The organism is Enterococcus sp. DIV1368d, from assembly GCF_050542975.1.
Classification (GTDB): Bacteria; Bacillota; Bacilli; order Lactobacillales; family Enterococcaceae; genus Enterococcus_D; species Enterococcus_D casseliflavus.
Genome location: NZ_CP172939.1, coordinates 1,902,054 through 1,959,724 on the forward strand (window position 1 = coordinate 1,902,054; position 57,671 = coordinate 1,959,724).

General features: G+C 42.1%; 56 protein-coding genes and 1 riboswitch (2 of these 57 cut by a window edge). Of the genes, 13 read left to right on the forward strand and 43 right to left on the reverse strand.

Features of this window, described 5'->3' with window-relative positions:
* From rph to IGJ44_RS08870, 6 genes are all read right to left on the reverse strand, one after another.
* A protein-coding gene (rph, locus tag IGJ44_RS08845; RefSeq protein ID WP_005226183.1) for a ribonuclease PH crosses the window boundary here: on the reverse strand, window positions 1–270 show its start. The gene continues 1,083 nt to the left of window position 1, outside the view; the window shows 270 of its 1,353 coding nt (coding positions 1–270); the start codon lies at window positions 268–270; the stop codon falls past the left edge of the window.
* Window positions 271–1,086, reverse strand: coding sequence for a glutamate racemase (gene racE, locus IGJ44_RS08850; protein WP_015509769.1), 816 nt, complete (start codon window positions 1,084–1,086; stop codon window positions 271–273).
* A gap of 230 nt (window positions 1,087–1,316) precedes the next feature.
* Entirely contained in the window at window positions 1,317–1,973 is a 657-nt protein-coding gene (locus IGJ44_RS08855) for an amino acid ABC transporter permease (protein ID WP_005226185.1), read from the reverse strand.
* A gap of 17 nt (window positions 1,974–1,990) precedes the next feature.
* Window positions 1,991–2,638, reverse strand: a complete 648-nt coding sequence (locus IGJ44_RS08860) for an amino acid ABC transporter permease (protein WP_005226186.1) — start codon at window positions 2,636–2,638, stop codon at window positions 1,991–1,993.
* A gap of 11 nt (window positions 2,639–2,649) precedes the next feature.
* On the reverse strand, window positions 2,650–3,459 hold the full coding sequence (locus tag IGJ44_RS08865; RefSeq protein WP_005226187.1) for a transporter substrate-binding domain-containing protein: 810 nt from the start codon (window positions 3,457–3,459) through the stop codon (window positions 2,650–2,652).
* An 18-nt stretch (window positions 3,460–3,477) separates the two neighbouring features.
* A complete protein-coding gene (locus IGJ44_RS08870; protein ID WP_008381909.1) occupies window positions 3,478–4,215 on the reverse strand; it encodes an amino acid ABC transporter ATP-binding protein in 738 nt (245 codons plus the stop codon).
* 267 nt (window positions 4,216–4,482) lie between these two features.
* Between IGJ44_RS08870 and trpS the strand changes: the two genes are divergently transcribed.
* Window positions 4,483–5,490 (forward strand): tryptophan--tRNA ligase, encoded by a 1,008-nt coding sequence (gene trpS, locus IGJ44_RS08875; protein WP_005236112.1) that lies wholly within the window; start codon window positions 4,483–4,485, stop codon window positions 5,488–5,490.
* A gap of 401 nt (window positions 5,491–5,891) precedes the next feature.
* Here the strand turns inward: trpS and pheT are convergent, their stop codons facing one another.
* The 6 genes from pheT to lepB form a co-directional block, all read right to left on the reverse strand.
* Window positions 5,892–8,312 (reverse strand): phenylalanine--tRNA ligase subunit beta, encoded by a 2,421-nt coding sequence (pheT, locus tag IGJ44_RS08880; RefSeq protein WP_430605641.1) that lies wholly within the window; start codon window positions 8,310–8,312, stop codon window positions 5,892–5,894.
* Window positions 8,313–9,359, reverse strand: a complete 1,047-nt coding sequence (gene pheS, locus IGJ44_RS08885) for a phenylalanine--tRNA ligase subunit alpha (RefSeq protein WP_008381915.1) — start codon at window positions 9,357–9,359, stop codon at window positions 8,313–8,315.
* Window positions 9,360–9,717: 358 nt separating this feature from the next.
* Window positions 9,718–10,038, reverse strand: coding sequence for a winged helix-turn-helix transcriptional regulator (locus IGJ44_RS08890; protein WP_005226192.1), 321 nt, complete (start codon window positions 10,036–10,038; stop codon window positions 9,718–9,720).
* A 67-nt stretch (window positions 10,039–10,105) separates the two neighbouring features.
* Window positions 10,106–13,783 (reverse strand): helicase-exonuclease AddAB subunit AddA, encoded by a 3,678-nt coding sequence (gene addA / locus IGJ44_RS08895; protein WP_430605643.1) that lies wholly within the window; start codon window positions 13,781–13,783, stop codon window positions 10,106–10,108.
* A complete protein-coding gene (locus IGJ44_RS08900) occupies window positions 13,776–17,393 on the reverse strand; it encodes a PD-(D/E)XK nuclease family protein (RefSeq protein ID WP_167827411.1) in 3,618 nt (1,205 codons plus the stop codon). Before IGJ44_RS08900 ends, addA begins: the two co-directional genes overlap by 8 nt.
* 122 nt (window positions 17,394–17,515) lie before the next feature.
* On the reverse strand, window positions 17,516–18,064 hold the full coding sequence (lepB, locus tag IGJ44_RS08905) for a signal peptidase I (RefSeq protein ID WP_005226195.1): 549 nt from the start codon (window positions 18,062–18,064) through the stop codon (window positions 17,516–17,518).
* Between the two features lie 213 nt (window positions 18,065–18,277).
* Here lepB and IGJ44_RS08910 point away from each other — a divergent pair, with 213 nt between their 5' ends.
* Together IGJ44_RS08910 and IGJ44_RS08915 are read left to right on the forward strand one after the other, a co-directional pair.
* Window positions 18,278–19,729 (forward strand): NAD-dependent succinate-semialdehyde dehydrogenase, encoded by a 1,452-nt coding sequence (locus IGJ44_RS08910; RefSeq protein WP_167827412.1) that lies wholly within the window; start codon window positions 18,278–18,280, stop codon window positions 19,727–19,729.
* Window positions 19,730–19,841: 112 nt separating this feature from the next.
* Entirely contained in the window at window positions 19,842–20,438 is a 597-nt protein-coding gene (locus tag IGJ44_RS08915) for a nitroreductase family protein (protein ID WP_430605644.1), read from the forward strand.
* 63 nt (window positions 20,439–20,501) lie between these two features.
* On the opposite strand, the gene IGJ44_RS08920 is transcribed toward IGJ44_RS08915, so the two are convergent.
* Window positions 20,502–20,996, reverse strand: a complete 495-nt coding sequence (locus tag IGJ44_RS08920; RefSeq protein WP_005226198.1) for a hypothetical protein — start codon at window positions 20,994–20,996, stop codon at window positions 20,502–20,504.
* Window positions 20,997–21,133: 137 nt separating this feature from the next.
* Here IGJ44_RS08920 and IGJ44_RS08925 point away from each other — a divergent pair, with 137 nt between their 5' ends.
* A complete protein-coding gene (locus IGJ44_RS08925; RefSeq protein WP_005226199.1) occupies window positions 21,134–21,661 on the forward strand; it encodes an HdeD family acid-resistance protein in 528 nt (175 codons plus the stop codon).
* Between the two features lie 120 nt (window positions 21,662–21,781).
* Entirely contained in the window at window positions 21,782–22,225 is a 444-nt protein-coding gene (locus IGJ44_RS08930; protein ID WP_167827413.1) for a hypothetical protein, read from the forward strand.
* A 32-nt stretch (window positions 22,226–22,257) separates the two neighbouring features.
* Here IGJ44_RS08930 and IGJ44_RS08935 read toward each other — a convergent pair whose 3' ends face one another.
* On the reverse strand, window positions 22,258–24,192 hold the full coding sequence (locus tag IGJ44_RS08935) for a heavy metal translocating P-type ATPase (RefSeq protein WP_121261247.1): 1,935 nt from the start codon (window positions 24,190–24,192) through the stop codon (window positions 22,258–22,260).
* A gap of 185 nt (window positions 24,193–24,377) precedes the next feature.
* Between IGJ44_RS08935 and rsxC the strand changes: the two genes are divergently transcribed.
* From rsxC to IGJ44_RS08950, 3 genes are read left to right on the forward strand one after another with little or no spacing between them, the layout of a single operon-like run.
* A complete protein-coding gene (gene rsxC / locus IGJ44_RS08940; RefSeq protein WP_034857394.1) occupies window positions 24,378–25,715 on the forward strand; it encodes an electron transport complex subunit RsxC in 1,338 nt (445 codons plus the stop codon).
* Window positions 25,708–26,778 (forward strand): RnfABCDGE type electron transport complex subunit D, encoded by a 1,071-nt coding sequence (locus tag IGJ44_RS08945; protein ID WP_015509781.1) that lies wholly within the window; start codon window positions 25,708–25,710, stop codon window positions 26,776–26,778. Before rsxC ends, IGJ44_RS08945 begins: the two co-directional genes overlap by 8 nt.
* A gap of 24 nt (window positions 26,779–26,802) precedes the next feature.
* Window positions 26,803–27,375, forward strand: coding sequence for a hypothetical protein (locus IGJ44_RS08950; protein ID WP_430605645.1), 573 nt, complete (start codon window positions 26,803–26,805; stop codon window positions 27,373–27,375).
* A gap of 36 nt (window positions 27,376–27,411) precedes the next feature.
* Here IGJ44_RS08950 and IGJ44_RS08955 read toward each other — a convergent pair whose 3' ends face one another.
* Window positions 27,412–27,609, reverse strand: coding sequence for a hypothetical protein (locus IGJ44_RS08955; RefSeq protein ID WP_015509783.1), 198 nt, complete (start codon window positions 27,607–27,609; stop codon window positions 27,412–27,414).
* Between the two features lie 135 nt (window positions 27,610–27,744).
* Here IGJ44_RS08955 and IGJ44_RS08960 point away from each other — a divergent pair, with 135 nt between their 5' ends.
* Window positions 27,745–28,017 (forward strand): hypothetical protein, encoded by a 273-nt coding sequence (locus IGJ44_RS08960; protein ID WP_005226206.1) that lies wholly within the window; start codon window positions 27,745–27,747, stop codon window positions 28,015–28,017.
* 89 nt (window positions 28,018–28,106) lie between these two features.
* On the opposite strand, the gene IGJ44_RS08965 is transcribed toward IGJ44_RS08960, so the two are convergent.
* The 3 genes from IGJ44_RS08965 to IGJ44_RS08975 form a co-directional block, all read right to left on the reverse strand.
* A complete protein-coding gene (locus tag IGJ44_RS08965; RefSeq protein ID WP_005226207.1) occupies window positions 28,107–28,478 on the reverse strand; it encodes a hypothetical protein in 372 nt (123 codons plus the stop codon).
* Window positions 28,479–28,647: 169 nt separating this feature from the next.
* A complete protein-coding gene (locus tag IGJ44_RS08970) occupies window positions 28,648–29,193 on the reverse strand; it encodes a metal ABC transporter permease (RefSeq protein WP_015509784.1) in 546 nt (181 codons plus the stop codon).
* Window positions 29,177–29,596, reverse strand: a complete 420-nt coding sequence (locus tag IGJ44_RS08975) for a DUF4430 domain-containing protein (protein ID WP_005226209.1) — start codon at window positions 29,594–29,596, stop codon at window positions 29,177–29,179. The genes IGJ44_RS08970 and IGJ44_RS08975 overlap by 17 nt, the downstream gene beginning before the upstream one ends.
* A gap of 165 nt (window positions 29,597–29,761) precedes the next feature.
* Here IGJ44_RS08975 and IGJ44_RS08980 point away from each other — a divergent pair, with 165 nt between their 5' ends.
* Together IGJ44_RS08980 and IGJ44_RS08985 are read left to right on the forward strand one after the other, a co-directional pair.
* Window positions 29,762–31,162 carry a C69 family dipeptidase gene (locus IGJ44_RS08980; protein ID WP_167827416.1) on the forward strand — a complete coding sequence of 467 codons (1,401 nt, stop codon included), beginning with the start codon at window positions 29,762–29,764 and terminating at the stop codon, window positions 31,160–31,162.
* 185 nt (window positions 31,163–31,347) lie between these two features.
* Window positions 31,348–31,518 carry a hypothetical protein gene (locus tag IGJ44_RS08985; protein WP_010748430.1) on the forward strand — a complete coding sequence of 57 codons (171 nt, stop codon included), beginning with the start codon at window positions 31,348–31,350 and terminating at the stop codon, window positions 31,516–31,518.
* 59 nt (window positions 31,519–31,577) lie between these two features.
* Here IGJ44_RS08985 and IGJ44_RS08990 read toward each other — a convergent pair whose 3' ends face one another.
* The 4 genes from IGJ44_RS08990 to IGJ44_RS09005 form a co-directional block, all read right to left on the reverse strand.
* On the reverse strand, window positions 31,578–32,738 hold the full coding sequence (locus IGJ44_RS08990; protein ID WP_167827417.1) for a MalY/PatB family protein: 1,161 nt from the start codon (window positions 32,736–32,738) through the stop codon (window positions 31,578–31,580).
* A 30-nt stretch (window positions 32,739–32,768) separates the two neighbouring features.
* Window positions 32,769–34,331, reverse strand: coding sequence for a maltose/glucose-specific PTS transporter subunit IIBC (gene malX / locus IGJ44_RS08995; RefSeq protein WP_060791978.1), 1,563 nt, complete (start codon window positions 34,329–34,331; stop codon window positions 32,769–32,771).
* 103 nt (window positions 34,332–34,434) lie between these two features.
* Window positions 34,435–35,220, reverse strand: coding sequence for a MurR/RpiR family transcriptional regulator (locus IGJ44_RS09000; RefSeq protein ID WP_087627553.1), 786 nt, complete (start codon window positions 35,218–35,220; stop codon window positions 34,435–34,437).
* A 171-nt stretch (window positions 35,221–35,391) separates the two neighbouring features.
* Entirely contained in the window at window positions 35,392–35,574 is a 183-nt protein-coding gene (locus IGJ44_RS09005) for a hypothetical protein (RefSeq protein ID WP_060791980.1), read from the reverse strand.
* A 165-nt stretch (window positions 35,575–35,739) separates the two neighbouring features.
* Between IGJ44_RS09005 and IGJ44_RS09010 the strand changes: the two genes are divergently transcribed.
* Together IGJ44_RS09010 and IGJ44_RS09015 are read left to right on the forward strand one after the other, a co-directional pair.
* Window positions 35,740–36,405 (forward strand): NAD(P)H-dependent oxidoreductase, encoded by a 666-nt coding sequence (locus IGJ44_RS09010; protein WP_167827418.1) that lies wholly within the window; start codon window positions 35,740–35,742, stop codon window positions 36,403–36,405.
* The gene (locus IGJ44_RS09015) at window positions 36,405–36,578 is read left to right on the forward strand and encodes a hypothetical protein (protein WP_005226215.1); all 174 of its coding nucleotides are present in this window, start codon (window positions 36,405–36,407) and stop codon (window positions 36,576–36,578) included. The genes IGJ44_RS09010 and IGJ44_RS09015 overlap by 1 nt, the downstream gene beginning before the upstream one ends.
* 96 nt (window positions 36,579–36,674) lie before the next feature.
* Here the strand turns inward: IGJ44_RS09015 and dat are convergent, their stop codons facing one another.
* The 21 genes from dat to IGJ44_RS09120 form a co-directional block, all read right to left on the reverse strand.
* Complete coding sequence (gene dat, locus IGJ44_RS09020; protein WP_167827419.1) at window positions 36,675–37,532, reverse strand: D-amino-acid transaminase; 858 nt, start codon at window positions 37,530–37,532, stop codon at window positions 36,675–36,677.
* Between the two features lie 121 nt (window positions 37,533–37,653).
* Window positions 37,654–38,754 carry an AI-2E family transporter gene (locus IGJ44_RS09025; protein WP_010748435.1) on the reverse strand — a complete coding sequence of 367 codons (1,101 nt, stop codon included), beginning with the start codon at window positions 38,752–38,754 and terminating at the stop codon, window positions 37,654–37,656.
* Between the two features lie 162 nt (window positions 38,755–38,916).
* Window positions 38,917–39,345 (reverse strand): hypothetical protein, encoded by a 429-nt coding sequence (locus IGJ44_RS09030; protein ID WP_010748436.1) that lies wholly within the window; start codon window positions 39,343–39,345, stop codon window positions 38,917–38,919.
* Between the two features lie 76 nt (window positions 39,346–39,421).
* On the reverse strand, window positions 39,422–39,838 hold the full coding sequence (locus IGJ44_RS09035; protein ID WP_005226220.1) for a GNAT family N-acetyltransferase: 417 nt from the start codon (window positions 39,836–39,838) through the stop codon (window positions 39,422–39,424).
* Between the two features lie 212 nt (window positions 39,839–40,050).
* Window positions 40,051–40,974: an LCP family protein gene (locus IGJ44_RS09040; RefSeq protein WP_005226221.1), complete on the reverse strand. Its 924-nt coding sequence runs from the start codon at window positions 40,972–40,974 to the stop codon at window positions 40,051–40,053.
* Between the two features lie 11 nt (window positions 40,975–40,985).
* A complete protein-coding gene (locus tag IGJ44_RS09045) occupies window positions 40,986–41,630 on the reverse strand; it encodes a phosphatase PAP2 family protein (protein WP_167827420.1) in 645 nt (214 codons plus the stop codon).
* On the reverse strand, window positions 41,627–42,820 hold the full coding sequence (locus IGJ44_RS09050) for an FtsW/RodA/SpoVE family cell cycle protein (RefSeq protein WP_015509795.1): 1,194 nt from the start codon (window positions 42,818–42,820) through the stop codon (window positions 41,627–41,629). Before IGJ44_RS09050 ends, IGJ44_RS09045 begins: the two co-directional genes overlap by 4 nt.
* Complete coding sequence (locus IGJ44_RS09055; RefSeq protein ID WP_034868647.1) at window positions 42,798–43,952, reverse strand: FtsW/RodA/SpoVE family cell cycle protein; 1,155 nt, start codon at window positions 43,950–43,952, stop codon at window positions 42,798–42,800. The genes IGJ44_RS09050 and IGJ44_RS09055 overlap by 23 nt, the downstream gene beginning before the upstream one ends.
* A gap of 126 nt (window positions 43,953–44,078) precedes the next feature.
* Window positions 44,079–44,254: riboswitch (M-box (ykoK) riboswitch) on the reverse strand.
* A gap of 287 nt (window positions 44,255–44,541) precedes the next feature.
* Complete coding sequence (locus IGJ44_RS09060) at window positions 44,542–46,437, reverse strand: endonuclease MutS2 (RefSeq protein ID WP_167827421.1); 1,896 nt, start codon at window positions 46,435–46,437, stop codon at window positions 44,542–44,544.
* A 347-nt stretch (window positions 46,438–46,784) separates the two neighbouring features.
* Window positions 46,785–48,314 carry an alkyl hydroperoxide reductase subunit F gene (gene ahpF / locus IGJ44_RS09065; RefSeq protein WP_015509798.1) on the reverse strand — a complete coding sequence of 510 codons (1,530 nt, stop codon included), beginning with the start codon at window positions 48,312–48,314 and terminating at the stop codon, window positions 46,785–46,787.
* 9 nt (window positions 48,315–48,323) lie between these two features.
* On the reverse strand, window positions 48,324–48,887 hold the full coding sequence (gene ahpC / locus IGJ44_RS09070; RefSeq protein ID WP_005226227.1) for an alkyl hydroperoxide reductase subunit C: 564 nt from the start codon (window positions 48,885–48,887) through the stop codon (window positions 48,324–48,326).
* A gap of 306 nt (window positions 48,888–49,193) precedes the next feature.
* On the reverse strand, window positions 49,194–49,397 hold the full coding sequence (locus tag IGJ44_RS09075) for a hypothetical protein (protein WP_010748444.1): 204 nt from the start codon (window positions 49,395–49,397) through the stop codon (window positions 49,194–49,196).
* Between the two features lie 152 nt (window positions 49,398–49,549).
* Window positions 49,550–50,509 carry a permease prefix domain 1-containing protein gene (locus IGJ44_RS09080; RefSeq protein ID WP_167827422.1) on the reverse strand — a complete coding sequence of 320 codons (960 nt, stop codon included), beginning with the start codon at window positions 50,507–50,509 and terminating at the stop codon, window positions 49,550–49,552.
* Complete coding sequence (locus IGJ44_RS09085; RefSeq protein WP_121261214.1) at window positions 50,506–50,838, reverse strand: PadR family transcriptional regulator; 333 nt, start codon at window positions 50,836–50,838, stop codon at window positions 50,506–50,508. Before IGJ44_RS09085 ends, IGJ44_RS09080 begins: the two co-directional genes overlap by 4 nt.
* 189 nt (window positions 50,839–51,027) lie before the next feature.
* A complete protein-coding gene (locus tag IGJ44_RS09090) occupies window positions 51,028–51,999 on the reverse strand; it encodes a siderophore ABC transporter substrate-binding protein (protein ID WP_005236194.1) in 972 nt (323 codons plus the stop codon).
* A gap of 24 nt (window positions 52,000–52,023) precedes the next feature.
* Complete coding sequence (locus IGJ44_RS09095) at window positions 52,024–52,782, reverse strand: ABC transporter ATP-binding protein (protein WP_430605648.1); 759 nt, start codon at window positions 52,780–52,782, stop codon at window positions 52,024–52,026.
* Window positions 52,779–53,723: an iron chelate uptake ABC transporter family permease subunit gene (locus tag IGJ44_RS09100; protein WP_005236195.1), complete on the reverse strand. Its 945-nt coding sequence runs from the start codon at window positions 53,721–53,723 to the stop codon at window positions 52,779–52,781. The genes IGJ44_RS09095 and IGJ44_RS09100 overlap by 4 nt, the downstream gene beginning before the upstream one ends.
* Entirely contained in the window at window positions 53,720–54,670 is a 951-nt protein-coding gene (locus tag IGJ44_RS09105) for an ABC transporter permease (RefSeq protein ID WP_151196589.1), read from the reverse strand. The genes IGJ44_RS09100 and IGJ44_RS09105 overlap by 4 nt, the downstream gene beginning before the upstream one ends.
* 319 nt (window positions 54,671–54,989) lie before the next feature.
* Window positions 54,990–55,190, reverse strand: coding sequence for a hypothetical protein (locus tag IGJ44_RS09110; RefSeq protein WP_167827424.1), 201 nt, complete (start codon window positions 55,188–55,190; stop codon window positions 54,990–54,992).
* Window positions 55,191–55,309: 119 nt separating this feature from the next.
* Entirely contained in the window at window positions 55,310–56,674 is a 1,365-nt protein-coding gene (locus IGJ44_RS09115) for an FAD-dependent oxidoreductase (protein ID WP_005226235.1), read from the reverse strand.
* Window positions 56,671–57,671: the 3' portion of a helix-turn-helix domain-containing protein gene (locus IGJ44_RS09120; RefSeq protein WP_205821523.1), read on the reverse strand. It continues 469 nt past the right edge of the window; 1,001 of the gene's 1,470 nt are visible here — the last part of the coding sequence; the start codon falls outside the window, past its right edge; the stop codon is at window positions 56,671–56,673. The genes IGJ44_RS09115 and IGJ44_RS09120 overlap by 4 nt, the downstream gene beginning before the upstream one ends.

Genomic DNA, 57,671 nt, shown 5'->3' on the forward strand with positions numbered 1-57,671 from the left:
GATCTCCATCGTCCGACCAGAAAGCTTGCCTTTGGCACTTTCTCGACGATTACGAGTGTTGGTCGCTCGTGGGAGCATACTGTATTCGGCTGTGACCCAGCCTTTTCCCGTATCTCGTAAAAACGGAGGGACCCGATCTTCAATCGTTGCCGAACAGATCACGGTTGTGTCACCAAAAGAGATCACAACCGATCCTTCGGGGTGTTTGTAGACGTTGGTTTGAATTTTAACTGGTCTTAACATTGTTTCTTTTCTGCCATCATGTCGCATTTAAAAGCCTCCTAAATCAGTGTGAATCGATGAGATCGTGTCTAAATCAAGCCAATCATTGGCAATCTCATCAAACATTTTCGGTGAACCAGTAGTAAAAAATGCATGTTGCGGATGCGGATCGTCCTGACTCGTTGCTGCAATGGAAAAATAGTCCAACAAGGTACTGACTTCCCCCACCGTTTCTGCCCCTGAATCAATCAGCTGGATATGAGCGCCCAATTCATTTTGAATCAAAGGACGCAATAAAGGGTAATGGGTACAACCCAAAATCACTGTATCTAACCGTTTGTTTTTCAATGGTCGCAACGTTTCTGCCACGATTTTCTTGGCGACCGAGCTATGGTATTGTTTGCTTTCTACGATCGGCACAAACTTCGGGCAAGCCAAACTGACGACGGACGCATGGGGCGCTTTGCCATGAAGCGCGCGCTTGTAAGAGTCACTTTTGATCGTTCCGTTTGTCCCGATGACACCGATTCGTTGGTTTTTGCTTGCTTTGACTGCTGCTCGACTGCCAGGCAGGATCACGCCGATCACTGGGATCGCTAGTTGTTCTTTGATTTCTTCAAGGGCGACCGCTGTCGCTGTATTACAAGCGATCACCAACATTTTAATGTTTTTTTCTAATAAAAAACGGGTCATTTGCCACGTATACTCGATGACTTGCTCAGCAGGTCTCGGACCATACGGGCATCTGGCTGTATCTCCCAGATAAAGAATCGATTCGTTGGGTAATTGCTTGATTGCTTCTTTGACGACCGTCAACCCACCAACACCAGAATCGATAAAACCAATTGGTCTGTTGTTTGTCATAGTTTCCATCCTTTACATGAAAGAAAGAGTTTGGTGCATTTTTCTCTCTTATTCATTTTGGACTTTTTTTGTCTATTTTTCAAGTATTCCTTTCGCTTGCTAAAAAAGCTTTCCGAAAAACCACGAAACGGTCAAAATGAAAAAAGCCCCCACAATTGGCTTACACCCCACAAGTTGCACTTGCATGGGTGAAAGACCGATCGTGGGGATGTTTTTGACGATTATTCTTTTTAGTAATCGTACTGACGTTTTTCCAAAAAGCCAGAAAGCAATGACAAGGCATAACAAACCAAAAAGTATAAAACAGTCATTGCCAAAAACATAGGCAAAACATAGTTTGTGTTTTGACCATAAATGATTCGAGCATGATGAGTCAGCTCTGGTAAAGAAATAATCACAGCTAATGACGTATCTTTGATCAAAGAGATCAACTGACTGACGATCGCTGGCAGCATCGCTTTAAATGCCTGCGGCACGACGATGCTCCGCAATACTTCGACATAGCTTAGCCCTGTAGACAAACCAGCTTCCATCTGCCCTTTTGGCACAGAATTCAAACCAGCACGAAAGATTTCAGAAAGCATCGCTGATTCAAAAATCGTCAACGCCACAACCGCTGACCAAAAAATATTAAAGCGGATACCGATCTGCGGCAATGCAAAGTAAGTGAAAAAGATGATCAAGAGCAAAGGCAAGTTACGAATAACATCGATCACGACACCTAATACTTTAGAAAAGACTGGGATCGAGCTGAAGCGCAAAATGCCGGCGATCCCTCCGATAATAAAGCTAAATAAAATCGATAGGATCGACACTTCAACTGTTACCCGCAAGCCATCGATCAAAAAGCGAATGTTAATCGCTGAAAAAGCTTCAAAAAAGTCCATAGTTCGTTAGCTCCTTTCTATGAGCGGACAGCCCAACGCCGTTCCAAGTAAACCATCAAATAAGACAATGGTAGGGTAATGATCAAATAGAAAAGACCAACAATGATATACGTATCAAATGTATTGAAGGTCTCACTTGCGATCAAATCGCCTTGATACATAATATCTAATCCTGCGACCATCGCCAAAATTGATGAATTTTTGACAAGATTGATAAATTGATTGCCTAACGGCGGTACGACGATCTTAAATGCTTGTGGCAGAATAATGTAGCGCATCGCTTGGCTGTAAGTAAAACCAGAAGACAAGGAAGCTTCCATCTGGCCTTTAGGGACCGTTTGAATCCCTGAACGGATCGTCTCAGCGATAAATGCCGATGTATAGATCGTTAAGCCGATCGTTCCTGCTTGAAAGCCGTCAAAAGAAACCCAATACATTGGCACAACGACATAAAAGAACATCACGATGATCAATAAGGGAATATTTCTAAAAAACTCAACATACGCTTTGGCAATCCCTTTGATGAGGCGATTGTCTGACAACTGAAAAATTGCCATTAAGGTTCCGATCAAAAGACTAAAAAACAGTGCGATCAAACTCGCCATGACTGTGTATTTAAAGCCTTCAATAAACTGACCGGTATACGTTTGAAATAATTCAACCATTCAGTTTCCTCCTACTCTACTTTTCCTGATTCGTCTTCAGGGAACCACTTGTTGTAAATCTCATCATAGGTTCCATCTTCACGCATTTCCCGCAAGGCTTGATTCACTGCATCAAGAAACGGCTTTTGTCCTTTATTGATGGCAATACCATAAGGTTCTTCTGTAAAAGTTTCGCCAACTAAATGGTAATTGGGATTTTCACTCGCCATCCCTAATAAGATCGCATTATCCGTGGTCATAGCATCCCCTTGACCAGATTGTAAAGCGGTAAAGGCTTCCGCATAATTCTCAAGTTCCAAAATTTGCGCTTCTGGTGCTGCTTCACGGATGTTGACAGCTGAAGTAGAGCCCTTCACGACCAATACAGTGGTGTCTGCGGTCAAATCTTCGATCCCTTGGATTGGACTATCTTTTGCGACTAATAAAGATTGGCCTGCATCAAAGTAGACATCGGAAAAATCGACCTGTTTTTTACGTTCTTCCGTGATAGTCATCGTGGCGATGATTGCATCGATGTTGCCGTTTTTCAAAAGAGGAATCCGGGTTTTTGAGGTAACTTCAACAAAGATGGCATTGCCATCACGACCTAAAATTTTCTCAGTGATTGCACGAGCGATATCAATATCGAATCCTCGTACTTCTCTGGTCGCGATATCCATTAATCCAAAAAGACGGGTATCGTTTTTTACGCCCCAAACGATCTGATTCGTCTCTTTGCTGTTTTCTAAAATATCGATCTCTGCGGCACTTTGTCCTTTACAACCTGAGAAAGTCACAAGGGCAAAGGCTAAGACTAGAAAGGAAAATATTTTCTTTCTCATAAGGGCTCCTCCTATGGCTTAATGATTTGTGACTTTGCTCAAGAATTGTTTTGCACGTTCGTCTCTTGGTGCATCAAAGAATCCATCGACATCGCGTCGGTCTTCTAAGACCTGTCCTTCCGCCATAAAGACGATTCGATCTGCTACTTCACGGGCAAAGCTCATTTCATGGGTAACAACGATCATGGACATGCCTTCACTGGCAATTTTTTTCATGACATCCAAGACATCACCAATCATTTCTGGATCCAATGCAGACGTTGGCTCATCAAAAAGCAGCATCTCTGGTTTCATCGCAAGCCCTCTGGCAATTGCGACCCGCTGCTGTTGTCCGCCAGATAACATGGAAGGATAGGAATCTTTTTTATCTAACATCCCTACCCGATCAAGAAGCTTTTCCGCCAAATTGATGGCTTCTTGCTCATTTTGTTTTAATACTTTGATCGGTGCCAACGTAATGTTTTCTAACACGGTTTTATTTGGATACAAATTGAAATGTTGAAACACCATGCCGATGTTTTTTCTAATTTCTGTCATTTTGACATCTTTGTCAAACAAGTTCTTACCATTGACCAATAATTGACCACCTGAAATGGTTTCTAGACCATTAATCGTACGGAGCATTGTACTTTTACCAGATCCTGAAGGTCCGATAACAACAACGACCTCACCTTTTTCAAATTCAAGGTTGATGTTTTTTAATGCATGGAACTTTCCGTAATATTTCTCTACGTTCTTAAATTCGATCATTGCCATTGATTCACACTCCTAGCTTTTTTTAAAATTAAATGAGTAATTGGAAAGATTTGATTCATATTATAGCTCAATCTTTTTTCATTTGTAAAGGTGCTTTTCCAATGTTCCCCCCTTATTTCTGAAAAGACAAGTGCTATTTTACTTTGATGTGAGGTTTTTGTCCATGAAAATTTTTCTCACCCCATCAGATCACAAGGAGAACCGGTTGTTTCTTTTGCTAAAAAAAGGTAAGATAAACCATATAACAAAGGAAAAGGTGGAAAAAAAGTGAATACGATTTTAACTGGCGACCGCCCAACTGGCAAATTGCATCTTGGCCATTATGTGGGGTCTTTAAAAAAACGGGTCGAAATGCAAGCTGACCCTGAAAATCAGCTTTATATTATGGTCGCTGACATGCAGGCACTAACAGATAACGCGAAAACACCTGAGAAGGTCTCAGCGAATATTCTAGAAGTTGCTTTGGATTATTTAGCCGTTGGATTGGATCCAGCAAAAACAACGATGTTTATTCAATCGCAAATCCCTCAGCTCTCTGAATTGACGATGTATTATCTCAATCTAGTCAGTGTTGCTCGAGTACGACGAAATCCAACCGTTAAAGCCGAAATTGAACAAAAAAAATTTGGCGAAGGCGTCCCTTCAGGGTTCTTCATCTATCCTGTCTCTCAAGCAGCGGATATCACCGCTTTTAAAGCAAATTTAGTCCCAGTCGGCGAAGATCAAAAACCAATGCTGGAACAAACGCAAGAAATCGTGCATAGTTTTAATTCTACGTATAGTGAAGTATTAGTCGAACCAAAAGCGGTTTTACCGCCAAAAGGCATGGGACGTTTAGCGGGGATCGATGGGAACGGGAAAATGAGCAAATCATTGAACAACGGCATTTACTTAGCTGATCCAGCCGATGTATTACAAAAGAAAGTGATGAGCATGTACACGGACCCAAATCACATTCATGTCAACGACCCCGGACAAGTTGAAGGCAATATGGTCTTCACTTATCTTGATGTATTTGGTACCGAAAAAGAAAAAATTGCTGAATTAAAAGAACATTACACCCGTGGTGGATTAGGCGATGTCAAAATCAAACGCTATTTGATCGATGTTCTAGAAGCCGAATTTGCACCGATTCGTGAACGCCGTGAAGCTTTTGCCAAAGATCCCGGTGAAGTGATGAACTTACTAAAACTTGGTAGTGAAAAAGCTGAACAAGTTGCCGCTCAGACGTTAGCTGAAGTCAAAAATGCAATGGGCATCAATTACTTTGCTTAAAAAAACAAGCCTTTACGGCTTGTTTTTTTGTTTACAAATCGGAATGAATTCTTTCATGCAAAACCTATGTACAAACTCTGTGTTAGATTTCACGAGAACACTTCCTCCCCAGACTGACACTTTGTGTATTTTGATTTGATGCTGTTTCTTGCGCAAAAATCGAGGAGCTGTCCTAAAAAATAACTTCATAAAACGCTGATTAGAAAATGCATTTTTTCAGCCTAGCCAGTGTTTAAAAAAGGTTGTACCAAAAAAGCTGGAATGCCTTCAATAGAGAAATCTTTTAAGGCTTTCACTCAACTCCTAACATTCTTGTGTCATCTGAGCATCTATTATAATAGTAGAAAACGTTCCCCACCCAACTTCTTTGTATGGTGGAGAACGTTTTTCTACTTATTTGATTAGCGGATTTCTGCTTGAACGTTTTCTTCTAAGTTACGAGTAATTTTCGCTATTGCTTGATTGATCTCTTCATCCGTCAGGGTAGCTTCCGGATTGCTAAAGGTCAGACTGTACCCTAGAGATTTTTTACCTGCTTCAATGTTTTTCCCTTGATAAACATCGAATAAACGAATATCACTTAAGAAGCGACCTGCACTTTCACGAATGATTTCCATCACGGATTGGTTATCGATCGTTTCATCGAGCAAGAGTGCCATATCTCGGGTCACTGATGGGAACTTAGAAACTGGTTGATAGACCAATTGTTCTGTTTTAGCTGCTAATAACTGATCTAAGTTCAATTCAGCAACATAGGTTTCACTCACTTCGTAGGCTTTGGCGATCGATGGGTGGACTTGTCCCAAGAAGCCGATTTCTAGGTCATCTAGCAAGATCATTGCCGTACGCCCAGGATGCATCTCTTTGATATCTGCCGTTTTTTGATAACGAATACGGTCGGTTAATGCCAACGAATCAAAAAGATTTTCTAAAATGCCTTTCAAATGGAAGAAATCAACTTTTTGAGCTTGGGTTTGCCAGTCTTTCTCATGGATATTTCCTGTCAATGCTAGCCCTAAGTGATTGACTTCTGTTGGCAGTTCGTGTTTACTGTCGCCCGTTTGATAGAAGACGCGACCAATTTCATATAAAGCAACACGATTGTTTTTACGTGCCAAATTGTACGCAACGTCGTCTAACAAACCTGAAATAAGATTCAAGCGCAAGACGGCACGCTCTTCGGTCATTGGCCAATCCAATCGAGTCACTTGGCTCGATTTATCCGTAAATTGTTGCGCCTTCTCTTCCGTTGTCAAAGCATAGCTGATGGCTTCACTGACCCCGTTGCCTTCCAATAGCGTCCGAACTTCTCTAGTCAGACGTTGCGCTTTGGTTAAATGACCGGCAACCGTTTCTCCTTGCGGTAAAGTCGATGGCAAACGATCATAACCGTAAATACGCGCCACTTCTTCAATGATATCTGCTTCGATCGTAATATCCCAACGACGAGGTGGGACTGAAACAATATAGCTGTCTGCTTCTTGACGATGACCAAAGCCTAATGCATCAAAGATTTCTTGCACTTCTTCATCAGTGATTTCTGTGCCTAAATAGCTATTGATCCGTGCTAAAGTAATCGCAACCTCCACAGGTTCTACTGCTACTTGGGAACCTATTACTGCCTCTTTTAAGACCATTCCGCCAGCAAGTTCCGCAATCAGTGCTGCTGCTGCATCACAAGCTTTTGCAACCGTTGCTTGGTTGATCCCTTTTTCAAAACGAGCGGATGATTCGCTTCTTAAATTGAATTTTTTCGAAGTCAAACGAATCGCTAATGGATCGAACAAGGCCGCTTCTAAAGCGACTGTGGTCGTCGTTTCCGTGATTTCAGAATCAAGACCTCCCATGACGCCTGCGAGCGCAACTGGTGTCGTTCCGTTGGTGATAACGATGTCTTCTGGGGAAAGCTGACGAGTTTCTCCATCTAAGGTAACCAGGCTTTCATTTTCTTTGCCGCGACGTACCAGTATTTCCTTGCTGTCTAGCTTTTGATAATCAAAAGCATGCAATGGTTGACCAAATAACAGTAAGATATAATTCGTCACGTCCACGACATTATTGATTGGACGAATGCCTTCATTCATCAAGCGATTTTGCAGCCATTGTGGACTTGGGGCGATCGTTACGCCATCAATGATTCGAATTTGGTAGGCGGGTGCATCCGTTACTTCAGTGACCTTCACCTGAATTTTATCGGCAGCAGCTACTTCACTTTCGGTAAGCGCAATTTCAGGAAACTTCGGTGTTTGCCGATAGATTGCACCGACTTCATAAGCAACCCCCCGCATGCTCAACGCATCCGCACGATTCGGAGTGATCGATAATTCGATAATGTGATCATCCATATCAAGATAAGGAAAAACCGGTGATCCTGGTTCTGCTTCTGCTGGTAAATAATAAATTCCTTCTGCGTATTCTTTGGGAATCACGCTATCGGCATATCCCAACTCTTGCAACGAACAAATCATGCCGTTGGAAACTTCTCCCCGCATCTTGCCCTTTTTGATTTTTACGTTGCCCGCGATTCGAGAGCCTGGTAATGCCACGATGACTTTGATGCCGCTTTTGACATTCGGCGCACCACAAACGATCTGTGAGTCTTCATCCTCGCCAATATTTACTTGGCAAATTGATAGATGATCAGAATCTGGATGTGGTCGGCAGTCGGTCACTTCTCCGACAACGATTTTTTTTAAACCCTCTTCAGGCACGTCAATACCTTCGACTTCGATCCCCGTCACTGACATTTTATCCGCCAGCTCTTTGGGTGTGATCTCAGACAGATCAAGGTATTCATTTAACCATTTGTATGATACTAACATTTATTGTTCCCCCTTGAACTGGCGAATGAAACGCACATCATTTTGATAGAATTGGCGAATGTCGTTCACGCCGTAGCGCAGCATTGCCACTCGATCAGGACCTAAACCAAAAGCAAATCCTGAATATTGGGTTGGATCGATCCCTGACATTTCTAAGACGTTAGGATGCACCATTCCAGCACCGAGGATCTCGATCCAGCCAGTTTGTTTACAAACATTACAACCGGCACCACCGCACTTGAAGCAGCTGACATCGACTTCGACCGATGGTTCTGTGAAAGGGAAATAGCTTGGTCGCAAGCGAATTTGGCGATCTTCCCCAAACATTTTTTGCATCATGACTTCTAAGGTTCCTTTTAAGTCACCCATCGTAATATTCTTATCGATTACCAAACCTTCAATTTGATGGAATTGGTGGCTATGGGTCGCATCATCTGTGTCACGACGGAAAACTTTCCCGGGTGAGATCATCCGCAGCGGCCCTTTAGAAAAATCATGAGTCTCCATTGTTCTCGCTTGCACTGGTGACGTATGGGTTCGAATCAGCACTTCCTCTGAAATATAAAAAGTATCTTGCATGTCTCTGGCTGGATGATCCTTTGGCAGATTCATCCGTTCGAAGTTGTAATGATCTTTTTCCACTTCGTAACCTTCGACTACTTGGTAGCCCATACCAACAAAGATATCTTCGATTTCTTCCATGATTTGCGTTAGCACATGGCGTGTTCCTCGGTTCATCTTTTTACCAGGCAACGTCACGTCGATGGATTCTTCAGCAAGAGCTTTTTCCAAGTTTGCTGCTTCGATAGACGTCTTGGCTTCTTCGATCGCTTCTGTCAAGATATCACGAATCTCGTTGGCATAGCTCCCCACCTTCGGCCGTTCTTCCGCAGAAAGATCTTTCATTCCCCGCAGAACTTCTGTGATAGGGCCTTTTTTCCCAAGCACTTCCACTCGAATTTGATTCAAGTCATTCATGGTTGGACTTTCTTTGATTTTAAGCAATGTCGTTTCCTTCAATGCTTCTAATTTCTCTTGTAAAGACATGTGTTTCCTCCTTCTATGCTGTGAATAGTGTAAGAATAAAAAGACTGGATTGACTGAATAAAGTGAGTATCATTCATATAAAGACAAAAAAAGACATCATCCCTTAAAAAAGGAACGACGTCTCGTGTTACCATCCTCATTCGCGAAAAAAACCGCGCACTCACTTCGGCTAACGACAGCAAAACTGCCGACTGACTGTAATCAGCAAGCTCCAGAAGTGAAATTCATTTTTCGAATACAGGACTTGCTTTCAGTCTGTGACAAGTCTCCCTTTTTCTGATTCAGCCAAATTACTAGTTTCTATCAACGCTTTTTATCTATTCATTTAAGCTTAGTTTACCTAATTTCCGGTGAGAAATCAACTGCATTCTTCCTCACGCACCCAGGTTTCTGCCCAACGCTTCACACTCATCATACTCTTTTCAAGAGCAATACCTCTTGGCGTCAAGCAGTAAAGATTGTTTTCTTTGCAGACAATTTCTTCCCGCTCTAATTCTTTCAAGCGTTCGACTAACACCCGATCACTCACTTGAGGAATCTTGTTTGCTAACTCAACAAATCTTTGTTTGCCGTCTTCAAGAAGGACATCAATGATCAAGCCGTTCCACTTTTTGCCTAAAATAGAAAAAGCTTTTTCAAATTTAGGACAAAGGGCGTAATCCGATTCTACTTTTATCATTCTCCATCACCTCTTTTACCTATTATAGCATATGACTTACGAATTGTAAGAAACTAGGATCGATCAGCTAGAATGCTACGATCATTTTAGGTTTTAACAGCACTAAATAGGTCTGTTTCACTGGTTTGCTCAATGCTTTCTCCAATGCTTGGCAGTAGAGTTTCAATTGACCATAATATCGTTCGCGCATTTTCTTTTCAATCTGAGCCTGACTGCCGAAAACATCATCTGTTTTAAAGTCATATAAAATGATTTCATCCGCCAATTCAATATAGCCGTCGATAATACCATGGATCAAAAGCGGCGCATCTGGTTCGTCAAACCCTTCAAAGATCGTATCAGCCTCTTTTAGCATCGAAAACGGCTGCTCCCGCTTCACCACATCAGAGAATCGGTTCAGCAGTTTACCTAGTTCAGTTTGATAAAACCACAAAATGCTCGATCGGTCAATTTTTTTGGCGATTTCTTCAGAAAAAAATTGCTTTTTCACGAGTTCAGCAATCAGGAGCTCCAAAGTATCTTGTGTTGGCGTCATTCCTAATGGAATCATTTGCAAAACCGTATGTGTTGCTGTCCCGATACTGCTGGCGAGAGGCTTCGTTTCTTGCAGAAATTTTGGTTTCGCCAATTCATCCTGTACGTAGCGATATTGCTGAGGATTCGTCTTCTCGGAAACCGACCGCCATTCCAACAAAGTGGTCTGTTGATCATCGGGATCGTTATAGAGTCTTTTCAATTCTGATACAGATTGATAACTAGTCGTTTGGGTCGCTTTTTGATAAGGATAGCGATATGCTAGGCGTTTCAAAAGATCATCGATATTGCTATCTGGCGCAAGCAATCGTTTAGGCTCCTCGACTGGCGCAAGGGTCTCTTGGACTTGTTGCGTGATCGTTTCTTGATTCCACCATGACAGACGAAAATGAGCAGGATGATCGATCGTCCGCTTGCGCTCTGACGCTTCAGAGAATACTGCTTCCATATCTGGATGGCGCATCAGGGTCCGTCCGACCCAATCCATCAAGCTCCCCCGGGCAACAAGCCGTAATGCAGGATCAAGAACCATCTCGGCTTGTGTCAGGCCAGATTGCCACGTCTTAAAGGCATCCGCTTGATTTTTATAGGAGCCTACTAAGAAAAGCGTCTGCTCTGCTCGTGTCAATGCTACGTATAATTTTCGCATCTCTTCTGACAAGGCTTTTTTCAAACGAACTTGCTTGATGGCTTGAAACGGCAGTGTTTCAAATTTAAGGTTTTCTGCGGGTTCCACATATTGGATCCCAGCCCCCAGCTGTTCTTCAAAGATATAGCGTTTTTGAAAATCTTGGTAATTAAAGAATTTTGTTGTATCCAATAAGAAGACGACAGGAAATTCCAAACCTTTACTTGCATGGACGGTCATCACACGAACCGCATCTTCTACTGGTGTAGCTAACGGCTCTGCCAAGTCCTTGTTTTTTTCTTGCATTTTTTCGATGAAGCGAATGAATTGGTACAACCCACGGAAACTGCTCTTTTCGTATTTCTCCGCTCTGTGGACCAATGCCGCTAAATTGGCATAGCGCTGCTGACCTGCAGGCAGTCCCACGACATAATCCAAATAGGCAGTATCTTCATAGATTTGCCAAAGCAAGGTTGGGATTGGTAATCGTCGTGCTTCCTCTCGCCATTGTTCCAGTTTTGTTAAAAACCCATCGACCGTTTGCCACAAGGGTGACGCTTCTTGTTGCCCATGGTAATCCAATACTGCATCGTAGTAGTCGCTGGAACGATTCGCTAAACGGATTTCAGCTAATTGATCTTCTGTTAGGCCGACGATTGGCGAACGCAAGACCGCCACAAGCGGGATATCTTGGTACGGGTTATCAATGATCTGCAGCAAAGAAACGACGGTTTGGATCTCCGTTGCCTGAAAATAGTTTTGAGCATCATTGACCGCCATCGGAATCCCAAACTGCTTAAAGACATCTAAAATGACAAGATTGTTTTTACGTGTGGGGGTCAATAAGACGATGTCATTGTAAGTGATTGGTCGATTTGTTTTGGCTTTTTTGTCATAGATCATGAAGTTTGATTCAATCAACTCTCGAATCTTCAAGGCAGTGATCTGCATTTCACCTTCTGTTTTGTCATCGATCAATTGTTCTTCGGATTCATGCTCTTTTTCATATAACAAGAGCTCTGTTGCGAAGGCCTCGCTTTCTGGAAAATCAGGAAAACCGGTAATCAAGGCTGCCGCCTCATCGTAAGGGATTTGTCCAACCCGTTCATCCATCAGTTGTTGAAAAACTAGATTCGTAAAATCCAATACATCGGAACGAGAACGGAAATTTTCTGCTAAGACGATTCTCCGCCCACCATTCTCTGTTTCAAATGCCAAGTATTTTTCGATAAATAGCGTCGGATCTGCTAGTCGAAACGAATAGATCGACTGCTTCACATCCCCCACCATAAACATGTTGCCAGGATTATGCTCGACTTGTCTCACCCAATATAAAATTGCCTCTTGCAGCCGATTGACGTCTTGGTATTCATCGACTAAAACTTCTTCAAAGCGATCACGATAATAGGTCGACGCCTCACTTCCACTGCCATCTCCTTGTAAAATCTGCAAGGTGAAATGTTCCAAATCACTAAAGTCTAAACGGCCTTTTGAAAGCTTTCTTTCTTGAAATGCTTTCATAAATGCTTCGGTCATCGCTGCCATTTTTTCAACGACAGGTGCTGATCGATGAAGCAACTCCATCATTTCAGCTGGTGGATACGGGAAGGTGGCTTTCAATTGCTCGACCAATTTTTTCGCATCATCGCGTAAGGGCTTGATTTCTTGGGACAATTCCTTTTGTTCTGGTTTGCGAAAAGCTGGGTAACGACCAAAACGCAATGTTTGGATCTGCTCATAGAAGCCATCGACATCGTCTGCATCCAGCAGAGCCTTTAAGGTTTCCACCATGCCCAATTCGGTATCGATCAACTGTGCCGCTTTTTCCATCGCTTCATCAGAACGGGCATAGTCTTGCGCCGCCTGCAGCAAATGCGCCGCTGTCTTCAAATTTTCTTGCAAAGTCGGTTTTATTTGCGATTGATACAGGATATTTTCAGCAAAGGTTTCTTTGCCGATATAGTGATCACTTAGATGAGCTAGCCAGTTGACTGGATCTGGATTGGCTCGGGCAAAGTCATAGAGAGACAGGATCAGATCCCCGACGCCTTCATCAGAACGATCACTTGAAAAATTTTCCGTCAAACGAAAGAAGGCTTCATCATTGGCTTCATATTGTTGATCTCTCAGCTGTGTCCAGATTTCTTCTTTCATCAATAAAATTTCGGTTTCATCAGTCATCATGCGGAAATTGGGATCTAAATCGATCAAATAATAAAAACGCCGAATCACAGTTAAACAAAACGCATGCAAGGTAGAAATGTTAGCTGTCGGCAACAGCTGCAGCTGACGAACGAAGTGCTGGCGCTTTTGCTCGTCACTTTCTTGATTGATGGCCTGTTGCAGTGCCACTTGAATCCGTTCTTTCATTTCTCGAGCAGCTGCTTCGGTAAAGGTCACGATCAGTAAAGAATCGATCGTCGTTCCTGCTTTTAGCTTTTCGATCACTCGCCGAACCAAAACGGTGGTTTTTCCTGAACCCGCTGAAGCGGAAACGAGGATATTATCCCCTTTATCAAAAATGGCTTGCCATTGGGTATCCGTAAAGGTTTCATTTTGCGGTTTTAAAGGGATCTTACTCATCTTCTTCCTCCCTTAAGCGATGGATAATCTCATCTTTAGATAAGTTTTCTAAACGGTGGTACTCATTTTCTTTCAACAATACATCAAAGTCACAGATGCTGCGAAACGGACAAAATTCACACGCCCGTTTTTTGTCTTTTATTTTATAAGACGGGTTTAAGGCGATTTCACCGCTCAACAGCTTCTCACCGCTTTGCTGCATGTTTTTCCGATTGTGTTTTCTTAACAGTTCAAGCTCTTCTTCTGTATAAAACTTGTTTTTCGCCTGCGTTGTTTTTTGATAATTGCCGTTTTTGTCTTTTCGAACAGGAAATATCGGTGAATTTTTGCTGGCTTCAACATCCTCATCTAGCAACGGGAAAACAGCCGGTTCGTCAATAAACAACCCGTCATACTTGAAACGTTTTAAACGTTCTTCTTCACTGGCTTCTTGTCCGTCCAAAAGCGGATTATGCACATGCAGATAATAAGCCCCCGCTGGTCGCACATTTGGCGAACCAACCAGTTGGACAGCATCCGTCAATGCGACATCGAGATAGGTGATCAACTGCATCGCAAGTCCGTAGTATGCTTCAGAAAGGTCAAAATCTCGGCTGCTAGATTTATAGTCAACAACAGAAAGCCATTGTTCTTCTTCCGTTTTCGCCGTATCGACACGATCGATCTTCCCCCGCACATGCAGTTTCCCGCCAGAACTTAATGGCAATTCGATCCCATTGATCCCATTTGAGCCAGCGATCTGACCGAATAGCACCTCCGTCTTTTCAGGACTAAAATGCATTTTTTGTCCTTGTTTCGCTAATGCCCACGCTACTCGCTGAATCGTCTTGCCTAATTGATACCGAATAAAATTCATCCGAGCAGAGCTCGTCAGTAAGCGATAACGGCTTTCGCCAAAAATTTCCTGCAAAACGACTTCCACAAATTGCACGCGTTGGTCAGCAGTTAACTGGGTTAAGGAAATATTTTCAGCAATCAGGACTTTGACAAAGCGGTCCAACGCATCATGGAAAAACTCACCGGTCATTGCTGGATTTAAGCCATAAACTTCCCGTTCTTTTAATCGTAATCCGTAGCTGACGAAATACTTGTATTCACACTGATAGAACGTCTCCATCTGAGAAATGGAACTGTAGATCGATGGTCCATATAGTGCCGCAGCTTGTGCTTGAGACAAAGGAATCGGAATATTTTGATGAGTTTGGCTTTCAAATACTTGGGCAGCTAAATCTGTCCATTCCGAACGCAGCAGTGCTTGTCTCAGCTGCTCCCAGACCCTAGGTAAATTCTCTTTGTTTTTTTGCGCTTGCTGACTGAGGTTATTGATTTGATAGATCAGGCCACGGTAACTGCCGACATAGTTTCTTGGGTCACTGACTAGCGTCAATATCCCTCGCTCTTGCAGTGGGACATCCAAACGTTTGACCACGCGATCTAAATAAGGCGACATTTTGATGTTTTGCTGGGTATCAAAATTAACGGCATAGGACAGTGATAAGTGTTCCGTTGCTGAAAGCAAGACAGAATAGAAGGCAAATGGCTCTTTGACACTGCCTTCCACCACTGTATCTCTAAGGTGTTTTTCACCATTGAACAACTGATTGAAATGCTGACGTTCTTCATTCGTCAACAACGTTTTGTTCTCTATTTTTCTTGGCAACGCCGTTTCATTCAATCCCGGTGCAAATGTGATCTTTGCTTGCTTTGGACGTGCCAGATCAAGGCGATTGATGTTGACTTGGTCGATCGCTGTTGGGATCTTCCCGAATGTGACATTTTCTAAGCCAGTCAATAAGACATCCTCAAAGAGCGCAAAATCAAAGGACTCTTCCCCATAGATCGCAGCATATTCATCCAGCAAATCCATCAAGGCTTGCCATGCTTGTTCATGATTACGAGCTTGATCCAACTTCCCTTGCTGGATCGCTTGATCTCGCCAATGCCGCAGTTGTTCTTCAACACCGGCATTCAGTAAAAAGCGATACAGCAGTTCGACCGCATCGCGGTTCGTTCTAGCGGCCGTCAGCCAGTCAAGAGTATCAGCAACATCTTGTTTAAAGGCCCTGCGCAACTGGTTGGTATACGCTGTCAAATCCACTTTCTCCGTCTGCTCTTCTTCCGATTGTAAATACTCGATCAGTTCCCAATCTTCGTTTCTCGTCCAACTCGCTCCTTGGAAATCATGAGCCAACGCTTTGTTCTCGGTAATATCCACCAACTTACGAAACTGGTCACGCCCAACGAGCCAATCTGCTTCGGAGCGATAGGCTGCCGGTAAGTAAAGTTCCGTTCTAAGCAACCGTAAAATATCATTTAAGCGAAAGCCATAGGATTGACAAGCAAAAAAAGCATTCAAAAACTCAACCAATGGATGTTGCGCCATCATCTGCTCTTCATCGATATAAAAAGGAATCTCAAACTCAGTAAAAATTTTAGGGATATATTGATGATAGATTTCTGGTTCGGCGATCAATAATTGGATCTCTCGGTATCGTAATGCTGGGTACCGTTTCTTATCGCTCATGATCCCACGGATCGACGCTGCAATCTGACGGATCTCTTCTTCTGGATTCCCAACTTTCCAAATTGCCAGAAAGTCCTTCACAGAGGACTGTTGCTGATAGTTGACTTGTGACTGAGTATGCCGCCAAAATGTTTCAATTTCATTATACGCCTGTTGCATCGATCCCTTCGCTTCCTTGTCTACCTCTTGGTTGACCGAAAGTTTCTGATCCAAATAAATCGGCACTTGATTTTCTCGGGCAAAACTGATCAATTGATAATATGTTCGCCCTGCTTCATAGAACAAATTTAACGGTGAAGGTAGCTCTTGTGGATACCCACGATCCAGAAAAAGATCAATAATGACATGACTTTTTTTCATCAACACTTGAATCAGCTGCTGTTCCTGTGTTGAAAAAGCGGAAAACCCACTGATAATAAATAAGGCATGGGAAAGATCTGGTGCTTTGTTCATTGACACCGCGTTAGGCATTGCTTGCTCCACTGGAGAATCATCCAGCAAGGAACCTTCAAGAAAGCGTGTCAACAAGGTGATCGGTTGTTCGACTTGTAATGCACGCTCCAGAAGTTCTTGTTCAAATCGTTGAAATATTTTCGCTAATTCACTGTATTTTTTCTCCTCGTCTTGGGTTGCGCTTGGTGCAGCACCACCTGCCAATAAATCTTCGATCCCCAATCGACTTGTATGCATTTCTTGATAGAACGCCAACAATTGTTGGATAAAACCCGCTTTGTTGATCTCACCACGGTATAAGACGAGTTCTTCTTCTAGTTCCAAAAGCAGCTTACGCATGATCATGGAGGCACCATTTTCAGTGATGGCATTTTGAGAAAGCAAGCCGGTTTGTTGCAGATAAAACCAAGCCAAACGGTGAAAACTGTACACTTGCGCGCGAATAGAAGCAAAATCTTCTACGCGATCCTCTCTCAGTAATTGTAGGATCTCGCGTTCTCGTTCAAATTTGTTGTAGTTAGGTACCAGAAAAAATACTTCTTGATGGTCTTTTTCTAACCAGCTTTTTGCATTTTCTATCACTGCTTGATCATGACGACAACGGCCATCGCCAAGGATAAATCGTAAACTCATGAAAGGACTCCTTCTCTCCATCGTCTTTTAAAAAAAACACTAAAAATCAGCGGCACGTTTTTTCAAATGCGTCTTTGTTTTTAAAAGAATCTCCTTAAAAACAAAAAAACGGTCGCAGAATTTCACTCTTTGCCTAGCATACCAAAATCGGCAATTGGCCAGAATACAAATTTTACATCACCCAAAATCGTTGCTTCATCGATCAGACCTAATTGACGACTATCTTTGGAAATTCGGCGGTTATCCCCTAACACTAAAATTTGACCTTCAGGAATGACTTCAACACCAAATAACCCCATATCAAAATCACTGGTCAATGGAAAGCCATCTGTGACAGCTGCTTTGAATTCATCCAAGTAGGGTTCATCATATGCTTGTCCATTGATATAAAGGGTATCGTTTTGATAGGAAACCTGGTCGCCAGGCAAACCGATCACGCGTTTGATATAATTTTTGCCTGCTTCATCCGGTGCTTCAAACGTTATGATATCGAAACGTTCGATCTCGGTATTTTTCAAAGCAATTACCCGCTCACCATCATGTAATGTGGGGTCCATCGAATCTCCTTTTACGATCACAGGAGTAAAGACATACTGTCTTAATAACAAGAGGAATAAAGTGAAGATCACGACAAATCCTACTGTTTTTAAAAGCTCTTTTACTTGTTGCACGCGTCCCTCACTCCTTGAATATTTTACTATATTTTCCAAGAATCGAACAAACATTCTTATTTTCTATTCTACCATAAAATGATAGGAGCAGGACATTTCCCCTTTGGTTCTTTACAAAAATTTGGAGAATCAAGAGACTTGCATATGAATTGTCATCCTTTCTGATCCGTGCTAGGGTTTAATAAGAACCCATTATTGAAAGGAAGTGCCAAGATGAACCAACAGTTACCACAAGTACCAACAAAGTTATTGATTAACGGAAAATGGCTTGAAGGAACAAAAGAGTCGGTTTCGGTTACCAATCCTGCCACTAATGAAGAACTCGTAAAAGTCAGTCAAGGAGGGATCGAGGAAACCAAGCAAGCAATCGATGCCGCAGCGATTGCTTTTCCCGAATGGTCAAAACGCTCCCCTCGAGAACGTGCCGATTTGATGAACGCCATTGCTGATTTGATGGAAGAAGAAAGCGATCGTTTAGCAAAAATCATGAGTATGGAACAAGGAAAACCATTAAAAGAAGCGGAGGCAGAAATCCAATCCAACGTTGACAATTTCCGTTGGAATGCAGCTGAAGCGCAACGGGTCTATGGCGAAGTGATTCCAGCCCCTGAACACAATCATTGGCTGGTACGCAAAGAAGCGATCGGGGTTGTTGGCGCGATCACACCTTGGAACTTTCCTTCTAACATGATTGCAAGAAAAATTGCACCTGCTATGGCCGTTGGCTGTACCCTTGTTATGAAACCATCTAAAGAAACACCCCTATCAGCATTGGCTTTAGGTGAACTTTTTCAACAAGCAGGACTTCCAGACGGGGTCGTCAATATCGTCTTAGGTGATTCTTCTGAGATTGGGAAAGAACTGACCGAAAATGAACAAGTCAAAAAAATCACCTTTACCGGCTCCACGAAAGTTGGGATGAAATTATATGAACAAGCAGCACCAACTCTGAAAAAAGTTTCATTGGAGTTAGGTGGTCATGCCCCGTTTCTTGTTTTTGCTGATGCTGATTTAGATTTAGCTACTGAAAAATTAATTGCAGCAAAATTCCGCAACAACGGTCAGGTCTGTACATCCCCCAATCGAATTTTTGTCGAAGAGTCCATCAAAGACGCCTTTACCAAAACATTACTAGCGAAAATGGAAACCGTAACGGTCGGCAATGGTCTGGAAAACCCTACTGTTGGTCCTTTGATCAACCAAGCAGGCGTTGAAAAAGTCATCGAGCAGTTGGAAGATGCGGTAAATAAAGGAGCTAAAGTTTTACTCGGTGGTAAGAAGCTTACTGAAGGTGAATACGAAAAAGGCAACTTCTTCGCACCAACGGTCATCGATGGGATTACTTCTGAGATGGCTATCTACTATGAAGAAACCTTTGGACCTGTGATTCCATTGATCTCATTTACGGATCGACAAGCAGTCATCGCTGCGGCAAATGATACGGAATTTGGACTAGCTTCCTACTTCTTTTCAACGAATTTGCAAACGATCTCGAATGTAGCCCAAAACCTCCAATATGGGATGGTTGGGGTCAATGACATTGCGATCTCAAATCCGGCGGCTCCCTTCGGCGGCGTCAAGCATTCCGGTTTTGGTCGTGAAAACGGCAAATATGGCCCTGAAGAATACGTGACCGTTAAATTCATTGCTATCGATGCCCAATAAGAAAAAGTCAGGTGCGTTTGCCTGACTTTTTGACGTCCCAAGCATTTTCTTTTACTAACATTAAGTAAGAATGTATACTTCACTCTATGACAATAGAAAAGGTGGGAATACGATGACAAAATTTCTTGATACAATCAAACAGCGCCGCTCAATCTATGGGCTAGGTAAAAATGTGGCTCTTTCCGACACTGAAATCGAAGACATTGTGAAAGAAGCAGTGAAAAATAGTCCAACTGCGTTTAACGCACAATCACCAAGAGCCGTGATTTTATTTGGTGAAGCCCATGAAAAATTGTGGACATTAACAGAGGCTGCGTTAGAACCATTGACACCACCCGAAGCGTTTGAAGCGACAAAACAAAAACTTGCTGGTTTTAAAGCGGGTTACGGAACCGTTCTATTCTTTATTCACACGGATACCGTGAAAAATTTGCAAGAGCAATTTGCGCTATATACAGAGAACTTTCCCGTTTGGGCAGAACAATCGAATGGGATCGCTCAAGCGAACGCTTGGACCGCTTTAGAAGAAGCTGGATTAGGTGCCAACTTACAGCATTACAACCCTGTCATCGATGACGCTGTTGCAGCTGAATGGTCAATTCCTGAAAATTGGCAACTGCGGGCGCAACTAGTCTTTGGTTCAAAAGAAAGCGAACCGAACGAAAAAGAATTTCTAAGTGACGATGAGCGCTTCCGCGTGTTCCATTAATCGATTTTCGACCTAAAAAAAGACCCTTGATTACGCCTTAAACTGGCAGTAATCGAGGGTCTTTTAGTCCTTTGTTCCTTGATCATGATCGACTAAAATATCGATCGGTGTCCCTTCATTCAAGTGTTCTGACAAGAAAACAACCAATTCTGCTAATGGCTGCTTGAATTTCATCAATGGGCCTCTCATCCCTCTTCGAAAATAGTTCATCTTGATGGGCTGCCCTTCCTTTTCTTGAAATAAAACGACTCGATCGATCTCTTGGTATAGTACCCCTTTGATACTCATTGGATGGACAATGATTCGATCAAGTGCTAAGCCGCGGCTATCTAAAACAAAGCTCAAAAAGACCAAACCCGAAACGATCCCTCGCACCCGATTATCAAGTGCCTCTTCCATCATCACCATAGACAGGATGATCATTACTGAAAAAATCGTAATGGCGACCTTGCTTAGTTTGCGCTCCACAGCAAGAAATTGAATGTCTTTCCTTACCACGAATAAATAAAGGTATAAAACGATCGTAAAGGCACACATCACTAGCGTTAACCCACTCATAATACTCTCCGTTCTGTTTTCTTTTCCTTATTCTACCAAAAAACCATCTGATACAAAAGGCTTAGCCTATTTCGTAGGTTTTTTGATATCTATTTTAACAAGAATTCGGTACAATAGGAAAAAAAGGAGGAATTATCATGAATGCATTTTTTGATAAATTACAACGCTATGATTTACTTCGTGCCGTCGTATATATCGTCTTTGGCTTCATCATCTTGATTGCACCACGATCTGTCTTCAACACGATCGTTTATCTTGTTGCTGGGTATATTGCATGTTTAGGGATCATTAGCTTGTATACGAGCTACAAAGAAAAACAAAAGGGCTATCGCAATGTGCAATCCGTCTCTGGTATCTTACTGTTGATTGCGGCAGCTGCGATTTTAGTTTTTGCCAAAGGATTGCTTGCCATCGTGCCATTTTTCTTAGGAATCATGATCACCATCAGCGGTTGCACCCGATTGATGGCAAGCTTTAACCAAAAACGCATTGGTTTACCTTATATCACTAGCTTAATCATCAGTCTATTGATCATTGCTGCAGGGATCATCCTAGTATTGAATCCCTTCGCCACTTGGTTGTTATTCTTCCAAATTTTTGGCGGGATCTTGATTTTCATGGGTGCCTCCGATGCGGTCAACCATTTTCAACGAAAAAGAGCCTAATAAATGAGAATGTTTTAAAATTTCCTGCGAATCTAACATCTACATGTAGACTTTTCCCGATATTCCTTTTAAAATAGGAGATATCAAACAGTCAGTCCATTGACACGCGGGAGGTGCGACATGAAGAAAATCAAGCAAGAAGCAAAACATCCAAACGATGTACCGGTAATTTTTTTGACCGATGCAACTGGCAAAGTCGTACGAAAAATCTCGATCAATGAGTGGCGTGCGCTTAAAGCAACCCCTGACCAGATCGAAGAACTTGATATCAAATTGTATCGTGAAGCAATCAGTTTCTATCTGCAAGAAGACTACGCAAAAGCCAAAGATCTTTTGCATTTCTTGATCAATAAAACAGACTATAGTCATTATGAATACGTGGAACGATTAGCAAATATCTACCGCATCGAAAACCGTCCCGCTAAAGAAAAAGTCCTGTTACTGACTGCTTATCATGCAATCAAACCGTTGGAGTCCTCTGAAGGGATTCTAAGAAGGATCGAAAATCGATTACAAAAAATCGATGCCTTTGATTTTCCAACTTCGACACAATTCAGTCATTAAAAAAGCAGCTATCCTTCGATAGCCGCTTTTTTTTATGCATCTGGCAGTTTGCGCAAAAGGCGCAACCCGTTAAACAATACAATCAACGTACTTCCTTCATGGGCAAATACCCCCAGCCCAATATTCATTTTTCCAAATAGATTCAACCCGACTAATAATGCGACGATAAACATGGAGAAGAAAATATTTTGCCAAATGATTCGATCCATTTTCTTCGCTAAGCGATAGGCATACGCGAAGCGTGAAAGGTCATTTTTCATGATCACAGCGTCCCCCACTTCGATAGCAACATCTGACCCTTCCCCCATCGCAAAACCGATGTCTGCCTGAACAAGTGCGGGCGCATCATTGATGCCATCCCCCACCATGGCGGTTTGTCCGTAGGCTTCTTGGAGTGCTCGAACCGCTTCCGCTTTGTTCTCAGGTAACACATTAGCCGCCACTTGATCAACGTTTAGCCGCTTTCCGATGGCTTCCCCAGCAGACGCACTATCTCCGGTGATCATAACGGTATGGATCCCTTCATTTTTTAAATAACGAATCACAGAAGCTGCCTGTTCGTTCGGCTCATCCATCAAAGCGATGATTGCGACAACCTCTTCATTGATGGAAAAAATGACCATCGTTTTTCCTTGCGCTTCCAGGTGACGGTACTGTTGCTCCAACGAACCTGTTAACTGGGAGTTTTCGGTTCTTTTTCCTAATCGATAGGTTTTTGTTCCTGAGACGGCTACTAAACCGGAACCAATCTCATTCGTAACCGTCAGCTGTTCGTTTTGCTGCCCTTTACTGTTCTTCTCAAAATAAGTAACGATCGCATCTGCCAATGGATGATTGGCTTGTTTTTCCAGCGAAACGATGATGGAAGCGGCCTCTGCTTGATCGATGGCTTCAGAGAAAATGACATCCGTGACCGTTGGTTTTCCGACGGTCAACGTGCCCGTTTTGTCAAATGCCACCGCTTTGATCTGAGCAAAATTCGTTAAGTAGTTACTGCCTTTAAAAAGAATCCCTTTTTTCGCTAGATTTGAAATCGCAGATAAACTAGCAGGTACCGCACTTGCCGCTAACGCACAAGGAGACGCTGCAATCATCATCACGATCCCGCGATAAAAACTAGTATACCAATCCCAACCAAGTAGAAACGGTGCTGTTAAGATGAACAAAGAGACTGCAATGAAAACAATGGTTACATAGATTGGTTCAATTTTTTTGATTCGTGTTTCTGTTGGTGACTGATTCGACTGTGCCGCTTCAACGACTGAAAGAATTTTGGCAAAGACCGTTTCCGAGCTGTCTTTTGTGACTTCCATCAAAAATGTTCCATTGCCATTAATGGTACTGCCATAAACTTCGTCTCCCGCTGTTTTTTCTCGCGGTATACTCTCGCCATTGATGGAAGCTTCGTTGATGGCACTCGTGCCAGAAAGAATCACCCCATCTGTTGCTAACTGATCACCAGGCAAAACTTGTAAAATATCCCCTTTTTTTATCTCTGAAGCAGCAATTTTTTTGGCTTTCCCATCTGGGCCCATCAAACGCGCTTCCGTTGGATTCAATTTGAGAAGATTGGTAATTTCACGTCGGCTTTGCCCTTCCGCGTATTCTTCTAAAAAGTGAGCACCAGCAAAAATCAAAATCAGTAAGGCTGCCTCATTAAAATTGCCTATGATCATTGACCCTATCGCTGCTAATAACATCAATAGATGTACATTTGGCGTAAAGCGCCGATTGATTCTTGTGCTTTTTACGGTATCCTCGATCCCTTCCCACGAAATGTGGTAGCCCGCTAATAAAACTGCAGCAAAATAAACCCCGTCTTTTACCCATTGATTCGAAATAAACAGCGCCACTATAAAGAAGATTACCCCCGCGAAGTAAACTTTACGAGGAAACGTCCCATGATCATGGGTATGCGTATGTCCCTTCGTTTTTGTGTGCTCGTGTTGACAAGTATGTTCAGCCATCATCAAAACCTCCTCTATTCCATCGAACATATGAACGATCAATCATGTTTATACCCTGATTATATATGAACAAACAATCATATGTCAACCGAAATAAGTTTTTCTTGTGAAATGTAAGCGTTTATGGTTTTGAGAATGCGGATGGCATGCTAGAATAAAGTTAGGAGAAAAAAGGAGTGTTGGCTATGAGAACATTTACTGGTGGAATTTCACTAAGTCCCCCGTTACAAATGTTAAAAGAAAAATTAATGATCGAACAAGATGAAATCCTTACCTTTTCACCCACGATGGTCTTTATCCCTTTGGCACAACATATTGGTGCCCCTGTCGAACCGACGGTTTCCGTTGGTGAGTACGTCAAGCAAGGGCAAGTGATCGCTGAAGCAGATGCCTTTGTATCTGCGAAAGTCCATGCATCTGTTTCGGGCAAAATCGTCGATATTGTCGATTGGCCAAATCAAAACAATGAAGAAGGAAAAACCATCATCATTGAAAACGATTATGCCTTCGATAATGATTTTTTGTCTACCCCATTCAACTGGCAATCTGCTGCTAACGAAACGATCCTCAAAAAAATCCGTCAAGGCGGTATCGCCGGCAAAGGCGGTGCAACGTTTCCCACCCATGTCAAATTCAGTATTGATGAAAATAAAAAAATCCATACCTTGATCTTAAACGGATCTGAATGTGAGCCCTTTTTGCGCAGTGATGCCTTCTTAATGCAAAAAGAAGCCCAAAAAATCATCCAAGGGGCAAAAATTGCCCAAAAATTGTTAGCTGATCCAAAAATCATCATTGGCATCGAGGATGATAAACCGCTAGCCATTTCAGCGATGCAAGCCGCAAGTGCAGAGGATGACACGATAGAAGTCGTTACTGTCCCAACTGTTTATCCAACCGGTGGTGAAAAGCAGTTAGTAGAGTTATTGACCGATCAGGAGGTACCTTTAGGCGGCTTGACTGCCGATATTGGGATCGTATTGATCAATGTTGCCACCAGCTTTGCCATCGCTGAAGCGGTCTGTTATGACAAACCGCTGATTGAACGCTATACAACCGTGACTGGTGATGTTCAACATCCACGCATCGTCAAAAATCCTTTAGGAACACTCGCAGGAGAGTTGATCGATTTTGCTGGCGGCTTTCAAGGTGCGCCCAGCAAGCTGATTCTTGGCGGCCCCATGATGGGGAAATCCGTCAAAACATTAAAGGTTCCGGTCACCAAAGGCAGCAACGGGATCGTTGTTTTTAATGAAGAAACCGATTGGCTCTATGCCGAAAACCCCTGCATTCGCTGCAATAAATGTGTCGAAGCTTGTCCGATGCGCCTGATGCCGATGGAGATCGATCAATTCTATCGAGCAGGCGATTATCAAAAATGTGAAGAATTGCTGGCAGAAGCGTGTATCAATTGTGGTGCTTGCACCTTTGTCTGTCCAGCCAAACGTTCCTTAGCTGCCAACATCACTGCCGCAAAAGGCAAGGTTGCACAGCTGCAGAAGGAGGCGAAGGAAAGTGCCTGATTACTACAAGGATTCCGATAGCGAGCGCCTCTTTCAGCAACGAAAAAACCAAGAAACACCACCAAGCCCACATATTCGCAGCAATGACGAAACAGTCAAAATCATGGGCTGTGTAGTACTAGCCTTACTACCAGCAGTTTTATTCTCGGGCTACCTTTTCGGGCTCAAGGTATATGGGTTGTTTTTCATTGCGTTAGCCACGGCGTTTGCCGCCGACGGAATTTGGTCCTACCTCATCAAACGGCCATTTCGTTTCGATCTAAGCATCGTTGTGACGGCCTTGCTTTTAACGATGAATCTTCCACCGACCGCACCTTGGTATTTCCCAGTGATCGGGGTGGCGTTTGCCGTGATCATCGTCAAAGAATTTTTTGGCGGTATCGGCTATAACTTTTTAAATCCAGCCCTTGGCGGTCGCGCCTTGTTGATTGGTTTGTTTTATAACCAGATGTTTTTGATCAGTTGGCCAGATCCACCTTTTGGCAGCATCGCTCCTGATGTGGTTTCGCAAGCTACGGCGAACGATGTCGTTTCCGGTGCTACGCCATTAGCTGTCATGAAGGCCGGGGACACCTTAAGCGGTTCTGATCTGTTGGATGCTTTTTTAGGATTTACTGGGGGACGAATCGGTGAAACCAGTGCCTTGCTTTTACTTCTGGGTGGAATTTTTCTCGTTTACAAGAAAATCATCTCCCCTCGTATCCCGCTGATTATTTTTGCAACGATCGGGCTCTTTGCTTTTATCCTTGGTCCAGAAGGACTTTTTACTGGCAGTTGGCAAACGGTGATTGGGCATATCATCAGCGGTGGTGCCATGTTGGGTGCGATCTATATGGCGACTGATTATTCTTCGACTCCAGGAACAAAAGCAGGAGAAAATCTTTTTGCCTTAGGCGTGGGGCTTCTCGTTGTCCTCTTCCGTTTCTTTGGTTTCACAAACGAAGGCATGAGCTATGCCATCTTGATCATGAATTGTTTTACTCCACTCATCGATCGCTTCTTACGCCTTCGCATTTTAGGGGAAGGAAAAAAGACCCCGTTCAACCTTAAAATCATGAGCTAAAACGCAAGAAAGGAGCGTTCTCATATGATGATCGCCAATCGACTAGTGGTCTTCCTAGTCATTCTACTCACAAATTACGCCTGCCAAAATTTGGCGCCGATCGTCAAAGAAAAAAAACCGAACGTGACGACACGGGTGGTTTTCCTGTCAGGGATCATTGCAGTCGCATACTTGTTGAGCGGTTTAAGTTTTTATCTTTTGCTTCAAAATCGCTTTGTCTATGGCAATCAAGTGGTCACCAATTTGGTAAGTGCTGCCATCATCGCCTTGATTACTGCCAGTTTATGCTTACTGATCGTTCCAGCAAAAAAACGTTTCTTGACGAATGATCTAAAAAAGACGACCCTAGTCAGTGTCACTTTGCTGACGATCGCCACTGTGACCCAATTTCCCTATACCGATTATTTAACCAATTTATTTGTTGCTGTAGGCATGTATTTTCTCTTTTCCTGTGCTTTGTCAGGGGTTCATACACGAAATCAAATTGCCGCAATTCCGCCAATTCTGAAAGGCTTACCTCTGGACATCGTGACACTTTTTCTATTTTATCTGAGCTTTTCCTTTCTCAACGGTGTCTTCTTCAATTATTTATTCTAAACAAAAAGCAAGTCCCGCTTTGGCAGCGGAACTTGCTTATTTCTTGCGGAATATTTCTCTGAAGGAACCGATCAAAAAACCAGTCGAAAAAGCATTTTGTGCTTTTTGTTCTTTTTCAGCAGCGATTTTTTGTCGTGTTCGCAGCCCTTTATTGGCATTTTTGGACTTCTTCCCTTCACGGAGTTCTTTCGAAGCCTTTTGAAACTCTTTTGAGAAACGGTTATACCCAACCACTCCTTTTGCCTCCTTTCTTTTTACGTGACACATAATAACGAGGATTTATTATAGGAATTGCCTTTCTGATGCAAATCAGGTAACATAACAGACAGAAAGATGATTTATCCCAGGTTTATCAGAAAGGAAGATCCCATGAACGAAACCCACACTGGATTGTTAGTCAATAGCCGTGTTTTTCAAGAAACGCCAATGATGCTAACAGGTATCCAACTTTTAGAAGACCACAAAATCGTGAATTGCATTATTAAGGATCGCTACTTAGCCAGTTATGTCTTACGCCTTCCTTTAAATAAATACCAATTAGAAGTCGAAGGAAAATGGAACAAGCGGGAACAGTTAGTGATCAAGCATATGAAAATCAAGAATATCGATGAGTTTATTAAAATCGTCGGTACGCCAGAATAACAGGACTCACGAAAAGCAAGTGCAGACAACTGCCCTTGCTTTTTTTTTGAAAAAATCCAGCTGATTTTTCCCGCGTGTTCCTCCGATGTTTATCGCGACATTCTAGTAAACCGGTCGATCAAGGCTTTTTGTTCCTCTTTGATACCGATCGCCAACGGTTTGATCATTAGTTTGACAGTGGTCGAAGGTGTCTGAATCTGGACTTTTTTATTTACCACACCGCCTAGTTGTAATTTTGTGATCTCGTGGATCATAATTGTCTGCATCCCTTTTTCATGAAATTGCAGATCTAACTGAATCAAGTGGATTTTTTCTTCGTCAACCACCACGATAAAATACTTTGGTGTTGGCAGGGCAATCATTTTGGCTTCCTCGGCATAACCAGCCAGTTTTCCATGGAACTTCGCACGGTAGCTTTCTAAATCATCTTTTTTCACGATCCATTTCATCAAAAGCCACATCCTTCCTTAGATACCTTAAAGATACCTGCAGAAACCGCTTTTGCACAACAATATGCCTGCTTGTTTCCTCACATAACCCCTTTCACCTCATTTGATCGTCAAAGACTTTTTCCTCTAGTCATGGACGTTTTGCCCGACACTAGCTAACTCAACAAAAAAAGCGAAGCGCTTAGTGCCCTTCGCTGTTGTTCTTTGGATAGTAGTGTTGGAAAAGCCGCAGAAAGATCGGTGCTAGTAACAGATAAAAAATGCCATTGCCTATTGCGTGGAGGGCATCAAAGCTCAATCCTTGAAAATAATAAGCCCAAAAGCTAGGAAACCCATAAAGTTTGACACTGATCCAAGATATCACAAAGCCATAAGCAAACCCTGCAAATACACTGTAGCTGACTTGTAAAAGCAACCGTTTCATAAACAGCTTGCTTTTTGACAACAGATACATCCCCAAAATAATGATTGCATAGCTAACTAATTGAGCAATCGTCCATATTCCCATTCCCATGTAAAAATTGGTAATCAGCATCGAGAGCAGACAAACGATCAATCCACGACTAAGACCTAAATGGATGGTTACTAATAAAAAGATCACCGTCATTGGTTGAACATTGGGTAAGGGTTGAAAAAGTGACCTGCCGACGACGGCCGCTGCCACAAGCAGCCCTAAATAAGCAATTTCTTTTCCAGCAAATGCAAGTGGTTTATTCGAATTTTTCATAGGTGAAAACCACTTTATCGTTGTTTCCTAAAAAGGTATCATCTGCCCCAGTTGTAATCATTTCATCATTGATCGTATATGTCCAATAATAGCCAGCTTTTTCATCTTGCGCTAAACCGTCAATGCTGGTGATCATCCCTTGATTTTCTTCCAAGTCAAAGTTCTCTTTCATGATAGTCATCAAAGAAACCCCTTCTTTAAAAGTGACCGTTTTGGTTTCGATCTCCTGGTCTTGCTCTTCACTTTTATTATTGAAGCTGATTTGGGCAGTGCGCTCTTCGGCGTTTTGTTGGACTGACGAAGATTCACTGGAGGAGTTTCCCGCATCCATCGATGGTTTGGCACAGCCGGCAAAAACCAGACTTAGTAAAAAAATATAACTAAAAACAACTGTTTTCTTCATAATAATGGCTCCTTTGATTTTTTTTACAACACCTTATTCTACTAAAAATAAATAAAAAAGGCGAAATTTTTTTGTTCCTCTCTATAGAAAGCATTGTAAAACCATGAGACTATGGGTATACTAGCTTCAATCATTCGTAAGAAGAAATGAAGGAGTGTTGGAAAGATGGATAGAAAAAAAGCGTCCTGTACCACTTTACTAGTAGGAAAAAAAGCATCGATCGACGGCTCGACCATGATTGCCCGCAATGAAGATTCTGGAAGCGGTTCGGAACCGCAAAAATTCGTCGTCATCACTCCAGAACAGCAAGGAAATGAATTTTACGCCGTTTTAAGCGACTGTCGAATCAGTTTGCCAGCAAAATCATTACGCTATACTTCAACCCCTGAAGCAGATGAATCGCAAGGAGTTTGGGCAGCTTCAGGAATCAATGAAGAAAATATCGCCATGACTGCAACAGAAACGATCACAACCAATTCACGCATTTTGGCTATTGATCCATATGTGGAAGATGGTATCGGGGAAGCTGATTTCGTCAGCATCGTACTGCCTTACATCCATTCCGCTAAAGAAGGTGTTTTACGCTTAGGGGAACTCTTAGAAACCTATGGGACCTATGAAGCCAACGGGATCGCTTTTTCTGATGCCGAGGAAATCTGGTATATGGAAACCATCGGTGGACATCACTGGGCAGCTGTTCGCATACCAGATGATGCCTATGTCGTGGCACCAAATCGCTTAAACATTGATCACTTCGATTTCGCCTCAGAAATGACGTTGTGTTCGCAGGATCTCGAACAGTTGATTGAAGACTATCAATTAAATCCTGATTTTGAAGGCATTAATCTACGCCATATTTTTGGCAGCTCCTCAGAAAAAGATGCCCGTTACAATAACCCGCGGGCATGGTACATTCAAAAACACTTTAGCGGAACAGCCGCTGAACCGATCGATCAAGAGCTCCCGTTTGTATGCTACCCAAAACAAAAGCTATCCGTGGAAGATGTAAAATGGGCATTGAGCTCCCACTTCCAAAATACGCCTTTTGACCCTTACGGTACAGGGAGCGAGACACAAAAAACACAATTCCGATCGATTGCTCTCAATCGCAACCAGCAAGTCCATATTTTACAGATTCGCAACCACGTGCCCGCAGCAATCGCTGGCATTCATTGGCTTGCCTTTGGCCCCAATACCTTCAACGGCGTTGTGCCCTTTTATGCAGCTATCACTAAGACCCCACTTGGCTATTGTGATACGACAAAGACCTACGATCCATCAAATAGCTATTGGTTAGGACGCACCTTGGCGTTGATTGGAGACAGCGACTACGATCGCTATAGTGATCTTGCCAACCGTTTTGAAATGGAAACGATGGCGGCTTGTCGCCGCATCCAACAAGAAACTGATCGTAAAGCTTCCGTTGACAAGCAGCCTACTCGTCTGCTTGAAGAAGCCAACGCTGAGATGGCCGAACTGTATTTAAAAAATGCAACAACGTTACTAGGAAAAATGGTGGAGTCTGGCAGTAATAAAATGGCCTTGCGTTTTTCTTTAGCCGATTAGTCAATCGCTGAAAATAAAAGGATTAACAAAAACTTTACATGGAATTGCAGCAATCTAAACATTGCTCTCCTATACTAAAGATACCAATTCGTTTTCTTTTTCCTTGCTGGTACAAATCAAGCAATTGATTTGTACTAGTCCCCCTATTGAAGATCAATTGGTAAAAACCGTTGGGAGGAATGAACATGACTACAAGCATTTATCGGACTGTCACCAACGAAATTGTTAAAGGTGAGATCATCAAGAGCAAGAGTCAGCAAGATATGCTGATCATTCAAGACAAAGAAGGCTATTTCCATGTCGTTGAACCAATCCCCGTTACTACTGCAATGACTCCCCGCACGACGAAAGACTAAAAAACCACTGGCGATCAGAAAGAATACAGGATCTTTCTAATCGCTCAGTGGGTTCTTTTTTATGTCAAACTCAATGTGAATCGCTTCAAGCCATCAATGAGTTTTTCTCGCGAACAGCCAATGTTTAGGCGCAAAAAATTTCTCCCCTCTTTCCCATAGATCTCTCCTGACATAATCGCGACTTTCCCCTTTCGAATCATTCGTTGCTGCAATTCCGCCATCGTTAAACCCAGTGCTGTACAATCAATCCACATAAGATACGTGGCTTCGCTTTTCGTGACCACGAGTTCTGGGTGGTGTTCCTGTAAATAAGCGATCACATAAGCAATATTACCATCAAGATAGTCATTGAGCTGATCCACCCACTTACTTTCATTATCGTAGGCAGCAATCGTTGCGGTCATGCCAAAAATACTGGTGGAGCTCAACCCATCGGCTTCTTTTAACTGAGTTAAGAAGCGCTCACGCAACTTGGGATCAGGAATGATTCCATAAGAATAAATCAACCCTGGGAAATTAAATGTTTTACTTCCCGAAGTAACAAGGGCTACATTTTCTTGCAACAAATCAATGATCGGTTGATGCCTTTGCCCTTTTCTTACAATGTCCATATGGATCTCATCAGAGATGATAAATACATCATGGGTTTTCGCCAATTCGATGATTCGTTGCAACTCATCCTTTTGCCAGACTCTCCCAGTTGGGTTATGAGGACTACAGAGGAGAAGAACTTTATTTTCAGGCTGTGCCATCAATCTTGTTAGCTCTTCGAAATCAATGCGATACGACTTAGCATCATAGATGAGTGTATTAGGTACGATTTTTCTTTTGTTCTCTTTGATCATTTTATAAAACGCATCATACGCTGGCGTCTGAACAATGATCCCATCTCCTGGTTCACTGAGTAGGGTGACGAGCTGTTTAACGCTATACATAACGGAAGGACTGTAGACCAGCCAATCGCTTTTGATCATGCTGTTAAAACGTTCAGAATACCATTTGCAGACCGCTTGCTTGAATTCATTATGATTCCAACGTGTATACCCAAAAACCGGGTGCTGCATCCGCTTGATAAGTGCCGCTTCAACTGCAGCTGGCACCTTGAAATCCGTATCGGAAATCGTAAATGGCAACAAGTTTTTTTCACCAAAACGGTCTTCAACATAATCCCACTGAGTACACTGGGTTCCTTTACGATTGATTGGTTCATCAAAAAACATTTTCTTCACTCCTACTACTTGACAATTTTGCTAAAGAATCGCATCAAGTTGATTTCTGACTGTTGTTACTTTCGTTCCAATGATTACTTGCACGTTAGTATCATCTAAGTGAACGACCCCAAGCGCACCTAGTTTTTTCAGCCGTTCATCATCAACCAATGTACCATCGTTTAGAACGAGGCGTAGCCGTGTAATGCAATTGTCTAAAGAATCAATATTGCTTGCTCCCCCTAAAGCTGCCAAAATACCATGGGCATCGTAGCCACTCTTTCCAGAATAGGTCATTTCCTCTTCCAACTCATTCGTTTGATCACTATTCTCTTCTCTACCAGGTGTCTTCAAGTTCTTGCGAAGGATTACTGTTTTAAAAACAAAGTAATAAAGGGCAAACCAGCAAGCTCCTACAATCAGAACGAGCCACCATTTTGTATATGCGCCTTGCATCACGCCAAAGATAAGAAAATCAAGCACGCCCCCATCGGTATTTCCAATCGTGACACCTAATAGACTCATTACCATAAATCCAGCACCTGTCATGATGACATGAAAAATCCATAATAAAGGGCTGATGAATAAGAATAAAAATTCGATTGGTTCAGTAATTCCTGTCACAAAAGTTGCAATGACGCCTGAAATCAATAAACCTTTTATTTTTGAACGATTCTCAGGTTTTGCCGTGTGGTACATAGCTAATGCTGCTGCCGGTAAGCCAAACATGAAGGTTGGCATCTTCCCTTGAGACAAGAACGCAGTTGCACTTGGTGAGATGCTCAAGCCGTTTTGTAATTCCGCATAAAAAATATTCAACGCCCCAAAGACTTGCTGACCATCGATCAGCTGACTTCCCCCGGCTTCGGTAAAGCGAATCATGGAAACCAAAATATGGTGTAATCCAAATGGCAGTAACAAGCGCTCACCTGAACCAAATAAGAACGGACCGAAAGGACCAGCTTGTTGGATCAAATGTCCGATTCCTGTGATGATCATAGCAAACAACGGCCAAATCATCGGAATGATCACCCCGACCATAGCTAAAGTAAGCGAGGTGATGATTGGAACAAAACGTGCTCCTGAAAAGAATGCAAAACTATCTGGCAATTGAAAATGGTAGAAGCGCATATGCAATTTATAAACGATCAATCCTGCGATAATACCTCCTAGAACACCCATTGATAATGTTTGAATGCCAAAAACGATCTCTTGCCCTGCTTCTCGTAGTTGATCTGCAGCAGCTAATTGATTCGTTTCTTGTAAATAAAAATTGATGGATAAATGCATCACGACATAGCCCACAAAGCCTGAGAATGCCGCAACTCCCTTCTCTTTTCTTGCTAGACCTAAAGGAATCGCCATCGCAAACATGACGGGTAAGTAACTAAAGGCAAACCCACCGATCGTTGACATGAAACGAAAAACCACTTGGAGCCAAGGGGCACCTAAAAATGGGAAAACGTCGATCGTTGAAGAAGATGAAAATGAACTACCAATCCCTAAAAATAAACCCATGAATGCGAGTAAAGCGACTGGCAACATAAATGTTTTCCCAAGTCCTTGAAAAATTTCCATCCAGCTTGCTTTCTTTCCTTTTTGCATATCATTTCCTCCTAACACTTTTATCTCTTAAAATGTAAACGATATCAAGAAGGCTTACAATACAGTTCCCCAAAGAAGAATGACCATTCACAAAATGGAATGGTCATTCAGGATCAAGTCCTGCTTCGATTTGATTGGCGTATTGAATAATTAAAATATCCAGTAACGCCGCTAAGGAGATCCGCGGGCTCAAATCGACTTCATGATGATAAATCGCTGTCATTTCAACAGGAAAAGAGAAGGTGGCAAGCTTTTCTAACGTGCTTTTTGGTTGACCAATACAGGCTAAAATCGGCACGCCTCTTTGTTTCAAACGAGTAGCATAATTTAGCATCCCGATCGTTTCTCCACTATGACTAATAAAAAGAGCTAAATCATTTTTTGATAGTTGGTTCGCGATGGTTGTCAATTCATCCCAATCCGTTGATGCACCCACTGTTTTACCTAAAAAGCGCAATTTTCGACTTGCAGATAATGCGACCGGCGCACTTTGCCCTAAAGCGAAAAATTCGATTCGTTGTGCTTGCTGCAGCATTTCCACGGCACGCTGAAAGTCAGCTTCTTCAATCATTGATAAGGATGTCGTCAGCTGGTCAATCATTTGCTTGATCAGTGGGGATAAGCCAAGAGAGGCTTGGGTAGCAGACTCGTTTCTTTCAAGGCTTTGATAACTTTTCAATGAAAATTTGAATTCTTGAAAACCCGTAAAGCCAAGCTTTTTCGCCATTCGACTGATCGTTGCTTGACTAGTATAGGTTTGAGAAGCTAACTCATCGGCCGTCATTTCCGAAACTTTCTCAGGCGCTCTCAAACAATAGTTAAGGACGGTTCGTTCTACTCGGTTTAGCTCAGGGATTTTGTATTGGATTCGTTTGTATAAATGGTTCATCACCTGCTTCTCCTCTCTACTGTTTCTTTATTCTTCTCCTCTCCACTATGCTTCATTTACTCATTATACCTTCCATCAAGAAAAGTACCAACTGATGATGAAGAACTTGACAGCAAAAAAGTGACTCACCAGGTAAAAGGTGAGCTACTTCTTCTATTTTCTCTCTATCTATCATTTTTGCGCAGTCAATTCTGTAAACTCTTGCCCATTGCCATAGTCACTTTCTTTTGAGGGTTGCTTTCCAGATATTCGTTGTCGGCAACTGACAAGTTTATTTTCGACATATTCCATTGTATTGGCGGCGAACATTACTACATTTGCTAGACCTTTGATCAAGGGATCGTTTGGTTCCATCCTCTATTCCCCCATTTCCTTCACGTGTAAGTTGTTACTGACACTTCCTTAACAATGAATATAGACGAGGTACCTTAAATCAAACTAAAAGAGGACCAACACTACGAAAAGCAAAGCAGACTAGTTTCCCTTTCTGGTAAAATATGGTAAATGTAGTAGGAAAGGATGATCAATCTCATGATAAAAACCTTAGTGGTGGCTAGCCACCCAGATTTCCACAACTCTCTTTCCCAACGTTTTTTCAGTGAAAGTGCCAAACTTTCTAATGTCACCATACACTTTCTTGATGATTTTTCTGACTTTTCCCTTGCCGATGAACAGGCGCTGCTGCAAAACTGTGACCGTTTGGTTTTACAATTCCCCTTATATTGGTACAGTGTTCCAGCAAAAATGAAAGCTTGGATCGATACGGTTTGGGAAAATTGCGCGCCTGCTTTGATGGGGAAAGAAATCAGTTTCGCCGTTTCTACTGGTGTTGCTGCCAAAGAATTTCAGTTAGGTGGTCGAGAAAATACGACCTTTAACGAAATTTTGCATCCACTCGTACTGATGGCAAAAAAACACCAAATGACCGTGTTACCCATCGTTGTCCTTGACCAACTGATGTATAAAACGGAAAAAGAAAAGCGTGCCTTTGTCATTGCCTATCAGCAATTATTATCGATGCCCGCTCCCTTTACGTTTGATCAAAAGCAACAATGGTTTGCTGAGAAACTGGCACATTTGGTTTCTAAAAAACCGCAGCTTTCTCCTTTGCTATCCCTGTTGCAGGAAAACCATGAAACATTGAACGAATTAGAAGATGCTTTAGCTGAATTGGAGGTGCTTTGATGGGGCATGATTGGCTAACACCGCTGATAGAACAATCCATTCAAGAAACCACTGATTACCATGAAAAAGCATTTTTGCAAGAGCTGGGACAGTTGTTGCAGCAGCAAGAAACCCGCATCGAATTGAAACAAGGAGAACTTGACGGGAAGTTGTGGAACCCTAGTGAATGGTAAGAAATAATTTTCAACGCAAGATAAAGCTTTGGTCCCACCCAGCCTTAAAAATACTGGGTGTTGCCAAAGCTTTTTTAGGTGGTTTCTATTGCATAATCACAATGAATCGCTTTTATTCTTTGTGGCAGCGATATACGCTGCTTGCAATTGTTTCGTGATTGAACCCAATACGCCAGTGCCAACGGGTTTCCCATCAATGGCAACGATCGGAACGATTTCCCAAACTGAGTTGGTCAAGAAACACTCTTGCGTGTCGCGTAGTGCCTCAATCGGGACGGGTTCTTCTCGATAGGGAATTTCTAATTGGCGACACAACTGAAGGACCTTCAATTTCGTGATTCCCGGTAACACCAAACGCCCATCCGGATGAGTATAGACGATCCCATCAATGACAAACCAGAGATTGGATGCAGATGCTTCTGTAAAAAAGCCATCTCGTTGCAGTATCGCATCATCGAAGCCAGCTTCGATCGCTTGATCCAGCGCCAAAAGATTACCTAACAAACTCAATGATTTGATATCACAATGCAACCAGCGTTCATCAGGAAGAACGGTTGCCGAAAGCCCTGCTTGCTGCATTTCATCTGGTCGTTCAAAGAGGATCACATTTGCCGTCACCACCCCTTTGACCGATCCAGCTGGTGGAAACTCGTGATTTCTCGGAGAAGCGATTCCTCGGGTGATCTGAAGATAGATTTCTCCTTCTGTGATTCCTTCAGTCTTAATGAGTAACTTTAGGTTTTCAGTCAATTGGGGAATCGAATAGGGTAACGTTAGCTTAATTTTTTGTGCACTGCTTTCCAATCGAGCCATATGCTCCGCTAACATAAAACAGTGGCCATTATATATTCGGATAACTTCATAGATCCCATCACCATACTGATAGCCACGGTCTTCGATATCAATTCTCACTGCCTCTCGATCAACGATCTGACCATTCCACAAAACCTTCATTTCCTCACTCCTATCGTCGTTTTCGTTTCAATCAGTATAGCATGAGTCTTTGTACCGTGCTATGTGTCATCTAAAACAAAAAACTTGCTGATGAAGATTTCTTCAACAGCAAGTTTTATTGTTACAATGACTCCTTGTCGATCACAGAACGTTCTAGTTTGCGTTCCTGGAAAAAACGGAGTAGCGTGCCAGACATCGCCATAATGATCGAATACACTGGAAGTGCAACGATCATACCAACAAATCCCAGCAAGTTGCCGGCGATCAATAATAAGAACACCGCAATAATCGGATGGATATGCAACACTTTATTCATTACTAGAGGTGAAACTAGATACGATTCACCCAATTGAATGATCGTGATGCCCACTACCAATAAAATGGCGGTACGGATATCTAAACTTAAAGCAAATAGAAATGCGGGTGCCGCTCCGATAAATGGTCCGAAGTATGGGATGATATCCAAGACACCGCAAATCAGGCCTAAAAGCAACGCATTCTGCAAACCTAGCAAAGAAAAAATCAAATAACTGGAAACGGCAACGTACGAACATACAAGCAATTTCCCGCCAATATAAGCAGACGCTGCTTGGTGGAAATCACTGCATAACTGACGCATCAAACCTTGGTACTTTTTCGGTGTTTTGTTTGCTAAAAAGTCTGGCACTTTCTCACCGTCTTTAAACATATAGACTAAGAGCAGTGGGATCGTAAACAAGACGATCGCTGAGTGAGAAACGATGGAGATCAAACTCGTTAGACTATTCGTTGCCCCGGTAATAAACTGCAAGGCGAAATTGCTCGCTTGCGAAATATCGATCGAATCAATGAAAGGACCGAAAAGTTCCTCCAAATAGGAATGATCGATGTTATCGATCACCAAATTGATGATAACGGGTATTTGATTGATAAAGCGTCCCATCTCATAGGCTAATGCGGGTCCAATCACCTGAATGATCAAATAGGCTGCAAAAACGATCAACAACAGTGTCGCATACAGCGCAATGCTTTTCTTTTTCGTCCTTCTTTTTACCCAATTAAAGAAAGGCAAAAAGATATAAAAAATAAAAATGGATATCAGTACAGGTAAAAAGACACTAGAAAAGATTGCTTCTAATGGTCGAAAAACAAACAGTATATTTGAATAGATCCAGACGGCGATCCCTAAAAGGCAGACGATCACCAGACCTGCAAAAATTTTTGATTTTTTAAGAAACTCCAATAATTGATCCTCCTGATTCTAGAAAATACGTTCACTTCTTTCAGTTTATCATAATTTTTTAAGCGAATGATCCTTTTGCGAATATTTTTTCAAAAATCCGCGTTTTTCATAGGAAACTTTTGAGTAATTTAATTATTTCCCCCATAAAACCCTTCTGCCTAATCAATTTTGATGAGCAGAAAAAGGAACCGAGAGTTGCAAGTGTTTGATACAGTAAGCTGCCACACCGAGCTGGAGTAAACCTAACACTAAGAAAATCAGATGCAAAACATTCCCGCCCCTTAATAAAATCACTTGAACAATGATCCAGATAATTAAACAGATGCCTAAAAGCAATTCGCCATGATACCCTTGGTTGCGCCACAATCGGATAGCTGCCAATAAATTGCCCAGTCCTAACACAATTAGCAAAAACACCCCGGGAATCAAAAATGTTGTAAATGGCGTTCCTTGGAGCATGGACGATTCCAACCCAGCAAATGACTGTCCTTTCCTTAATGGCTCAATACTCATAAACGCCAGCATGCTTCCTCCACATGCGCCAACACCAATCACTAAACTTAACACAAATAACGCAAATCGCAGCTTCATTTCTCCCACTCCTTCATCAAACATAAAACCGTTAATAAATTGACCATTTTCAACTAGCGATCGGGTTTCTGGCTATTTACTCGTTTTTAGGCAAATAAATAAATGCTGCAATTTGCTGCGTTTCTACAGAGGAAAAGCCGCAAGACTCATAAAATCGGCGCGTTTTCTCTGTGTTGTCCGTGATCAAAACCTTTTGTCGAATCGATGGATATCTCGCCAGCATTTTTTTGAGCAATCGCTGGCCAATTTTTTGACGTTGGAACGCTGGCGCTACTAACAGATCCTGAATATAAAGAATGGTTTGTCCATCGGTTATACATCGAATAAGTCCGACTAGCTGCTCTTCAACATAGGCAGTGATCACCTGCGACTGAGCTAGGCCGTTTAATAGTCGCTCTGGCTCTTTCGTATAGGCGACCCAGCCAACACATTTATATAAAGCGAGAATCTGATTTGAATCCTCTGGTAATTGATCTTTAAAGATGATAGTCATTCTTTTCCCCCCTTGTAACTTTTAACCAAACGATATAGCAACAAATAAAGAGTTAACAGTCCTTCTCCGAACAGGCTCTTGCTACCCTTCAAGCCGAATTGCTTTGCTTGACTAAAGAGTATCCTGAGGAAAAGCAGCTGTCAACTCTAATCACGATTTACTAGAGGAACAAAGAGGAAGTGGTGTTATTACTAATTAAACCCAAGGCTTACTTAATCAAGCATTAATTCGCTTTTTAAACGCTGACTCGTCGCTTGTTGTTCTTCAGGCGACACTTCTTGATAAGAGATACCGTATTCACCTCTAAAGCCATCGCCAGTGAACCCAGTACCCGCCATTTGGTAAGATTCGACAGTAACGAGTGCCGATTGATATTGGGTGAATAGTTGACTCATCTGAGAAAACGTTAAATCTGTTTCACCATTTTCCCCAATAATCGTTAACAGATCCTGAATCCGCATCACGCTTGATAGAGAAACTAATTCATTGGCCAAAATCTCTGTCACTTCTCGCTGACGACGTTGGCGTCCATAGTCACCTTCAGGGTCTTCTTTGCGCATACGGGTATATTGAAGTGCTTCCCAGCCATCCAAATCAAGGATACCTTCTTCAAAATAGATATCCTCAGCAGTAAATGCAAAATCGTTTTCAACGGTAATACCGCCAATCGCATCAACTAGATCTGCCATACCATCCATATTTAAAGAAAAATAATGATGAATCGGAACATTAAGGTATTGTTCCACTGTTTCAATCATCATCTTTGCTCCGCCAAAGGAATGTGCGTGGTTGATTTTATCTTCATATCCTTGACCAACAATTTCAACATACGCATCCCTGGGAATACTCGTAAGTGTCGTTTTTTTCGTAACTGGATTCAACGTTGCAATCATGATCGTATTGGCACGATAATCTGTTTGCCGGCGAGCATCATTGGCAATTCCTAGCAAAAGCAGACTTAAAGGCTCTGTGTTTTCTATCACCTCTGCTTCTTGTCTTCCTTCTATCGGCCGATGAATCGAGTGCGCAACATTTTCAACTTGAAAATATACTTTGATTCCGTAAGCAGTCCCCGATGCCACAACCACTGTAAGCAAAGCCAAAAATACAATAATTATTTTTTTTACCAAACTCAATTTATTCCCCCCTAAGCACCCTTTTTTTTATTGAAAAAAACTATTGAACACGTAATCGAGCTGATTCCACTTGCCAATAAGATACTCGCTAACAAGTCACTAGGATAGTGAACCCCAAATAGCAAGCGGCTCATCATAATAAGCAGTAAATAAACCAATCCCAAAAACATAGCTAGTTTTTGGCTAATAGGACGTTTGCCTCTTTTGCCAGGCGCTGTTTGTGCGAAGAAAAAGAGGAGAGAAATAATTAGCGTGGTCGCTAATAGTGTATGGCCACTTGGAAAACTGGCGGACGCCCGTTCCATACTGTCAGCAAACTCCGGTCTTGGGCGATCAACGAATTTCTTGATCACTTGGCCAACACCACTGATTATGATCATATTTCCCATCAACCAAAAACTCTCGATCTGTTTCTTTCGAAGAAACAAAATTGCTGCCAATAGAAAATGAATAGCTGCTATCGGGACGATCGTTGCCGTGCTAGCAAGCGGAACAAAAATCGCTTCTACTGTAGCCGTCCGCCATTGAGGCACGTGGGAAAACAGGGTATCAAGCGTTTGGAACCACTGCGGCTCTAATGCTACAAGGAAAAACAACCATGCGAAACAGCTACAAAGCAGTCCACCTATCACCCCTTGTTTTGCTGTCTTGCTCATGTTAATCCCCTACTTTCTTTTAATGCGTAAGATCGTTTCTTCGCTTTAGTCGGGAATTTTTCTAACCCGAAAATAATTCCCATCGCAATACTGATCGCAATCAACGAGGTTCCTCCTTGGCTTAAGAATGGCAGAGGAATTCCCGTTAATGGCAGCAACCCAATCGCCGCTCCGATATTTTCAAAGATCTGAAAGACTAAGCCAAAAACGTACGTGATGGCGATATAGACCGACGCCTTGTTATTCGTTTTTAACGCGGCGAAGATGATTTGATAGATGAGATAAAAATACAAGAAGATCACTAAGGTACTTCCTAAAAAGCCATAGGTTTCACCAATAACTGTAAAAATCATATCTGATTCACGAACCGGAACGTACACTGTCGTATGGGTGTCAGGCGCTCCCAATAAGCCTCCTGAGCCAATCGCCCACATACTGCGAACTTGTTGGAACGCGATAGAGTCTTGGTACGCTAGGGGATCTGCCCAAGCTCGCACTCGGTCTAATTGATACTGCGAGAAATGAAGTCGAAACAAGACACGATTGCCCCATTCCGTAAACACGAGCAGCAATAAAATAGCGCCGAGGGCTGCGATCAAACCGATCACTACGGTCAAAATTTTCCAATGAACACCCGAGATAATAAATAAAGCCCCTAACATCACAATAAACACTAAACTCGTACCAAAGTCCCGTTGCATAAACATCAATAGAAATGTCGGTATACTATAAAGCAAGATCTTAGTGACGTAGATCAAATCAGATTTAATGGTCCGTTCGGCTTTTCGTTTTTCATATACTAAGGTGAGATAGACCATAAAAAGCATAAAGGCCACTTTCATAAACTCTGAGGGCTGAATGGTAAAGTCGCCGATTCTGATCCAGCGTTTGGTAGAAGTCTGCTCAAACATCGTTTGATCGTAGAACCAATGAAGAGAAGCCATCAAACCTAGCGCCAATACATACAAAAGACCCGAAAAGCGTAAGAGCAAATTGGTTGGGATCAAACTTGTAACGAAGAGCGCGATGGCGGATAGAACACAAAAAACGATCTGTCGAAAAACGATTCCAGAAGGATCATTGCCATCCATTACAGAAGCTTGATGCTGGACCCAAATGCTTAGCAAAAAAAGCAGAAAAACGGGTAGCAGCAAGGCATAGTTTGCATCATGTCGTTTGAGGAACTTCATTTCGTTTGCCCTCCTCTCGCTCTAATTTCAGGCACATACTAAAGGCAAATGAAAGAATAAAGTAACTGGAGCCACCATAGCTGATAAAGGGTAACGGTACCCCCGTCATCGGCATCAACCCTAAAATACTGGCTATATTGATACTTGTTTGCAACAAAAGTAATGTACTTGTTCCTAGCAATATCAACCCAATCTGAGGGTTTTCAATAGCTGCGGAACGAATAAATAAACGTAAGATGATTACGAATAATAAGCCAATAACAAAAATCCCGAAAAGCAAGCCAAGCTCTTCTACTAAAACGGAAAAAATAAAATCGGTTTCCGCAACTGGTAAAAAGCCTTTTTTCGTAATACTGTTTCCTAAACCGAGACCAGTAAGCCCTCCATTAAATAAAGCATAGTAAGAATGGATCATTTGGAACCCCTGATTGTAAGGGTCGGAGAATGGATCACCTACTAGGCGAATTCGGTTATATACGTGCATAAAAATATGAGGCAATAAATCATTGTCCCCTAAAAACATGATCAACAGGGCAGCCAAGAATAGACTGATCACTAAGCCACCAAATAAAAGAGCCGTCAGCTTCACGGGGACTTGTACCGTAGTTATCATGACAAATGCTAAAAAAAGCAAAATCATCACACCGGCTATTTTCGGTTGAAACAGGATCAACACACAGCACAAAAACAAAACGAAAAGCGGACGTTTCATTTCCTGCAAGGTGGTTTTTGCAGTTTGAAAGTAATGAGCAAGGTACAAGACCATCCCTACATTCACAATCTCTGATGGTTGAAATTGAATCCCTGCGATCGAGACCCAGCGTTGTGCCCCATTAACAGAGACACCGAAAAAGGGCAAACGAGCTAAGAGCAAGGTAAAGATCCCAAATGCTAGCAGACCGATCGCTAAGTATTTGCTAAGCAAAATCTCTCTTCGCGTCCGCTGAATAATGAATAAAAGAACCCAGCTAAGTAACAAAAAGACCAATTGACGGATAAATAGCGACGCTGGTGGTTGATCTCTCGTTAATAAACGGTATGAACTTGCACTATAAATCATTAAAAGACCGATAAGGCTCAATAGCAAATAAGCTATGATAAGCAGCCAATCGATCTTCTTTTTTTCTATCATTGCTTCCACTCCTCTTGCCTTGGAGTAGGTGTTCAGACGGTACCAGTTATTTTGCTCTATGAGCTTCGTCATCCATCAGAAAGAAAAGCAAAAAAGTCTCACTTCTCTTAGGACGTCAGACTTTAGCAGCAATCTCATCGTCCGAGTTTTAGCACTATACAACGTAAAGAAAGTCATTTGCTCTCTTAGCTATTTTATGAAAAGCCTTAATCCGACAATTCCTGTTTTACACATTGGCGTCTTTCGACGTTTCTGCGCAATAGCTTGTGTTTGTATAGGAGCCTCACCTAACAAGGTTATATGTTATTTTTCAATCCAATATGAATGGTACCCTTCCTCGAATAAAGATACAACCAATTCTCTGTTATTTTTATTTTTCTTTAACTTTTCTTAAAGAATTTAGATATTTCGAATATTTTCTGCTCTATAAAGAAAAAACAACCAAAATAATCATCCAAACAAAGGAACGGCATCGATAAAGGACGTTATTAAAAAAACGAACATTTAAAAAAAGCAGTCCTTTTTCTAGGTGCTGAAAAAGGACTGCTTGCTTGATTTTGGTCTATCGATTGAAAGTTTTCTTAATCTATCAATCCACGGGTCGATTGGTTTGCCGTTCTTGCGCTGCTTTTCGTAACTGCTTCTGCGCTTTTTTAGATCCTCGTTCAATATCTCGAGTAAACTTGCGCTGCGCAAACTCAACGAATAGCTGATCAAGATCATAACCTGCGGGATAGAGCACCTCTCGCTTTGTGAGGAGTTGCAAGCGACGAGCGGCAACAACAAAAAAGTGTTTCTCTATTGAAATTTTCGCTTGTCCTTGTTCCAAATACTCATAAAAAAGCCCGCGCTGGTTATGTTCTGTTGAAAAGACCAAGTCTCCTTTTTGAAAAATAAGATCTATCTTGGCTTCTTGTTGAGGGGGTTGTTTCTTCCCCTTTTCAAAAGGCTGCTTCTCAAAAGAATAGGTTTTATGCTTTAAATATTCCTTTGCTGTTTGGACTACGTCAGCGGGGATCGCCATCTTTTCGGCAATCCAAAACGCATTACTATCACCGACTGCATTCGTCAGCAAACGATATTTTGGTGTCAAGGTTTTGGCATCAAAAGCCATTGCCGCTGTTTCGAAATCTTGATGATCGACGGCAAACTGCTTGATTTCACCATAATGCGTTGTTGCGATCATTAAAGCTCCTGAGCGATAGATGGATTCCATGATGGCGATCGCCAAAGCAGCCCCTTCATTGGGCTCAGTACCGCTGCCGATTTCATCCAATAAAACAATACTGTGTCGGGTAGCATTCTTCATAATCTGAGCAATGTTCGACATGTGTCCAGAGAAGGTACTTAAAGAATTTTCCAGACTTTGTTGATCGCCAATATCCATCCAAAGACTTTTTAAAAACGGAACAGTGCTTTTGCCATTGTGTGCTGGAAATAAGCCATAATGAGCCATGGCGCAAACAAGTCCAACGGTTTTTAAGACGACGGTCTTGCCTCCAGCATTGGGACCCGTGATGACCATGCAGCGGTTTTCTTCGCCAAGTTTTAAAGAAAGAGGAACCGCATCACGTCCCAGCAAAGGATGACGGACGTGATCAAGAAGCAAAACTTCTTCCTCAGTCATAGTTATCGGTTGCCCGTTGATTTCTCGACAATATTTTCCCCGAGCAAAAATAATATCCAGCACAACTAAAATGTCAAGACAGGTAAACACGGCGTTCATTTGTTCGGCGATCGCCCCTGTCAACTCTGACAACACTTGGTATTGAGCGGCTGTTTCTTCTGCTTGCGCCAAGATCAATCGATCATTTAAACGGGCAGCTGCCTCCGGTTCAATAAAGACAGTCGCTCGTTTATTGGAACGTTCGATGATCGTTCCGTTAAATTGCTGTTGAAATTCAGCACGCACAGGTAACGTATATCGGTCGTTCTTTTTGATGACACGATTTTCTTGTAAATAGCGACTTTCCTTAAAAAACTTTGCAAAAACTTTTTTCAGATCAGCTTCATATTTTTCGATCGTACCGCGAATTTTCCGCAATTCTCGGCTGGCATTACTATCAACCTGACCATTGCGAATCTTTTGGAAAATCATTTCGGCGATTTCAGAAAAGTCTTCTAAACCTTGTGCATATTGATGTAATCTTGGGGCAATCGATTGATTCTTTTCGAACAATTGACGGATGATTCGAAAAGACCGTAAAAAGTCTCCATATTCGATAAGCTCCTGTGGTTCCAAAACAAACCCTTTTTCAATTTTCTCCGTATGGTGTAAGACATGCTGCAGCCCCATAAAAGGCACTTGACGACCAGCGGCTAATAGCGCCATCGCTTCAGTGGTCTCTGTCACTCGTTTTTGGGCAGAGTGGATCGTCGCTGCTGGTTTTTCATTCGCAAAGCGCGCCTTGCCGTAATCGCTGATTATTTTTTTACTTACTTGTTCTTTAATTTGTTCAAATTCAGTTGCTTGAGGTATCTTCATGAGTTATCCTTTCTTGTGCCTGAGGATTCCGATCAGATCCCCGTCCAAAAAAGTGTACAAAAAAAGCGATAGTTTCCCATCACCTGATTCATCAATAACGATTTTTATCGGTATCTACAGGCACAACAAATAAACAGTCTGTTTTTGCTTATTTGTTTTAATTGGCTGATTAGATACCTACGACACTCATCAATATACCTCTTTCTTTTTTGAACGAGTTTTTTTCATTGTAATATAGAAGCTGTCCTTCTGTCAACTGGACCCAAACTGCCCTTACAAAAAAAAAAACGCTCAGCAGCTCCTAGAAGCCCCTGAGACGTTTTTTGATTTTAAATGATGCAAGGCGCTTACGAGCGAATCAGGTGATCAAAGGCACCTAATGCCGCAGTCGCACCTGAACCCATTGAAGTGATGATCTGTTTGTATACACTATCGGTACAATCCCCTGCTGCAAAGACCCCTTCAATATTGGTTGCGCCGTGTTTGTCTACGACGATCTCATTGCGTTCGTTTAAAACGATGCGATCTTTTAACCATTCGGTATTCGGCATCAAGCCAATCAGGATGAAGACACCCTCAACAGCTAATGTGAATTCGCCATTCGTTTCACGATCAACGTAGGTCAATTGTTCGACATGATCGGATCCAGCAATTTCCTTCGTTGCCGCATTCGTAATAACAGTCACATTTTCTAACGTGTTCAAACGGTTTTGTAGCACAAGGTCCGCTTTTAGTTCCGGTAAAAATTCAAGAACATAGACGTGTTTTGCCATGCCAGCTAAATCGATCGCTGCTTCGATCCCGGAGTTTCCGCCGCCAATAACAGCAACCTCTTTCCCAGCAAATAACGGACCGTCACAATGTGGGCAATAGGCAACACCTTTATTTTTGAATTCTTTTTCTCCTGGAACATTGATGTTACGCCAGCGAGCGCCAGTTGCTAAAATGGCCGTTTTGGTTTTTAATACTGCACCATTTTCTAATTCAACTTCGATGACATCATTGCGACGAATATCTTTCGCACGCTGCCCTTTCATCACGTCTACATTGTATTCGTTGATGTGCTCTTCTACCTGACGCATTAATTTTGGTCCTTCGGTATAAGGAGTACCGATCATGTTTTCGATCCCCAGGGTTTCCATTACTTGTCCACCCATTGTTTCGACGACCATCCCAGTATTGATGCCTTTACGCGCTGCATAAATCGCTGCGCTTCCGCCTGCAGGTCCGCCACCGACAACTAACACATCGAAAAGCTCTTTTTCAGCAAAGTCATCTTTACTCGTCGGACCAGCTGCTTTTTCCAACAATTGTTCGATCGTTTGACGGCCGCTTGCAAATTCTTCACCGTCTAAAAAGACGGTTGGCACAGCCATAATTTTTTTCTTGTCAATTTCTTCTTTGAACATCCCACCTTCGATCATGGTGTGACTGATGGAAGGATTTAGCACTGCCATGATATTTAACGCTTGAACAACATCAGGACAGTTATGGCAGGTCAAACTGACATAGGTTTCAAAATGTAATGGCTTATCGATCGCTTTGATGCGCTTTTGAAGTGCTTCGTCAATTTTCGGCGGACGACCGCTTACTTGAAGCAACGCTAAAATAAACGAAGTGAACTCATGTCCTAACGGTAAACCAGCAAAAGCGATGCCGCTTTCTTCACCGGGACGATTGATCGAAAAGCTTGGTGTCCGTTCACTTGCTACAGCTTGGATAGTGATTTTTGGCGACATTTCTGCGATTTCTTCTAAGAATTCACGTACTTTTGTGGAAGAATCATCCTCACCTAAAGTTGCCGCAAAAACAACCTCTGATTCTAGCATCGCGAGATACTGCGTCAGTTGGTCTTTGATTGCCTTATCTAATGCCATGAGAGCCTCCTAAATCTTGCCTACAAGGTCTAAGCTTGGCGTTAAAGTTTCTTCGCCTTCTTTCCATTTTGCAGGACATACTTCACCTGGATGAGTACGGACATATTGTGCAGCACGGATTTTATCGATCAAGCCACTAGCATCACGACCGATACCGTCCGCATTGATCTCAACTGTTTGGACTACGCCATCTGGATCGATGATGAATGTTCCACGTTGAGACAACCCAGAAGCTTCATCTAGTACATCAAAGATCTCTGAGATCACATGAGAAGGATCTGCAATCATGATATATTCGATTTTATTGATGGCATCAGAATGATCATGCCATGCTTTATGAGTGTAATGAGTATCTGTTGATACAGAATAAACTTCTGCGCCTAATTCTTTTAGTGATGCATATTGATCTTGCAAATCTTCAAGCTCTGTCGGACAAACAAATGAGAAATCTGCAGGGTAAAAACAAACAACGTTCCATTTTCCTTTAAAATCTTCTGATGAAACATCGATAAATTTTCCATTGTGGTAAGCTTTCGCTTCGAATGAACCAATCTCTTTTCCAATTAATGACATATCATTTCCTCCAATTAGAATAATTATTTGAGAATAATCTCTATTAATTATTAGTATATCTAACTATAAAAAGCAATAGTTTATTCAGAAATAGTCAAAAAAAATGTTATCCTCCTCAGAAATGAGCATATTTATTTCCTATCCAAAACAAATAGAGTATAGTTGTAAGTTTGACTAATCGTTTCCATTTTAATTCCCTACTTGTTAGATTCTCAATTACACCCCTCATTCTCAATTAAATAAAAAAGATTGCCTCTTCCTATGATTCCTCACCAAGTAAAGTGAGCCATAGAAAAAGGCAATTTTTTATTTAGTATTTAAATAGTTGAACAATCCACTGATCGTTCGATCCCTCAATGTAATCCGCTTACCGTCTAAAAAAACTTCTTCGACCGGGTAATGGTCTTGAAAAGGTGGAACTTCCAAGTATTGACTTGCGAGAAAGCGCTCCGGAGATTCGACTGTTGCTATTTCTTTGCTGCCATTTTTCAGATAATGAATTTCTAACATATTCATTGCCTCTTTTCTTGTATTCTGAACTTTTTAAAAGCATTGAGAGAACCATATTTCTCGCTGTTCTTTTTTGATTGGTTCAGTTACAAGGCGTATTATAATCTTCCTTTTTTTAAAAGTAAAGAAAGCACTCTCGATTGAAGTGTCTTCTATTTTTTAGCTTTCGTATGTCCGATAAAGTAGTCCTCTAAGACACCACCAATAACAAAAATGACCCAAGAGTAAGCCCATGCATGAAACATGAAGGACCAAAGCATGTAAACGACCAAAATCACTGGCCAGTAGACTGTTCGAAAAAAGGTAACTCTACCAGCGGATTCGCCATATTTATGACGTGTTGCTCGATCCCCAGGATGGTCTTCGTCGCGAATAAAATACGTCTCAGTTGCCAGCTTCGCAAAGCCTGTACGGATAATACTTACATAAATAATAAAGAACACACCTGCTGCAACCGTCAAGAAAAACAAAGAAATCCCAAACTCAACAGAATAATAAAACACTTCACTTAAAAGTACAGGCGCAATTGATAAAATACAGGCACCAATTCCTAAAACAAGACCAATCCGAAAACTTTTTTCATAATTTGCGAGTTGCTGAGCGGCTTCTCGTTTGGCATCCCTTTTTATTGGACGATCATCCAACTGTTTACGAGCACCGGAAAAGTGCAAGCTGCTAGAGATAATAAAACCGACCCCGATGGCGATAAAAAGAAACATCACCATTATTCCAAAGGTCTCAGCATATATACTAACTAAGAGCATCAAGGCTGCTAGGGATGCGATACAAAAACCGATTCCTATAGATAACGAGAAAGCAAAGTGTCGCACAGTTCCCCAATAATCAAACGCATCGTCTTCTGTGATGGCATCGGACCAATCATCAATCGGCGCTTCTTCTTTTGAAACATTTAACTCTTGCAACAGCTCATCTACGGAACCAAACTCACTGATTACTGCACCGATGGCTTCATGCTCGCTTTTCCCTTGGTGAATCAGTTCTAAGTAGTGGTCTTCCATAATCGCTAAGAGGTCTTCTTTCGCCTTTTTGGTTTCCGGTGTGATGGGTACTGATAAAAATAAGCTGTCTAGATAGTCATGAATGGTTTTCATTTGTCTCCTCCTTGTAAGAACTGGTCAACGACGATCTTTGTCTGCTGCCACTCCAATATTTTCTCCGTAAGGCTTGCTCTTCCGTCTGCAGTTATCTGGTAATACGTCCGCTTTTTGCCATGCGTCACTTCTCCAGGATATGAGCGGATCAATCCTTGTTTTTCTAACCGAGTAAAAGCGGAATACAACGTCGTTTCTTTGATCACATATAAAGCATCTGTTCCTTCGCGAATACGCTTGGATATTTCATATCCATAAGAATCTTCATTGGAAAGAATGGATAAAATGATTGCGTCGTTATAGCCGCGAATTCCGTCACTCGAGATCACGCAATCGCCTCCTAAATTACTTCATCTGTCGTACTAATTATAAAACAATTACTACGACAGGTAAAGTAAAGCAGGGAAAGTTATCAAAAATCAGTCGTAGGTCTTAGAAAATAGGAAAATAAAAAGGGACACGCATTCTCAGTAAACTGATACGCGTGTCCTAATTACTTGATTGCTTTTCTCACCTATTTATTCAACGGCTGGTTTGACATCGTCCATCATTAGTTGGATCGACTCCAAGCCTGAACCTGCTAAATACCAAACCGCAGCATCCAATTCAATGACTTGATCGTTTTGCCCAGCATTTGTTTCTTGGACGATTTCATTTGCAACAAATTCACTTTCACTTTCATTGCCGCCGATCGCTTTTGTCCGGTCGATCACGAAAATGATATCAGGATTTTTCTCAAGCAAGTACTCATAAGAAATACTTTGTCCATGTGTCGACGCCTCTAATTCCTCATCTACTGCAGGGAAACCAAACGTATCATACAAGATACTGTAACGAGAACCTGGCCCAAAAGCAGAAAGATTGCCTTCATTTACCATAACAACCAAGGCTTTCTCGTCAGCATTTTGCGCTTGCTCCTTCAAGGTATCGATCTGACCTTGTAACGATGCTAGTTGTTCTTGCGCTTCCTCTTCCTTACCAAAAATTTGACCAATAGTCGTAATGTTGGCTTCGATCGATGCCCAAGTATCACTATTGTCAACGCTTAAGAAAACGGTTGGCGCGATTGCAGACAATTCCTCTTGGAAATCACGTTGTCGCCCAGAAATAATGATTAGGTCTGGCTGCAGTTGATTGATTTTTTCTAAATCAGGCTCCTTGATTCCCCCTGCTGATTCAACATCTGCATACGCTGATAAATAATCTGGTAAATTGCTGGTCGCAGCAGCAACGATTCGATCCCCAAGGCCAAGCGCATCCATCGTGTCTAAGGCACTATTGTCAAAAACCACCACTTTTTCTGGTGCATAAGGAACAGTAACAGTTCCATTGCTATCAGTGATTTCAACCTCTGTCGGTGTCTGTTCACTCTGAGCAGTTTGGCTTTGCTGTGTCCCTGTCGATTCGATTGTACCAGTATTATTTGATCCGCATGCGGTCAACCCCGCTAATACGAAAATACTCATAAAGCTTACTACAATTTTTTTCATTTTTTTCCTCCTTAGAAATACATTTTATTGGAAGGTATAGCAAAATTGCCGACCATCCACTTGTACCAGTTTGATTGGAATCTCATATAATGATGCCAACACTTGCTCCTGGATCACAGCCTCAGTGTCGGCCGCTTTAAAAATCTGACCGTCTTTCATGGCAACGATGTGATCGGCGTAGCGAGCGGCAAAATTAATGTCGTGCAAAACGATCACAACGGTTTTCTGATAGTCTTCCACCAAGGTGGTCAATAGCTTCATCAGCTGGTTGGCGTGCTTCAAATCTAGATTGTTTAACGGTTCGTCCAACAGCAGATAATCTGTATCTTGAGCCAAGATCATCGCCAAGTAAACTCGTTGTAGCTGACCACCAGAAAGCTCATGAATCGATTGATCGGCGTATTCGGTAAGGGATAGCTTAGCTAAAGAATCATCAATGATCCTATCATCCGCTGCCGATTGTCGCCCGCGGTTATACGGATAGCGACCAAATGCCACCAGTTCTCTTACAGTCAGATTGACTGCATAGCGATTGCTTTGTTGCAAAAAAGCCATTTTTTTGGCTAGCTCTTTGGATTTCCATTGGCGAATCTCAGTTCCATCTAAATAAATATCACCAGTTCTCTGGTCCAGCATCCGATTGACCAAGGAGAGTAAGGTGCTTTTTCCCGCACCATTTGGCCCGATAAAGGCAATCATTTTCTGCTCAGGTAATGCTAAAGAACACTCGGTCAACACCTGTGTTTTCGCATAATTTTTGGATACGTTTTTTGTTTCGATCATGATTTTTTCCTTTCCAACAGCAATTTGCTTATAAAGAAGACGCCACCTAATAATTGAATCACTGTACCAATGGTCGTTTGCCATTGAAACACTTGTTCCACTAAGAACTGCCCTCCTACTAACAGGAGAAAACCAATCAGGCTGCCACCAGCAAACAACCACCCATGGCGATAGGTGGGAAAAAGCTGATAGGTGATCGTTGCCACTACAAAGCCGAGAAAAACAGCTGGACCTACGAGTGCCGTAGCGGTACCTGTCAGAAGCGCAATCAAAAATAAAATACCTCTATGAAGCCATTGAACAGGAACGCCTAGACTTTTGGCTTGCCCGCTTCCTAAATGTAATAGATTCAATTCTGGAATCAACAGAATCAGGCAGCTACTACCGATCAAAATGATCACAGCAGCAATTAAGAGATGTTGCGTATTGATATTGCCAAAGCTAGCGAATAAGCGTCCTTGCAGTAAATCATATTCATTCGGGTCCATCAAGACTTGCAAAAACGTGCTCAGACTACTGAACATCGTGCCGCATACCATTCCAGCCATCAACAACAAAAACAATCCGTTGACGGCTTTTTGATAGAAAAAACCGATCAATAAACTTCCTAGAATGGCAGTCAGACTGACAGAGAATAAGAACATCGCTGCTGTTTCTTGGCTTAGCATCTGGATCCCGCCGATAAAAAAGAAACACAGGGTCTGAACCAGGACATATAGTTGATCCAAGCCTAAGATTCCTGGTGTTAAATAGCGATTGCTCGTAACAGTCTGTAAGGTGATCGTACTAAAGGAAATTGCGATCGCCACCAGAGCAAAGGCGAAGATCCGACGGCCCCGCAATGCAAAAGCAAATGACCAATTACCATAGGTGTTATAGGTCAGATAGGCAGTAGCGGCACAAAGGATCAGAAAGAACAAAAGAAAGAGTTTTTTCTTCATTGAAACTTCCTCCCCAGCAGCAAAATCAAGAAGCAGCAACCACCTAGTACACCGGCAACCACACTTACGGGCATCTCATACGGAGCAATCACGATACGTGCCAATACATCACATAAAAGTAAAAATGCACTTCCAGCAAAGCTGATCAGCAGTAGATTATTCTTCAAATGATCCCCAAACACCATGCCGATCATATTTGGGATAACGATCCCTAGAAAAGGGATTTGTCCAACGGTCAATAAAACGACACTACTGGCAAACGCCACCAGAGCGAACACAGCAAAGCGTAAATACAGATAATTGATCCCCAGACTCTTGGCGGCACTTTCTCCTAAACCAGCAATCGTGATCTCATAAGCTAGGAAATACAACAGACCGAATACTGGAATCGTCAAATACAAAAGTTCATACTGGCCAGCCATAATGGTAGCGAAATTTCCTTGTAGCCAAGAAGAGACATTTTGAACCAATTGGAAACGGTAGGCCAAGAAGCTGCTAATGGCACCGATGATATTACCGAACATCACCCCGGTCAAAGGGAGCATCATTGGATCTTTCTTTGGTAGAAATTGGCTTAAAAATAAAAAGAACAAAACACCTGCATAAGCAAACACAAATGCTGCGGTTGTCCGAATCAAGTTTGAAGCATTTGGCAGAAAAAGCATGACTAGCAAAATTCCTAAACGAGCACTATCAGATAATCCGATCGACTCAGATGCCACAAATTTATTTTGCATCATATGTTGCATGATTTTCCCACATAAACTAATGATTCCACCTGCAATAATCAAACTGATCGTCCGTGGGAGCCTAACTTTTACCAAAACAAGCCAATGATTCGGATCACCCTGCTGTAAACCACTTAATGATAATTCATGAGTTCCTACGAGTAAGGAACAGCCCACAAGAAAAATCAAGATCAGCAGTAATCCGATTTTTTTCAACATGCCCCGCCCCTTCCTTATTGAGAATGATTCTCACTCTCTTTAATAGGGTACCGTATTTCACTTAAAATCACAAGAATTTTTTTAAAAAAATCCCTTTACCAATGCAATTTCAGTGAAAACGAATCTGCGAAGGCAAGGGATTATGTGATATTTTTCTCTTATAAAAGACTGCGAGCACGTCTTTTTTTCTCAACGGAGCCTATTTAATCGCTTAAATCAAATAAATACTTGAGAAGGCTAGATTCAACTTCTGAGTTTCATTCAATAACAAATCATTTACACGTTCAATCGTTTCAATCTGTTGAAACCCCTGTGTAGTTCACACATGCTCATCCCAAGCTGGGCGTAGCTTTCCAGATAAAGGGTACTGATGAGCTAACGTGTCCATCCAAGGAACATTCGTCTGCCAATAACAATCCTTTACCGAAAATCGTTCAGTCATAAAACGAGCGTCGTCATTTTTTTTACGAGTTTCTTCATCAAAAAGATAGCGATACCAGTTGGCATCAAAGCTCAGCACAACCCCACCTGGTTTTAATACGCGATACCTTTCATCGTGCCATCGCTATTTTCTCCCGAATAACGTCAATTCAAAAAAATAAACCTGCGATCATCGCAGGTTTATCAAGACTTACTATTTTACTTTAACAAGCCATCAAGGGCCAATTGATTCAAAAAGTGCAGTGGAAATGAGATGGTTGGATTGAAAAAGTAATCCATTGTTGCTAATTGGTGCAAGGTCGTCTTGCTATTGATCAAGGTTGAGATCGTATTGATGATCTCCAAACTTCCACGATCACTCGTAATGATTTGTCCCCCCATGATCACTTTCGTTTGCTGATCAAAAATCAGTTTTAACGTTACTTCAAAATCCTCATCTGTCGCGAAAAATGTCCGAGAATGAAATGTTTGCGTCACTGAATCTACTTCAAAGCCGTAATACGGTGCCTCGGTCTCATTAATACCTGAACTGCTGACGAAATAGCCAAACAATTTACTGACGACGGTCCGTTGCATTTTTGGAAAAGGAATTTTTGTTGTTCCCCGTTCATTTGCCAATAAATTGGTGGCAGCAACGATCCCGGTGCGGTAAGCATTCGTTACTAAAGGAATATACAAGGAGCTATCCGAATGATTAAATGGGATCGAAACAAGGTCCCCAATTGCATAAATCGCTGGGTCAGACGTTTGCAAATACTCATTTGTCGATACCGTGCCATCCAGATTTAGTTTTAGAAAATCTTCTACTAACGCGACATTTGGACGTGGATTGACAGCATAAACAACCACGTCAGCTTGAATCTTCGTTCCATTTGACAGCTCAATTCCTTGATAATCGCCTTTCTCATTTTTGATCGTATGAGCGACATTGCTATTAAGATAGATCTGCAAATTTTTAGGAAAGCGTTCCATCAAAATTTTGGCAATTTCATGATCAAAATAACGGAACAACAGCGTATCCATGCGATCGATCAAATGAACGGCTTTTTGTTGTCCGCTTAAAGATTCCGCTAATTCGAACCCGATCAGACCAGCGCCGACGATCGCAACGGTTTGGGCATTCTCGATTTTTTCTAATGCTTGCTTTGATTGACCAATGGTTTTGTAGGTCGTTATATGTGCTTCGACATCTGAGGCAAACTCCGAACGGAAAGTACTCGATCCCATCGCCAAAATCAAGCCATCATAACTCACTTCATCTTCTTGCTGATAAGATTCCGTTGATGTGACAAAATGAACCGTTTGTTCTTGCGGAAAGATTTTTGTGACTTCACTGTTTAGCATCACATTGATTCCTTCTGAAAGAAGTTCACTGGCAGTTGCCGTTTTGGAATCTTCCAAACGCTGAATGTAACCTTCCAGTACTAAATTCAAACTGCTGGCAACATAACCAAGAACGCTTGATTTTTCTATAATTATCACATCGACTTTTGGGTCAACTTTTTTTAAATGACGGGCAGCAGCAATTCCTGCATGAGAGCCTCCAATAATCACTATTCTCATATCTTTTCCAACTCGCTTTCAAGGTTCTCATTTCGTATTTCATCCACGATTTGATGAAGCCGCTCTTCTTCAAATGGGGTTGCACCACCTGTTAAAATCAATCGTTTTTTATAACGATAGCCTTCCGAGATCTCAGAATGATCAACGATCAATAGATCATAGTCCTTCTCCTTTGTCCCATCGAAGTGAATATTCGGATAGCCAGCCAATTCTTTGATCAAAAAGCGCCGTAAAAAGCCACTGCGTAATCGTGATTGAGTCAGCAAAATGCCTACTGTAAATGCTTTTTCCTGTTTTACTTGAATCCATTGACGGATCAAAAGCAATTCATTGGTCAAATGCTGCTTTTTCTCAAGAGAAAAGGACTGGTTTACGTTTTTCTCCAACTGTTCGATTGCTTGCTGTGCCACTTCTATCAAGCTCTCATTCGCAACACTTTGCGGCTGAAATTCAGCAAAGGCAATAATGCCGCCATGAATATACAACGCTTGGATCGTCACACTCGTCAAGAAGACGCGCAATTCCGTAGAAGTTTCTGTAGTCTTTCTTTCACTATCACCAATGGCTTGCAGCAGCTCCGCATTTAACGCATCGATCTCTTGGAAGAAAAGTGATTTTTGCAAGGAGTCATCCAGTGAAGGGCGAATCAAGCCTTCAGCTAATAAAAATAAATAGAAATATACCGTTTCATAATCGCTCCAGGATACGGCAAAACGACTGAGATAGCGCCCTAATATATTCCGCAAAAGCTGGAACATCGCTTCATTTTCCAATGACTTCAACAATGGATACGAGGCTTCATGCTGTTGCGAGCCGCGATAATCAAAACGGGCTTCCATAATGCCTAACCAAAGCCCGACTTTCCAACGCTCTGCTTGACTAAACGTTGTCTGCAACTGTTTTTCAATGACTCGAATCAAATTGTTGATGGCTGGTGCATTCAAGCGAGCGATCAATTCTTCATTGGGATAACTTTGTGAAAAAAACTGATAATAGA

Bases quoted from the DNA above. Each gene is read 5' to 3' on its own strand.
- ahpC (WP_005226227.1), bottom strand. From the start codon at position 48,887: ATGTCATTAATTGGAAAAGAGATTGGTTCATTCGAAGCGAAAGCTTAC.
- IGJ44_RS09050 (WP_015509795.1), bottom strand. From the start codon at position 42,820: ATGAAGTTCCTCAAACGACATGATGCAAACTATGCCTTGCTGCTACCC.
- IGJ44_RS08965 (WP_005226207.1), bottom strand. From the start codon at position 28,478: ATGTGGCTTTTGATGAAATGGATCGTGAAAAAAGATGATTTAGAAAGC.
- IGJ44_RS09090 (WP_005236194.1), bottom strand. From the start codon at position 51,999: ATGAAAAAAATTGTAGTAAGCTTTATGAGTATTTTCGTATTAGCGGGG.
- IGJ44_RS09045 (WP_167827420.1), bottom strand. From the start codon at position 41,630: ATGAGCAAGACAGCAAAACAAGGGGTGATAGGTGGACTGCTTTGTAGC.
- IGJ44_RS08935 (WP_121261247.1), bottom strand. From the start codon at position 24,192: ATGGCTGAACATACTTGTCAACACGAGCACACAAAAACGAAGGGACAT.
- IGJ44_RS08900 (WP_167827411.1), bottom strand. From the start codon at position 17,393: ATGAGTTTACGATTTATCCTTGGCGATGGCCGTTGTCGTCATGATCAA.
- IGJ44_RS09075 (WP_010748444.1), bottom strand. From the start codon at position 49,397: ATGTTAGAAATTCATTATCTGAAAAATGGCAGCAAAGAAATAGCAACA.
- addA (WP_430605643.1), bottom strand. From the start codon at position 13,783: ATGAGTAAGATCCCTTTAAAACCGCAAAATGAAACCTTTACGGATACC.
- IGJ44_RS08925 (WP_005226199.1), top strand. From the start codon at position 21,134: ATGAATGCATTTTTTGATAAATTACAACGCTATGATTTACTTCGTGCC.
- IGJ44_RS08865 (WP_005226187.1), bottom strand. From the start codon at position 3,459: ATGAGAAAGAAAATATTTTCCTTTCTAGTCTTAGCCTTTGCCCTTGTG.
- racE (WP_015509769.1), bottom strand. From the start codon at position 1,086: ATGACAAACAACAGACCAATTGGTTTTATCGATTCTGGTGTTGGTGGG.
- IGJ44_RS08910 (WP_167827412.1), top strand. From the start codon at position 18,278: ATGAACCAACAGTTACCACAAGTACCAACAAAGTTATTGATTAACGGA.
- pheT (WP_430605641.1), bottom strand. From the start codon at position 8,312: ATGTTAGTATCATACAAATGGTTAAATGAATACCTTGATCTGTCTGAG.
- IGJ44_RS08920 (WP_005226198.1), bottom strand. From the start codon at position 20,996: ATGAGTGGGTTAACGCTAGTGATGTGTGCCTTTACGATCGTTTTATAC.
- IGJ44_RS08985 (WP_010748430.1), top strand. From the start codon at position 31,348: ATGACTACAAGCATTTATCGGACTGTCACCAACGAAATTGTTAAAGGT.
- IGJ44_RS09060 (WP_167827421.1), bottom strand. From the start codon at position 46,437: ATGAAGATACCTCAAGCAACTGAATTTGAACAAATTAAAGAACAAGTA.
- malX (WP_060791978.1), bottom strand. From the start codon at position 34,331: ATGCAAAAAGGAAAGAAAGCAAGCTGGATGGAAATTTTTCAAGGACTT.
- IGJ44_RS08970 (WP_015509784.1), bottom strand. From the start codon at position 29,193: ATGAAAAATTCGAATAAACCACTTGCATTTGCTGGAAAAGAAATTGCT.
- IGJ44_RS09015 (WP_005226215.1), top strand. From the start codon at position 36,405: ATGGGGCATGATTGGCTAACACCGCTGATAGAACAATCCATTCAAGAA.
- IGJ44_RS09095 (WP_430605648.1), bottom strand. From the start codon at position 52,782: ATGATCGAAACAAAAAACGTATCCAAAAATTATGCGAAAACACAGGTG.
- IGJ44_RS08990 (WP_167827417.1), bottom strand. From the start codon at position 32,738: ATGTTTTTTGATGAACCAATCAATCGTAAAGGAACCCAGTGTACTCAG.
- IGJ44_RS08855 (WP_005226185.1), bottom strand. From the start codon at position 1,973: ATGGACTTTTTTGAAGCTTTTTCAGCGATTAACATTCGCTTTTTGATC.
- IGJ44_RS08930 (WP_167827413.1), top strand. From the start codon at position 21,782: ATGAAGAAAATCAAGCAAGAAGCAAAACATCCAAACGATGTACCGGTA.
- dat (WP_167827419.1), bottom strand. From the start codon at position 37,532: ATGAAGGTTTTGTGGAATGGTCAGATCGTTGATCGAGAGGCAGTGAGA.
- IGJ44_RS09005 (WP_060791980.1), bottom strand. From the start codon at position 35,574: ATGGAACCAAACGATCCCTTGATCAAAGGTCTAGCAAATGTAGTAATG.
- IGJ44_RS09115 (WP_005226235.1), bottom strand. From the start codon at position 56,674: ATGAGAATAGTGATTATTGGAGGCTCTCATGCAGGAATTGCTGCTGCC.
- IGJ44_RS09010 (WP_167827418.1), top strand. From the start codon at position 35,740: ATGATCAATCTCATGATAAAAACCTTAGTGGTGGCTAGCCACCCAGAT.
- IGJ44_RS09000 (WP_087627553.1), bottom strand. From the start codon at position 35,220: ATGAACCATTTATACAAACGAATCCAATACAAAATCCCTGAGCTAAAC.
- IGJ44_RS08870 (WP_008381909.1), bottom strand. From the start codon at position 4,215: ATGGCAATGATCGAATTTAAGAACGTAGAGAAATATTACGGAAAGTTC.
- IGJ44_RS09080 (WP_167827422.1), bottom strand. From the start codon at position 50,509: ATGAAAACCATTCATGACTATCTAGACAGCTTATTTTTATCAGTACCC.
- IGJ44_RS08915 (WP_430605644.1), top strand. From the start codon at position 19,842: ATGACAAAATTTCTTGATACAATCAAACAGCGCCGCTCAATCTATGGG.
- IGJ44_RS09100 (WP_005236195.1), bottom strand. From the start codon at position 53,723: ATGAAGAAAAAACTCTTTCTTTTGTTCTTTCTGATCCTTTGTGCCGCT.
- IGJ44_RS09035 (WP_005226220.1), bottom strand. From the start codon at position 39,838: ATGACTATCATCTTTAAAGATCAATTACCAGAGGATTCAAATCAGATT.
- IGJ44_RS09030 (WP_010748436.1), bottom strand. From the start codon at position 39,345: ATGAAGCTGCGATTTGCGTTATTTGTGTTAAGTTTAGTGATTGGTGTT.
- rsxC (WP_034857394.1), top strand. From the start codon at position 24,378: ATGAGAACATTTACTGGTGGAATTTCACTAAGTCCCCCGTTACAAATG.
- IGJ44_RS08960 (WP_005226206.1), top strand. From the start codon at position 27,745: ATGAACGAAACCCACACTGGATTGTTAGTCAATAGCCGTGTTTTTCAA.
- IGJ44_RS08860 (WP_005226186.1), bottom strand. From the start codon at position 2,638: ATGGTTGAATTATTTCAAACGTATACCGGTCAGTTTATTGAAGGCTTT.
- IGJ44_RS09055 (WP_034868647.1), bottom strand. From the start codon at position 43,952: ATGATAGAAAAAAAGAAGATCGATTGGCTGCTTATCATAGCTTATTTG.
- IGJ44_RS08950 (WP_430605645.1), top strand. From the start codon at position 26,803: ATGATGATCGCCAATCGACTAGTGGTCTTCCTAGTCATTCTACTCACA.
- IGJ44_RS09105 (WP_151196589.1), bottom strand. From the start codon at position 54,670: ATGTTGAAAAAAATCGGATTACTGCTGATCTTGATTTTTCTTGTGGGC.
- IGJ44_RS08975 (WP_005226209.1), bottom strand. From the start codon at position 29,596: ATGAAGAAAACAGTTGTTTTTAGTTATATTTTTTTACTAAGTCTGGTT.
- ahpF (WP_015509798.1), bottom strand. From the start codon at position 48,314: ATGGCATTAGATAAGGCAATCAAAGACCAACTGACGCAGTATCTCGCG.
- IGJ44_RS08890 (WP_005226192.1), bottom strand. From the start codon at position 10,038: ATGATAAAAGTAGAATCGGATTACGCCCTTTGTCCTAAATTTGAAAAA.
- pheS (WP_008381915.1), bottom strand. From the start codon at position 9,359: ATGTCTTTACAAGAGAAATTAGAAGCATTGAAGGAAACGACATTGCTT.
- IGJ44_RS08980 (WP_167827416.1), top strand. From the start codon at position 29,762: ATGGATAGAAAAAAAGCGTCCTGTACCACTTTACTAGTAGGAAAAAAA.